The sequence below is a fragment of the Leifsonia sp. GW821-FHT13C09 genome (assembly GCF_058806435.1).
Genome location: NZ_JBXAPS010000002.1, coordinates 1 through 55,449 on the forward strand (window position 1 = coordinate 1; position 55,449 = coordinate 55,449).

Here is a 55,449-nt window from a genome sequence, read left to right on the forward strand (position 1 = left end):
GGACTCGAGGGAACCTAGACAGCTCCAACTCGACTACGGAGGTCTCTCCTACGTCAACAACGATCCGGGTCAGTACAGCTAGCCGGGTTAGAGGTCGACAGTCGCGGGGCCGTCGCCTTTGAAGTCTTCGTAGGACTGCAACACCGAATCGACGAGCGAGAAGGTATTGGTGTGCCCGTGAGAAGGCGGAAGCGCCGTCGCCCGCAACCTTGCGTGGTCGTATCGACCTTGGAGCGCAGACTCGTCGCCTGCAAGCGCTCCTTGATAGCCGGGGAGGAACTTGACGAGCTGAACGTCAGGACTAGTTCCCGGAGCCAAGTCCGCGAAATGGAGCAGCAGCCATAATTCGAAGTTGGGGGTGTTATCTACAAGCCGGACACCAGAAAGCTCGGAACTATCCGCCACGAGTTCAGCAACCCCGTCAGGTAGTCGATCGAACACGCACCAGACCTCGTCGTACGCCGCGCCCTGCTCGCGCGCGATTGTGGCGCGTTCACGGGCAAACCGGATGTTCTTGAGCGGATCGTCCGTGGGCATCGGTTCCAGGGCGATCGGATGGTGGTGCGTCTGTTGCTTGACCCACTGCACATACTCCTCATGAACAGGACGCTCATGCAGCACAAGAATGAACGACCTCGGTTCGCGACTAGGGGCCTTGCGAGCGAGGTCCTGGGCGGGGGGAATCACGGTTCGAGCTCACCCGTTTCATCCCAGAGATCCAAGAACGCGTGCTGATCGATACGAGGTATCGCTGCGTACTTCCCATTGAGATAGTTGCGGCTGAACACCTCGTTCCGGCGTGGACTGAACTCCGAGAGAGCACGTAGCTCGCTCGCGCCAGCAAAGTCTTTCTCTACAGGAGAATGGAATTGCAACCTCGCTTACCAAGGGCGTTAAGGTCCTCGAGCGCGTGCGTGCACTGTACCCGTCGGAGACGCTCACAAACTCCGACGAAACCAGCCCCCGGAACAAGAGCTCGGTAATCACGCTCCTCCAGGTCGACGGGAAGCGGCTGATGTTCACCGGAGACGCCGGCATCCCTTCGCTCGAGGCGGCAGCGGACGAGTATGAGGCACACGTCGGAGCATTCAGCGCATACCCGCTCGACTTGTTCCAGGCACCTCACCACGGAAGCCATCGCAACGTCGGCCCGGACATCCTCGACCGGATTCTCGGACCGATCGACCACGGGTTCCGGAAGACCGACGCCTACATCAGCAGCGCGAAGAACTCCGAGAAGCACCCTCACCGAAGGTCACCAACGCGCTGGGACGACGTGGCGCGGGAGTGTATGTCACCGAGGGGAAGACCATCGCCTACTGGTCGCCCGGAACGAAGCGGGACGGCTGGGGTCCGATCACCGGGATTGGCCCCCTGGAGGAAGACGATTAGCGGCTTCGACAGCTACACCCTGCAGGCGAGGACTGCGCCAGCAGTGGTGCTGATGTTGCCGCTGCTGCTATTCGTCCTCTACCTCGTCAACACGCCGTGGGTCGGGATTAGCATCCCGGCCCTCGGTGTCGTCGGCATCATCTCCGTCGCGAACGAACTCGTCCGAGGCAGAGGGCGACTTCTGCAGGAGCGCCTCGTCTCCGAGTGGGATGGGCTGCCGACGACGCGGGCGCTGCGTCACCGCGACAGCGGGGACACCGAATCGCGTCGACGGCTGCGCGAAGCGATCTGCCAGCTGACCGGTGAGGATCTCCCCACCGCTGCGGAGGAGACTTCCAACCCAGAGCAGGCAGACACCCGGTACCGCGGGGCAATCGATCTGGCGATCAGTGTGATCCGCCGGGATGGGATAGACGCGTCCCTCGTCCGACACGAGAACGCTCGGTACGGCTTCCGAAGAAACACCCGTGCCGTGAAGGGTGTTGCGGTCGGAGTCATACTCGCTGGATTGGCGGTCAACGCCGTCGTGCTGTTCTTCACCTCCGTCCCACTCGTAGGTCTCGTCGTCGTTCTCGGCCACATTGCGTTGCTGTTGTTCTGGGCGTTCGCAGTCAATGACAACTGGGTCAAGGTCCAAGCAGAGACGTTCAGCAACCAGTTCGCTCGAACTGCGATCACGACAGCTCGAGCTGCACGTCCCGCTCGCTAGTTCCCTGCGTCGATTGCGATGGCCGCCTCGAGAGGCGGCCATCATCGTTTCGCCACCACGACCGACCCGACGGCTAGAGGTTCAGCAGATTATCAAATCCGGCTGACGAGGATGTCGGAACTCTGTGACCGCCATTGTTCGGCGCGGCCGTGTCTCGTCCCGGAACACCGGCCCGCCCGACGCCATCGTCACCACGTTCCATGCACCAGTCTTCGTGCCCATTCGTCGAACCCTCCCGTCACGACAATGACGTCCGCGTAACCGGCAGCTCCGAGAATCGATTGCGCTGTGCGGGCTCGCGGCCCTGCTTTGCAGTAGAGGACGATGCGTCGTTCGAACGGTGTGCCGTCGATGGCAGCGTTTCGCCTGAGGCGGCTGAGCGGCACCAGCCGCGACTCGGGGATGTGTCCGGCGACCCACTCGTCCTGTTCTCGCACGTCGACGAGCTCGAACTCCGACCTCCCACCAGAGCGTTCCCGAAGCAGGTGCTCGAGTTCCGGGACGGTGATCGAGTCCACGTCATGGTCGGCTACGACTTCGGGGTTGCACGAGTCGGGGTCGTCGGCCAGACGCGCGGGGACGTGTCGTGCGGGGTCTCTGACAACGTGGAGTTCCCGCCAGGAGGCGTCCTTGAGGTCGAAGGTGGCGAGCCGTCCCAGTAGGGATCGCCCGGTACCCGTGATGAGCTTGACGGCCTCGGCGGCCATCATCGACCCCGCGACGCCGCAGAGCATGCCGAAGACGCCTGCTTCCCCGCACGACGGTGCTGACTCGGGTGGCGGCGAGTCGGGGAAGAGGTCGCGGTAGGTGGGGCCGTGCGCGCTCCAGAAGACGCTGACCTGCGCTTCGAATCGGAGGATGGAGCCCCACACGCAGGGCTTCCCGGTGATCTCCGCAGCGTCGGACACGAGGTATCGGGTCGCGAAGTTGTCGGCTCCGTCGATGACGAGGTCGTACTGCTCGAACAGCGCTCGCGCGTTCGCGGCCGTCAGACGGAATGGGTAGGTCTCGACCCGGACGAGCGGGTTGAGCGCTGCGATCGTGTCGCGTGCGGAGTCGACTTTGAGGCGGTGGACGTCGTCGGCGCTGTGGATGACCTGGCGCTGGAGGTTGCTCGTCTCGACGCGGTCGTCGTCGATGATGCCGAGTGTTCCCACGCCGGCGGCAGCCAAGTAGAGGAGGACGGAGGAGCCGAGTCCTCCGGCGCCGATGACGAACACGCGAGCGTTCTTCAGTCTGCGCTGGCCGAGGACTGCGATCTCGGGCAGCAGGATGTGCCTCGAATACCGGTCGTATTCGTCGGCCTCCAGTTCGGATGCGGGTTCGACGAGGGGCGTCATGCTGTCGCGGTCGGTCGTTGCGGTCACAGGTCGGGTCGGCCTTCCATCGACGAGGAGGCGAGCGCTCTGGTGCGGCGGGGGATACGCCCGGAGAGGGCGGCGAGCCGGCCTGCGATCACGGCGTGGCGGAAGGCGGTGGCCATGCCGACGGGGTCCTGGGCGCGGGTGACGGCGGTGGCCAGCAGGACGGCGTCGCAGCCGAGCTCCATCGCCAGGGCTGCGTCGGAGGCGGTGCCGATGCCGGCGTCGAGGACGATCGGGACGTTCGCGCGCTCGACGATCAGTGCGATGTTGTGCGGATTGAGGATGCCGAGGCCGGTGCCGATGGGCGCGCCGAGGGGCATGACCGCTGCGGCGCCGAGGTCCTCGAGCCGGCGTGCCAGAGCGGGGTCGTCGTTGGTGTAGGCGAACACGGTGAAGCCGCGCTGGACGAGTTCCTCGGTGGCGGAGGCCAGCTCGGCGCCGTCGGGCAGGAGGGTGTCCTCGTCCGCGATCACCTCCAGTTTGATCCAATCGGTCGCGAGCGCTTCCCTGGCGAGTTCAGCGGTGAGGACGGCCTCCCGGGCGGTCAGGCAGCCGGCGGTGTTCGGCAGAAGTCGGATGCCTTTGTCGGCGATCAGGCGGAACAGGGAGCCCTCGGCGGAGGGGTCATGCCGGCGCATCGCCACGGTGGTCAGCTGCGTGCCGGAGGCGGTCAGTGCCGCGCCGAGACCGGCATGGCTCGGGGCGCCGCCGGTGCCCATGATCAGGCGGGACGTGAACTCCACGCCATCGATTCGGAGAATGTCGGCGGGGAGGTTCTCGGTCTCCGGGGCCGCGTCCGGGCCGATCGTTTCCGTGAGCATGGTCATCCTCCCTGGGTCGCGCTGACGATCTCGATGATGTCTCCGTCGGCGAGCTCTTCGCCCGCCCAGCCGCTGCGCGGAATGACGGCGGAGTTGACCGCGACGGCGATGCCGAGTGGCGCTGCGCCGGAGGTCGCTCCCCCAGCGCCGACCCGGATGCCGGTGCGTTCCTCGACGAGGTCCGCGACCGACAGTGTCACCTCTCTCTCCTGCGGCTGGCCGTTGACGGTGATCGTGATCATGCGCGGATCCTTCCTGCGATGGTCCTGGGGCTGTTTCGAGTCGCGAATCGGTCGGGACGGATGTCGTCCCAACGCGGGTCGTGCTCCCCGTTGATGAGGTGGAGGCAGATGTCGGCGGCGATCGGGGCGAGCAGGACGCCGTGGCGGAAGAATCCAGTGGCGACGATCAGTCCCGGCACATCGGCGCCGTCTGGTCCGGTCATCCGGCCGAGCAGGGGGGCGTTGTCCGGTGTCGCCGGGCGGGCTCGCGCGGTCGCTTCGACCAGTTCCAGGTCGGCCACGGCAGGCAGGAGCTCCTGCGCATCGCGCAGGAGGCGATGGACGGCGCCGGCGGAGACTCCGGGCATCCCGTCCTCGCGCTGCGTCGCTCCGATGACGAGCGTTCCGTCGGAGCGTGGGACGAGGTAGACGCTCTCGCCGTGGACGAGGCCGCGCACGGTGGCCGAGAGCAGCGGCTGGAGGGCGACCGGAACACGTAACCGCAGGATGTCACCGAACACCGGTCGCAGCGGGAGGTGCAATCCGCCCGGAAGGGCTTCGAGCTCGTTTGCGCCGAGGCCGTTGGCGAGGACGACCTCCTCCGCCGAGACCTCCTCGTTCTCGGTCCGCACGCCGGTCACGCGCGAGTCCGGGTCTGCCGAATCCGCGTGGAGCAGCCCGACCACCCTCTCTCGCACGATGACGCCGCGGCCGGTTCGGATCAGATCGTCGACCAGGCGGGCTGCGAGGGTGCGCGGGTCGACCTGATGGTCGCCGCCGACAATGTAGGCGGACGTCACGCGTGGGCCGAGCAGGGGCTCCTGCGCTCGGGCGGCGCCTGTCGTCAGCCTCTGGACGTCGAGGTTCCAGCGACGGTGGGCGGAATGGAGGCCGGCCAACGCCTGCCGGTCGCCGGCATCGACCCCCACCAGCAGGGTCTCCGTCGGCAGATACCCGGTCGGTTCGCCGTTCGGGGAGAGCTCGCGGATGAACTCCGGGTACCGGGCGGCCGAGGCGAGCATGAGCGGGAGGAGGGCGTCCTCCTGGTAGTGGTACTCGCTCACCGGGGCGAGCATCCCGGCCGCGGCGAAGGTGGCGCCGCGGGCCGGCGCCGGGTCGAATAACCGGACGTTGCGGCCGGACCGGGCGATCCGCCAGGCGATGGCCAGGCCGATGATCCCGCCGCCGACGACCGCTACGTCGACGACGGTCCGGTCGGAGCGGCTCGCGGCCCCGGCTACGCTGACCTCATGTCCCTCGCCGCCGCACAGCTCTACCTCTGCACCGATGCCCGCACCCGTCAGGGCGACTTCGCCGACTTCGTGGGCGCCGCGTTCTCCGGAGGGGTCGACATCATCCAGTTGCGGGACAAGACCCTCGAGGGCGGCGAGGAGCTCGACGTCCTCACCGTCCTCGCCGAGGTCGCCGCCCGGCACGGGAAGCTCTGGTCGGTCAACGACCGCGCCGACATCGCCCTGGTCGCCCAGGCCCCGGTACTGCACCTCGGCCAGAAGGACCTGCCCGTCCCGGTCGCCCGGACCGTTGTCGGCGCGCAGACGGCGATCGGGCTCTCCACCCACAGCGTCGAGCAGATCGATGCCGCGATCGCCGCTGATGACCTGGACTATTTCTGCGTCGGCCCGGTCTGGGCGACGCCGACGAAGCCCGGCCGCGCCGGGGTCGGCCTCGACCTGGTCCGCTACGCGGCCGATTCTGCCTCGGCCCGGCCGTGGTTCGCGATCGGCGGCATCGACGAGACCACCATCGAGGAGGTCGTCGCCGCCGGGGCTGAGCGTGTGGTCGTGGTGCGGGCGATCACCGAGTCGGCTGCCCCCGCGGGCAGCGCCGGGCGTTTGCGCGCGGCGCTCCCGGTCCTCGCGCACCACGGCTAGGGCCGGGTGGAGGTGGGTGCGGGGAGGTAGACCTTCCCACCGGCCTCCGCGAACTCCGCGGACTTCGCCGCCATCCCGGCGACCCGCTGCTGCTCGGTGACGCCGCCGAACTGGTCGCGGATGTCCTGGGAGATCCGCATCGAGCAGAACTTCGGCCCGCACATCGAGCAGAAGTGCGCCGTCTTCGCCGGCTCGGCCGGCAGGGTCTCGTCGTGGAACGCCTCTGCCGTGACCGGGTCCAGCGACAGTGCGAACTGGTCGCGCCAGCGGAACTCGAACCGTGCTTTCGACAGCGCGTCGTCCCGCGCCTGCGCGCCCGGGTGGCCCTTGGCGAGGTCGGCGGCGTGGGCGGCGATCTTGTAAGTGATCACGCCGGTCTTCACGTCGTCCCGGTCCGGCAGGCCCAGGTGCTCCTTCGGGGTGACATAGCAGAGCATCGCGGTGCCATAACGGGCGATCTCGGTCGCCCCGATCGCGGAGGTGATGTGGTCGTAGCCGGGGGCGACGTCGGTCACCAACGGGCCGAGCGTGTAAAACGGGGCGCCGTCACAGAGCTCCTGCTGGCGTTCCACGTTCTCCCGCACCAGGTGGAACGGCACGTGCCCGGGGCCTTCCACCATGACCTGCACGTCGTACTGCCAGGCCCGCTTGGTCAGCTCGGCGAGGGTGTCCAGCTCGGCGAACTGGGCGGCGTCGTTCGCGTCCGCGATCGAGCCCGGCCGCAGCCCGTCGCCGAGGGAGAACGCGACGTCGTACCGGACGAAGATCTCGCACAGCTCGTCGAAGTGCGTGTAGAGGAAGTTCTCCTGGTGGTGGGCCAGGCACCAACCGGCCATGATCGACCCGCCACGTGAGACGATCCCCGTCACCCGCTCCGCCGTCAACGGCACATAGCGCAGCAGCACGCCGGCGTGGACGGTCATGTAGTCCACACCCTGCTCGCACTGCTCGATGACCGTGTCCCGGTACACCTCCCAGGTCAGCGCCGACGCATCCCCGTTCACCTTCTCCAGCGCCTGGTAGATCGGCACCGTGCCGATCGGGACCGGGGAGTTGCGGATGATCCACTCCCGGGTCGTGTGGATGTCATCGCCGGTGGAGAGGTCCATCACCGTGTCCGCACCCCACATGGTGGCCCACTGCAGCTTGGAGACCTCCTCGGCGATCGAGCTCGTCACCGCCGAGTTGCCGATGTTCGCGTTGATCTTCACCAGGAACGCCTTGCCGATGATCATCGGCTCCGACTCCGGGTGATTCACGTTGTTCGGGATGATCGCCCGGCCCGCCGCGACCTCCGACCGCACCAGCTCGACATCGCAGTTCTCCCGCAGCGCGACGAACCGCATCTCCGGGGTGATCACCCCATCGCGGGCGTAGCGCATCTGCGTGATCGTGCGCCCCGGCAGCCCCCGCCGCACCGGCGGCTTCGCACCACGCCACTCCGCTGACGCCTCACCCCGGCGCATCGCCGACCGGCCGTCGTCCTGGAGGTTGCGCTCGCGACCCTCGTAGACCTCCGTGTCGTCGCGGCCGACGATCCAGCCCTCGCGCAGCGGCGGCAACCCGACCACCGGGTCGCTGCCCGGCCCCTCGGTCCGATACACCGTCACCGGCGCGTTGGCCGTCCCGTCCGGCGACGGGTCCAACCCGATCCGGGAGACCGGCACATGAAGGTCGTGCTCCGTGTCGTGCAGGTAGGCCAGAGTGCGTGCAGATACGACAGAATCCATCGAGGAGACTCCTACTTCCTTCGCCGGCATTACCCGGACAGGTTCGAACGGTCGCAGGCCGCGTCAGCCCGATCTCAGCCCTTGCGAGGGCCCCCGTGTGGATGCACCGACCATAGCGCACGATCCCGGAACCCGTCGAACCGGACCTGCTAACGTCGCGCCATGACCCCCGGCGAGCACCCCATCCCCCGCGTGCTCAGCATCGCCGGCACCGACCCCACCGGCGGCGCCGGCATCCACGCCGACCTCAAAAGCATCGCCGCCAACGGCGGCTACGGCATGGCCGTCATCACCGCCCTCGTCGCCCAGAACACCACCGAAGTCCGCAGCATCCACACCCCACCCGCGGCGTTCCTCGCCGAGCAACTCGACGTGGTCAGCGACGACGTCACCATCGACGCCGTCAAGATCGGGATGCTCGGGACCGCCGAGAACGCACTGGTGGTCGTGACCTGGTTGGCGAAGACAGCGCCGCCGATCGTGGTGCTCGACCCCGTCCTCAAAGCCAGCACCGGCGGCACGCTGGGTCGCGACGACATCCCTCACGCCCTCCGCGACCTCCTCCCGCTGTGCAGCGTCGTCACACCCAATCTCGACGAACTTGCCGTCCTCACTGGCGAACCACGCGCGTCGACATTGGAGGCCGCGATCGCGCAGGCCCAGCGGCTTTCCGAACACTTCGCGGTCGCCGTCCTCGTCACCGGCGGCCACCTCGGCGGGCCCACCTCCCCCGACGCACTCGTCGACGCCCACGACACGCTCGGCACCGGCCGACCCGTCACCCGGACCACCACCCCGCGCGTCGCCACGGCGAACACACACGGCACCGGTTGCTCACTGTCGGCGGCGCTCGCCACGAACCGCGCACGCCTCGACGATTGGGGAACCGCGCTGAACGTCTCCAAGGAATGGCTGACAGCCAGCCTCCAGTCCGCAGACGACCTGGACGTTGGCCACGGCCCGGGCCCGCTCAACCACTTCAGCCACGCCTGGAAGCAGCTCCGCACGGCACCGGAACCCGTCAAGAATTGACGGGATTGTGTCCTCCATACTGAGGACACGACCCGTCAACCCTTAGTCTGGTGATCACCCAGGGATGCCCGGCCGCCGTGGAAACGCATTCGGCTCGGATACGTCTCAACCCGACACGGGCCGGCCGGCATCCCCAGGGCGCATCCCCGGTGCAAACCCGCTCGTCGGAGCGTATTTTGATGGCATGACCGAGGATCCGAGACGACTCACCAGGGATCGATCTTCCGCTCCTCCAGTGGTGCGATCTCACGTCGGGTAGAACTCGTCGACGGCCGGTTACCGCAGTCCGTCGACCTCCCCGCGGTCGGGAGATCTCGCGTACGAGATCACTACATCCTCGCGCTGAACGATCCGATACGACCCGTCTATCGCTGGCACGGGCAGCTCACGGTGAACTCCACGGCGTGAAACGACCGTGGTGGCGACTTCGCATTCGGTCTAAAGTTTGGATTGAAATCCCAATTCGGGGTTTCGCGTATTCACCACAACGGGAAAGCGGCCGCCATGTTTTTGCAGCGCAGCTACTCGGGGGAGCTCACACTGACGTTCAAGCACGACGATTTCATAGCGCTCTTGACCCGCTCCGCGGATCGAGGAATGACACCGGAGGCGTATGTGGAATCACTCGCGAGAGAGGCCTTTCGACATCCGCTAACTACGCGCGACGCCGAAGATCCGGAGCGAGATACAACGTCCTGATGCACACGCCGTCAAGCCCGGGGCTTGTGGAATCCGCGACACCGCATTCATATCCGGCTGACGAGGATGTCTGAGATCCGCGATCGCCACTGTTCGGCCCGGCTCACATCCGAGGAGCCCATCAACGCCGCGTTGAGGTCATGTAGCTCGCGATCCGTGAGCGTATCGAGGTCAGCGAATGCGACGCTGTTGAATGCGTCGTCGGGGAGAGCAAACGGCATAGCTCTAGCCTGGCCGAACAACAACTGGACCGCACTCCCTTATTCATGGGACTACGCATGATCCATGCACTGTTTCATACTTTAGAACGCCGAGCCCGCCGCAGCCGCGTGACTACATTTTGACTACAACTGAGTGAGATCACATGGGGTCTAATGAGATCACGGGAGATAACAAACCCGCGGAAAATCAACGGTTTTTGCTCCTACGGGGTCATATTAGGTCCTAGGATTTCGACTGAAAATCGAAAGGTCACCGGATCGATGCCGGTCGGAGCCACCAAGAAAAACCCCCGGTCATAAGCGGAATCCGGGGGTTTTTGGACATGCGGCTCCCCGCGGGGAACATCGCGGGCGCGATGGCGCATGTCGGGCTGCTGGGACTGGTCTTCGGCGCCTTCGCCCTGGCTCTGGTGCGACGACCGGCCGCGTCGGCCTCAAGTGCACCGGCCACGATCCGCTCCGGAACGGCATCGATGTGCCGAGCGCGCTCGTCACCCTGGGGACCTGCGTGGTCCTCGTCGTGCTCGCCCCGCTCGGCTTCCGACGGCGTGACACCGCCGCGTGACACGTGCCCACTCGAATTCTTTCAACGTCCGAGCCGAGAGCGTCCCCGTCCCCGAATGCCGACGCGAGCCGGGACCGCCCGGATCGCTATCACGAGGAGGATGCCCGCGACTGCGGACATGGCGACGGCGAGGGAGACCGGCGGCGACAGGTCGACGAGGAGGAGGAATCGGCGGGCGAGCGGGATCGTGAACACAAGGATCAGCCCGGATACCATCGCCGCGATGACGGCCAGCTTCGGAAGGGTGAGCGGGAGCGAGAGCACGGAAAGGACGACCAGCCCGACGACGCCGAGCAACAGCGTCGCGCCGGTGCGGAGCTCGTCCTCTCCCACACCGGCGGCCGTCGCGGTGAGGGTGAAGGCGAAGAGGATGCTGCCCACGGCGCACCCGGCGGGCACCGCGAACCGCAGCGAGCGCGCCAGGAAGCCACGCTCGTAACGCCGCAGGTTCGGGAGCAACGCGAGGAAGAACGCGGGCAGCCCGATAGTCAGGCCGTCCACGGCCGCGAGCTGCCGCGGCAGGAACGGGAACGCCAGCAGGAACACCCCCACGAGGAACGCCAGCCCCGTGGCATAGACCGTCTTCGTGAGAAACAGCATCGAGATCCGCTCGATATTCGCCATCACCTGGCGACCCTCCGCCACCACGGCCGGAAGGCCGGCGAACCGATCGTCGAGGAGCACCATCCTGGCCACGGCCTTGGTCGCATCGGTGGCCGTCGACATCGCGATGCCGAGGTCGGCCCGTTTGAGGGCGGGGATGTCGTTGACCCCGTCCCCGGTCATCGCGACCGTGCGGCCGGCAGCCTGCAGCGCGGCGGCGATGTCCCGCTTCTGGTCGGGCGTCACGCGGCCGAAGACGACGTGCTGCTCGACGAGCTCCACAATCCTCCGCGGCTCCTGCGGCAGCGCGCGGGCATCGAACCCGTCCTGCACCGGTAGCCCCGCCTCGCGCGCGATCGCGGCCACCGTGTCCGGGTCGTCACCGGACAGCACCCGGATGGCCACCCCTTCGCGGGCGAAGTAGGCCAGCGTGCCGGCAGCGTCGGACCGGACGCGCTCACGGAATGTCAGCAGCGCCACGGGCCGCAGGCTGGAGGGGAGGCGGCCACCCCCAGGCAGCGGCGCAACGGTGTGCGCGAGGGCGAGCGTCCGGCGGCCGGCCTCGGTCAGAGGGCGGGTGCGCTTTTCGAGACGCCCGTCCGGGAAGAGCACGTCCGCGCCACCGAGCACCCAGCTCCCGGGCGCCGCAACGTCGAAGGCGACGGCACTCCACTTCCGCGCCGAGGAGAACGCCACGCGCGCAACCGGGGCGACCGCAACCGGCGAACCGTATCGGTCGGCGAGGCCTCGCGCGGTCGCATTGGCATCGGCGGATGCGCCGAACCAGGCGAGCACCTCCCGCCACCCCGGCGGCAGGTCGGCTTCCGGCAGGAGGGGCAGTTCCTCATCGAGGCGCACGTCACCTTCGGTGAGGGTGCCCGTCTTGTCGAAGCACACGACATCGACGCGGGCGAGCACCTCGACGGCCGCGAGCTCCTGGACGAGTACATGCTCACGCGCCAGCCGAACCGCACCGACTGCGAACGCGATGCTCGTCATCAGCACCAGCCCCAGCGGGATCATGGCGACCACCGCCGCGATCGTGTACACCGCCGCGTCGCGCCAGCCCTCGCCGTGCAGCACGGCACGCCATCCGCCGGAGGCCGCAACCTGGGCGACGAACACGAGGACGCTCAGCGGACCGATCGTCCAAGCCACCCAGCGCAGGACGCGTTGGATCCCGGCGTGCAGTTCGCTCGACACCAGTGAGAAGCGGCGCGCCTGCTCGGCGAGCCCGTTGGCGAAGGTCTCCGCGCCCACCCGGTCGACACGGGCACGGCCCTCACCACCCACCACCACCGATCCGCCGAGAAGCCGGTCGCCGTCCCCCTTGGGCACCGCGTAGGACTCACCGGTCAGCAGGGACTCGTCGGTCTGAAGGCCGTCCGCGAAGACAACCCGCGCATCCGCCGCCACCCGGTCCCCGACCCGCAGCACCAGAAGGTCGTCCGCAACGACGTCCTCTGCAGCGAGGCGGACCTCGTGCCCGTCGCGCATTGCCCGGGCGGTCGACGCGACGGGCAGCGCGAGCCGGTCAAGCGCCGCTTTGGCCCGCAGTTCCTGCCATGACCCGATGACGATGTTCCCGGCCGCGGCCAGGCCGAACAAGGCATCCTGCCACCTCCCGATGACGAGAAGCACGACGAAACAGCCCGCGATGATCGCATTGAACAGGGTCAGGACGTTGGCGCGCACGATGCTCGCCACGCTCCGGCTGGTCCGCGGGCGGTAGCGGTTGGTGCGCCCCCCGGCTACGCGCTGGGCGACCTCCTGCGCGGTCAGCCCTGTCAGGGGGCGCCTCCCGAGCGCTCAGGCGCATCCCCCTGTTTCATCAGCCCCACCATGTTTCCTGCGGGGTCGCGGATCATGGCGAAGGTGCCGACACCCGGGACTGTCGTCGGCTCGACGAGACGGGACGCACCGAGCATCACCGCATCGGCGACCGCTTCCTCGAGGTCGTCGACTGCCACATAGATGGTGAAGTACGGGGGCATCCCGCCGCTGGTCTGCAGCACACCGCCCGCCAGCCCCTCCCCGGGAGCGAGCAGCCAGTACTCGGGACCGGAGGGCTGGACCTCCCAGCCGAGCAACCGCTCGTAGAACTCTGCGAGCGCAGCCCCGTCCGGAGCGCCGAACTCGAAGTGGATCACAGGATGCGTCACGATGCCCTGCCCTTCCGACTCTTCTGTCCGCTTAAGGCCACAGTGGCGGCCGGGAGTCCGCCAGGCCTAGGGCCGAAGGTCACGCGGAAAGGCCTTCAACCCTCCCGCGCCGCGGGGCGTAGGCTGCAGACCATTCCCGGGAAGCAGGTGGTCCGATGACGGAACCGAACTCTGTACCGGCCGGCGCCGTGGTGGTCGGCCACGACGGGTCGCATCATGCCGACCTGGCGCTCGCCGGTGCGATCCGATTCGCGGAGCTGTTCGCGGCGCCCCTCGTGATCGTGCGTGCGTGGCGCCTCGACGCGGATGTGCCCGCGTACACGCGGATCCTTGCGGCCGACCCGAACCTGCCCGACCTCGCCGTCGACATTCAGGCCTCCCTGGTCGACAACTGCACGCGACAGGTGGCCGAGCACCCGGGGTTGGCCGTCGAGTACCGCGCCGAACTCGGAGCCGCCGCCACCGTTCTGAGCGACCTCTCGGAGGGCGCCCGTCTGCTGGTGGTCGGCTCCCGCGGCCTCGGCGGACTCTCCGGGCTCCTGCTCGGATCGGTGACCGCGCGTTGCCTGCACCAGGCCGCGTGCCCGGTGCTCGTGGTGCGCGACGGCGAGAGGGAACACGAGGAGCGGGCTGGCGCGGCGTCTCCCGAAGCGGGGGCCGGGATGCGGCAGCTGACAGACGTGCAGCCGGGATCCGTGGTCGTCGGGCACGACGGTTCGCCGCAGAGCGACCGCGCCCTCGAGACCGCGCTGCAGTTCGCGATGGCGCTGCGTGCGCCGGTCGATGTCATCCGCTGCTGGACCATCGACGACCGGCCGCCAGGACTGCTCTGGCTGGACGGCTACGTCCCCTCCTTCGACGAGGCGTCGGAGACCGTGCGGACCCAGCTGGACGCTGACGTCTCGGGGATCGTCTCGCGGCATCCCGAGGTGTCGGTCCGGCGCATCGGGACGCTCGGCGACGCGGGCGAGACCCTGGCGCGGGTCGCCGCGGACGCCGCTCTGCTCGTCGTCGGCAGCCGAGGACGAGGCGGCTTCCGCAGCCTCCTGCTCGGTTCCGTCAGCGGCTACTGCGCGCACCGGGCCTCGTGCCCGACGGTCGTCGTGCCGCACACCCGCGAACCGCAGTGAGCGAGGCGATGCACGGCGGTAGCGCGACCCCGCCGCCCGGTGCACCCTCAGCTGCCGGCGGGTGGACGGTTGACGCCCTGACGATCACCGGATGCGGCGACGGATCCGGCCTGCCGAGAGCGCGGCACATACGATCGTGATGCCTGCGAGCGCGGCGACGATGAACCAGGTGGTCACCGCCCAGCCTCCCACCTGGAGGTCCAGTCCGTACGTGGCACGCAGCGAGGTACCCGCCCCCGGCACGCGAGTGGTGATCGCGGCCAGAGTCTGGCCCGAGAACTCCCGGCGCAGCAGCATCCCCGCCTGAGCGAACGGCAGGGCAGCTATCACGGAACCCACGTTGGCGGGGAAGGCCCCGATCGGGATGTACGCCGCGGCGATGAAGCCCAGCACCGTGCCCACGATCGTCGCGAGCCCGGAGAACGCGCCATTGCTGCGCACGAAGGAGACGATCAGTGCGGAGAGCGACGTGAAGGCGATGCAGGCGAGTACGACGATCAGCAGGCTCCGCAGGATGGCCGGCAGGCCCAGCCAGGTGCCGCGAAGGATTCCGAGATACAGGATGCTGACGACGAGGACGATCACCGACAGCACGATTGTGATCAGGACAGCCGACAGCAGGTAGCCGAGCACGAGTTCGCCGCGCCGGACGGGCGCGACGAGGAAATCGCGGAAACGCCCCGACTGGCCATCGTCGACGAGCACGGCGAGCGCGCCGAGCCCGGTCGTGACCGTTGTGATGAGGACGATGCCTGCGAACATCCAGCTGTCGACGAAGGCGTGCACATCGGACGTCGACGCTCCGGGAAGGGCGTTCTCAAGGCTGGCGGATTGCAGATTGCCCAGAAAGAGGGTGTATAGGACGAAGAGAATGAGAGGGCCTAGGAGCGAGAAGAACACATTCATGCGATCGCGGAAGAAAAGGCGCAGGTTGCGCCTCACGACCGCCCCGACGACAGTCATGCCGTGTCCTCCACCTCGGCGGATCGTCCGGTGAGCGCGAGGAACACGTCGTCCATCCGGCCGTGGCGGAACTCGAAATCGCGAACGCGGTCGCCATGGGAGGCGAGCACTGCGCGCGCGACGTCGGCCCCGGGGACGCCGATGACGACGACGTCGCCGTCACACTGCGGTTGGGGGTCTGCTCCGGCCGCTGCCGCGATCGCGATGAGCGGTCCCGGATCGCTCGTCGTGATCCGCAGGGTGCTTCGGCTGTATTGCACTCGCAGGCGCTCGGGGGTGTCGTTGGCGATGATGCGACCATCGTCGATGATGCATACGCGAGCGGCTTCCTCCGTCTCCTCCAGATAGTGCGTCGTCAAGAAGATCGTGAGGCCCCCACGGGCGCTCGACTCGTGCAGGGTCCGCCACACGAGCGCTCGGCTTGCGGGATCCAGCCCTGCGGTGGGCTCATCGAGAAACAACACGGCCGGGCCGTGCAAGAGGGCACGAGCGAGGTCGACACGACGCCGCTGACCCCCTGACAAGCGACCGTATCGCTGATCGAGGAACCCCTCGAGCCCGATGAGGTCGGCTAAATCGTCGATCCTCGTATCGATCGCGCTGCGTCCGACTCGCGAGAGCTGCCCGCGCAGACGGAGGTTCTCGCGGGACGTGAGCAATGGGTCGAGAATCGACTCCTGGAACACGACCCCGATCGACTCGCGCACCGCCTCGCCGTCGCGGCTCACATCGTGCCCGCCGACGACGACCGATCCGGCATCGAAGGGCAACACTGTCGTAAGACATCCGATCGTGGTCGACTTGCCTGCACCGTTCGTCCCGACGAAGGCGAACACCCCGCCATCGTCGACCGAGAACGAGATGTCGTCGATTGCGACCTTGTCGCGGTAACGCTTGGTCAGTCCGACGACTTCTATCACCGGGACGCCTCCGCTCACCCACACCGATCCTCTGAGAGGGGAGGGCGCCCGGGATGTCGGAGAATCGCGCGAAAGTGCTGAAGGCATCACGACGCACCCTCGACGAAATCATCGATCCCCACGACGTCGATGGCGCAGGTCCTTCGGCCCTTCCTGCTGCCCGTGGCCCGGACTTGGCTTACCTCATGACGATGTTGAGCGGTGCCGTCCGCCGGCCCACGATCCACAAGGATCCGAGCGGAATGCGCGTGCCCCCGAACCTGGTGGACTACGAGGCCGCCTGCCGTTCCTTCACCTGGGACGATGCGCGCAAGGCTCTGACCGGGTTGCCCGGTGGCGGCCTGAACATCGCGTACGAGGCCGTGGATCGTCACGCTGCATCACCGCACGCCACCAAGGATGCCCTCCGTTTCGTCCACCCCGACGGGACGGTCGACGCGGTGACCTACGCCGAGCTCGCTGAGCGGACCGACCGGTTCGCGAGCGTGCTGCGCGGGCTCGGGGTCGGACGCGGCGAGCGCGTGTTCTCGTTGCTCGGCCGCCGGCCCGAGCTGTACGTGGCCGTGTTCGGGACGTTGAAGAACGCCAGTGTCTTCTGCCCTCTGTTCTCCGCGTTCGGGCCGGAACCGGTGCGGCAGCGGATGCAACTCGGCAGCGCTCGCGTCCTGATCACCACACGCGCGTTCTACGCCAGGAAGGTCGCGCCGATCCGGTCCGAGCTCCCGACGCTGGAACACGTACTGCTGGTCGACGCGGAGGCCGGAGCGCAGCCACCCGAAGGCACCCTCGATCTCGCGGCACTGATGCTGGATGCACCGCCCGCCGCTCCCATCGCCCGGACCGACGACGACGACATGGCCCTATTGCACTTCACGAGCGGCACGACGGGCCTGCCGAAGGGGGCGGTGCACGTGCACGAGGCCGTGGTCGCCCACGCGTCGACCGGACTCTACGCGCTCGACCTGCATCCCGACGACGTGTTCTGGTGCACCGCGGACCCCGGGTGGGTGACGGGCATGTCGTATGGGGTCATCGCGCCGCTCGTGCACGGGGTGACGTCGATCGTCGACGAGGACGAGCTGGAGGCCGACCGCTGGTACGGCATCCTGGAGCAGCAGAAGGTGTCGGTCTGGTACACCGCCCCCACCGCGCTGCGGATGCTCATGAAAGCGGGGACCGATCGCGTGGGAGGGCACGACCTCTCGGCGCTCCGGTTCATCGCGAGCGTCGGCGAGCCTCTGAACCCGGAGGTGGTGGTCTGGGGCGTCGAGGCGTTCGGAATGCCGATCCACGACAACTGGTGGCAGACCGAGACCGGCGGCATCATGATCGCGAACTTCGCCGCGATGGATGTCCGGCCCGGCTCGATGGGGCGACCGCTCCCCGGTGTCACCGCCGCGCTCGTGCGCCGCGACGACCACGGGGCCGCCCTGGTGAAGGATGGCGAGGCTGTGCTGGTGACGGACCCGGACAGCGTGGGCGAACTCGCCCTGCGGCCGGGCTGGCCGTCGATGTTCCGCGGATACCTCGGCGAGCCGGAACGATACGCCCGGTGCTTCGTCGGGGGGTGGTATCTCACCGGCGACCTCGCCATGCGGGATGCCGACGGCTACTTCTGGTTCGTCGGCCGTGGGGACGACGTCATCAAATCCTCCGGCCATCTCATCGGCCCCTTCGAGGTCGAGAGCTCCCTCATGGAGCATCCTGCCGTCGCGGAGGCGGCCGTCATCGGCATCCCCGACCCGGTCGCGGGCGAAGTCGTGAAGGCGTTCGTCGAACTGCGCACCGGTTGGGAGCGCTCCGATGCGCTGAGGCTGGAGCTGATCGGGTTCGCCCGCAAGCGGCTCGGCCCCGCGGTGGCCCCGCGCGAACTCGAATTCGCCGAGGCGCTGCCGCGGACCCGGAGCGGCAAGATCCTGCGCCGCCTGCTCAAAGCCCGCGAACTGGGCCTCCCCGAAGGGGACACATCGACAGTCGAGGTACCACGATGACCACGTCCCGAACGAGCCGCAGCACCCGGACTGCCCGCGTCGCGGCTCCGGCCACGGCGCCGCTGCCGCCGGTCGACGCGAGCGCCGAGCTCGGCCGTCGACTCCTGAAGGACATGCTCCGGGTCAGACGTCTCGAGGAGAAGTGCGTCGAGCTGTACAGCGCGGCCAAGATCCGCGGCTTCATGCACGTCTACATCGGGGAGGAGGCCGTGGCGGCCGGCGTGCTGGCGACACTCGATCCCGAAGACGGCGTGGTGGCGACCTACCGCGAGCACGGTCACGCGCTGCTCAAGGGCGTCACCGCGCGCGCGATCCTCGCCGAGATGTACGGCCACATCGAAGGCTGCTGTCTCGGCCGCGGAGGCTCCATGCACCTGTTCGACGCGAAGACCCGGTTCTTCGGCGGCAACGCGATCGTCGCCGGCGGTCTTCCGCTCGCCGTCGGGCTCGCGCTGGCCGACAAGCTGGCCGGCCGTGGGCACGTCACGGTGTGCTTCTTCGGAGAGGGCGCCGTCGCCGAAGGCGAGTTCCACGAGGCGCTCAACCTCGCGGCGCTCTGGCAGCTGCCGGTGCTGTTCTGCTGCGAGAACAACCTCTACGCGATGGGCACCGCGCTCGACCGTTCCGAGTCGCAGACGGACATCGCGCTCAAAGCAGCCGCATACGAGATCCCCGCCTGGGCCGTCGATGGGATGGACGCCCTCGCGGTCGAGGCGACCGCCCGCCGCGCGCTCGACGCCGTGCGCTCCGGCGGCGGCCCGCACTTCCTCGAACTGCGCACCTACCGCTTCCGCGCGCACTCCATGTACGACCCGGAACTGTATCGCGACAAGTCAGAAGTCGAGGCGTGGATGAAGCACGACCCGATCGACGCCCTCCGATCCCGCCTCGTGGCGACTGGCGCGTTCTCCGACGACGACTGGGCCGGGCTGGAGAGGGAGGTCGCGGCGGAGATCGACGACGCGGTCGCCTTCGCGGAAGCCGGGACGCCCGAGCCTGTGGCCGACCTCACACGATTCGTCTACAGCGAGGCCGCCTCATGAAGACGACCTATCGCGAGGCCATGCGCGCGGCGATCCGCGAATCCCTCCAGCGCGACGACCGGGTGTTCCTCATGGGAGAGGACGTCGGCAAGTACGGCGGCTGCTTCGCGGTGAGCCTGGGGTTGCTGGACGAGTTCGGCCCGGACCGCATCCGGGACACCCCGTTGTCGGAGTCCGGGTTCGTCGGTGCGGGAATCGGCGCGGCCCTCGGCGGGATGCGGCCCATCGTCGAGATCATGACCGTCAACTTCAGCCTCCTGGCCCTGGACCAGATCGTGAACAACGCGGCGAGCATCCTGCACATGTCGGGCGGCCAGTTCAACGTGCCGGTCGTGTTCCGGATGACCACCGGCGCCGGACGCCAATTGGCCGCGCAGCACTCGCACAGTCTCGAAGGCTGGTACGCGCACATCCCGGGCCTGCGCATCCTCACTCCGGCGACGCTGGAGGACGCCCGCGGCATGCTCTGGACAGCGCTCCAGGACCCCGACCCGGTGCTGATCTTCGAGCACGGGTCGCTGTACCCGCGCAGCGGGGAGCTCGCCGACGACGCCGGCGCCGTCGACATCGTCAGTGCCGCCGTCCGCCGGCCCGGCTCCGACGTCACTCTCATCACCTACGGCGGCACGCTGCCGATGGTCCTGGGCGCGGCGGACCGGCTGGCCGCCGACGGGTTCGACCCGGAGGTGATCGATCTCCGCACGCTGAGGCCGCTCGACGAGGAGACGATCCTCGCCAGCGTGACCAAGACCCACCGCGCCGTCGTGATCGACGAAGGCTGGCGCAGCGGCAGCATCTCCGCGGAGCTGAGCGCCCGGATCACCGAGCACGCGTTCTACGAGCTGGACGCGCCCGTCGGTCGCGTCTGCAGCGCCGAGGTCCCCACGCCGTATGCGCATGATCTCGAGCAGGCGGCACTCCCGTCAGCCGACCGCGTTGTCGCCGCTGCGCGCGAGGCGGTCGGCCATGGGTGACTTCCTGATGCCCGCCCTGGGCGCCGACATGGAGCAGGGCACGCTCGTCGAGTGGCTGGTGAAGCCCGGGGACGCCGTCCACCGCGGTCAGCTCGTGGCCGCCGTCGACACCGACAAGTCCGTCATCGACGTTGAGACGTTCGAGGACGGCGTCGTGGCCGAACTCCTCGCCCAGGTCGGCGACGTGCTCCCTGTCGGCGCACCTCTGGCACGGATCACACCGACGCCGGCGTCCGCCGGAGCGACGAAGCCGACGACACCCGCGGCCGCTCCCCCGGCAGCGCCCGCCACCACCCCCGTCAGCCCGCCGGTCAGAAGGCTAGCGCAACGGCTCGGCGTGGACACCCGGTCCATCCGCGGCACTGGTCGCGGCGGCACCGTCACACACAAGGATGTGGAGCGGGCTGCGGGACCGGCACCGGCACGCACCCACCCGGCGACCGCGGCAGAAGTCGCGGCGCCGTCACGCGAGGCACGGCCGGCCAGGCAGCGCCGTTCGTCGCCGCGAGCGCGGAAGCTGGCCGCCGAGCGAGGCGTCGATCTGACCACCCTTTCGGGCACCGGTCCCGGCGGCGCCGTCATCGAGCGCGACCTCGTCGGCGCCGCGGCACCCTCGCCAGCGCCAGCGCCGGCGCCAGTGCCAGCGCCGGCGCCAGTGCCTGGGCCGGCGCATCAGCCGACGCCACGAGCTGCGACATCCACCGCGAAGCGGACCGCCGGGCTCCGTCGTGCGATCGGCGCGCTGATGGCCCGCTCCAAGAAGACCATCCCGCACTACTACCTCAGCACCACGATCGACCTCCGCGCAGCAATGGCCTGGATGACGGACGCCAACGCGGGTCGTCTCGCCTCCTCCCGGCTCGTGCCCGCGATCCTGCTGATGAAGGCGACAGCGGTGGCTGTGCGCGACGTCCCCGAGATGAACGGCTACGTCGTCGACGGCGAGTTCCAGCCCAGCACACCCATCCACCTCGGCGTAGTGGTGGCGCTCCGCGGAGGGGGCATCGTCGCGCCGGCGATCCTCGACGCCGACACGCTCAGCCTCGACGATCTGATGGCCCGGCTCCGCGACCTCGTAGCCCGCGCCAGGGCCGGGCGCCTGCAGCGCTCCGAGATGACCGAGGCCACCATCACCGTCACCAACCTCGGAGACCTCGGCGTCGACAGCGTCCTCGGCGTCATCTACCCGCCGCAGGTCGCCCTCGTCGGCTTCGGGCGCGTGACCGAGCAGCCCTGGGCGCACGACGGGATGGTGGGAACACGACCGGCCGTCGTCGCCACGCTCTCCGCCGACCACCGGGTCAGCGACGGCATGCGCGGAGCACGGTTCCTCGGCCGCATCGACGAATTGCTGCAGAGACCGGAGGAGTTATGAACCCGCAGGATGCCAAGGCCGCTGTGCAGGCGGCGTTCGCCGAGGTCGCACCCGACATCGCGCCGGACGAACTCATCGAGAGCGCCCGCTTGCGACAAGACCTAGAGATCGACTCCCTCGACTTCCTCCGACTGGTCGAACTGGTCGCCGAGTCGACCGGAGTCGACACCCCTGAAGACGATTACCGTCGACTCGAAACCGTCGGAGGCTTCGTCGACTACGTCGCCTCTCACGGACAGTGATGTCGAGCGGCACGTGATGCCGCCGAGTGTCAGGGTGCGTTCTCTTCAAAGCCGGATCCGTTGAGACGCCCCCAACTGCGCTCTCAGTCGAGGGGACCAAAGGCCCGCCGACTCACTGCGGGTCCGCATACTGTCGAGGACACGATGAGAGGTCAGTCAGAGGAGGTGAGTGATATGCAGGCGAAGGCTGGAGACTTCCTGGTCATCGCATCGAACCACCTCGAGGCGCCGCCCAGAGTCGGGTACATCCAGGAGGTCCACGGCGAGGACGGCTCGCCACCATATGTCGTCAAATGGGAGGAGGACGGCCGAACGACGATCGTCTTCCCCGGACCGGACGCACATATCGATCATCGCGGGTCCTCAACGACGCCGGCGTGAACGAACGCCCGGCGGCACTCCTCGGACCCGTCGACACCGCACAGGCAGGAGGACTCATGTTCACTGATCGCCGCCAGGCAGGCCACGCCCTCGCGGAGCGACTGCACGACCTCCGGGGCACCGACGCGGTCGTCCTGGGGCTGCCCCGCGGCGGGGTCCCCGTCGCGGCCGTCGTCGCCGAAGAACTCGATCTTCCACTGGATGTGATCGTGGTGCGCAAGCTCGGCATCCCCGGCCAGCCCGAGGTGGCGATGGGCGCCATCGGAGAGGGCGGCGCGGAGGTCATCAATCCGGCGATCATCTCCCGCGGCTGGATCTCCGAGGAGGAGGTCGAGACGATCGAGCAGGCCGAGCGCCAGGTGCTCGATCGACGGCTGACACTGCTGCGCGAAGGCCGGGAACCGATCGACCTGCGCGGCCGGACGGCGATCATCGCCGACGACGGAATCGCGACAGGCGCGACCGCCAAGGTGTCCTGCGTGGTCGCGCGCCGGCTCGGAGCGAGCGAAGTGGTCCTCGCCGCGCCGGTGATCTCCCACTGCAGCCCTGAACGAGCTCGAGGACGCCGACCGCGTCACCTGCGTCCTGCTGCCCCCGCGCTTCCAGGCGGTCGGTCAGTATTACGACGACTTCGGACAGACCGACGACGCCGAGGTGGTCCAGCTGCTGCACGAGGCGTCCCTGCGTCCGCGGCGGCCGCGCTCGCGGCAGCCCGATCCGTCCGATGCGCAGGCGGCCACGGACCTCCGGGCGATGGCGACGCCGCTCGCCTCGGACGCCGACCTCGATCGGTTGGCCGCGCGCGCCGCCCGATCACGCTTCATCTGCATCGGCGAGGCATCGCATGGCACCCACGAGTTCTACGCCTGGCGCGCCGCCCTGACCAAGCGACTGATCGAGCTCGGCGGCATCCGCTGGATCGGGGTGGAAGGCGACTGGCCCGACTGCTTCCGTATCGACCGCTGGGTGCGGGGACGCACCGAGCAGTGGGAGGACGCCCATCAGCTGCTCTCCGGCTTCGAACGGTGGCCACGATGGATGTGGGCGAACACCGATGTCGCGGAGTTCCTCGACTGGCTGCACCGCTGGAACCTGACCCGTCCGCCCCACGAGCGCGTGGGGTTCTACGGCCTGGACGTGTACTCGCTGTGGGAGTCACTCGAAGCGGTGATCGACTGGCTCGCCGCGAACGCTCCCGACGCGGTCCCGACCGCCCTGCGCGCGTGGCGCTGCTTCGAGCCGTACGGCGAGGACCCTCAGGACTATGCCTGGGCGACCCGCCTGGTCCCGGCGTCCTGCGAACCGGACGTGATCGCGTTGCTAACGTCGGTGCGCGAACGAGCGGGCCAGGCCGTCGCCGGCTTCGATGACGACGAGTCGCGTCTCAACGTGCTCCAGAACGCTCTGACAGCGGCCGACGCCGAGCATTACTACCGGGTCATGCTGCAGGGCGATCGGGAGTCGTGGAACATCCGCGACATCCACATGGCCGACACCGCCGACCGCCTCGCCGAGCACGCCGGCCCCGACACGCGGGGGATCGTGTGGGCGCACAACACCCATGTCGGAGACGCCCGCGGTACGACGATGGGCAACGACGGCATGGTCAACATCGGCGAGCTGCTCCGCGAGCGGCACGGCCTCGACGCGGTCTACCTGATCGGGTTCGCCACCCGCGGCGGCACCGTGCTGGCCAGCCGGTCGTGGGGCTCGACCGAGACCGTCTACCCGCTCCCGACCGCCCAGGCCGGCAGTCACGAGGATCTCCTCGGCCGGACCCTCCCGGAGGCGGCCGTGCTGCAGTTCTCCACGGCCGAGGGGACGGAATGGCTCGCCAGGCAGCGCGGGCATCGCGCTGTCGGAGTGGTGTACGACCCGCGCCGGGAATCCGGGAACTATGTTCCCACCGTCATGGGCCGGCGCTACGACGCGCTGCTCTGGATCCCGCAGACGACCGCGCTCACTCCGCTGTCGCACGAGCCGCGACCGGAGTCTCCGGAGCTGGAGACAGAGCCGTCGGGGTTCTGAGGGCGTCCCTGCGCAGAGCCTTCGTCCTGTTCGAAGAGCACGAGGGACGAATCCCGGGTGCGGGAGATGCCGCGCGTCTCCCACACCCGGTCGCGAACTCAGGCCGCTGCGGTCGCGCTCGTGTCGCTCATCTGCTCGAAAGCGGACTCGAGCGCGTCGTTCTCGGCATCCTTCTCGTCCGTGACACCCGTCTTCACGACCTTCTTCTCGGCCTTCGTCAGCAGCGCGTCGATGTCCAGCCCTTTCGGGTCCACGGCGATGATCAGAAGACCGGCCTGTCCCAGGGACAGCGTCGCTCCCATCTCCTCGATGGTGTCCTTGGGGATGTTCCGATAGAAGTGCCCGATGATCCCGCCCGCGCCGGCGAGCGCACCCGCCGTGGCGACCGCGCTCCCGCCCGCGATACCCGCGGCCAGGGTGGTTATCCCGAGCGGCGGGACGAGGACGACCAGGGAAGCCCCCACGATGGCGCCTCCCCAGGCAAGGTGCTTCGCGGTCGAGTCGTGGCGGTCCACAACAAGCTTGCCGTCCTCGTCTTTGGCGATCACGGCGATGGCGAGATGATCGAGCTCACCCTGATGCTTGGCGCCTCGAATGATCTCGTAATCCTCGACCGCGGCATCCCGCGAGGCATAGGTGGCGACGGCGACGGTCGTCGATTTCGTTGACATGGTTTTCTCCTCCCGTAGGCGTGACGCGGCAACGCTACGGCCCAGCGCGTCCAGACGCCCGGGCCGAAGGTCCCTCCTCTCGGGCGATCCTCACCTCGGCGGCCTCGGCCTGCGGTCCGGATCGGCGCAACCAGCCCGCCGTGGGGGCGTGGGCCGTCGGCATGTCAGCGGTCGACCACTGGCCAGCAGATCTGCGTACGCCATCGGGCGGGGTCGGGCTCCGACCCCGGATCGGAGAGATAGGACTCCCACATCACGTCACCCGGTGTGAGGTTCTGATCGCGGAAGTAGCGCTGTATGTCGGCGTACGCCTCCTGCAAGGTGTCGTACGAACCGACGTGGATCGCTTCGACGACACGTCCCCCGGGGAGGACGCCCGGGACGACGGCGCCGGACGGCTCGATCGGTGCCGATGCGGGAAATCCCGCTTCGACATCGACCACATCGGTCGGCATTCCGTAGTACTTGCCGAACGGGGGACCGGTCGGGTGGCGGCCCTGAGCGCTCAGCGCCGCCATAGTGTCGCGGAACGCCCGAGAGAAGAACGCCTGGAGCTCGTCCAGACGGACCTTCTCGCGGACGACCGCCGACGGCTGCTCGGTGTGTTCGGAAATCGAGATCGTAGTCATGGGACTGTGCACCTCCGCTGAGCCTGGATGAGGACCGTGAGCGCATCGTGTTCTGCAGCGCTACGGCGAGTGAAGCGTCCTCACGCGTGTGCGGGCAGGGCTGAAGGTCCCATCCATGGCTGAGGCAGATCGCGGGGAGGCCCCGACCGGCGGGCGAAGCACTACCCTGACCGTGACCGGTGCACCCGTGCCGGGCCAGGGGGTCACCGATGAACGTAGCCGGATCACAGGAGCAGCGTGTGCCTCTCTGGGCGCCCTACTACGGCGCGCCGTTCGCCGAGGCCTTCGTGCGGTTCTGGAAGAAGTACGCGCGCTTCGACGGGCGTGCCAGTCGGAGCGAGTACTGGTGGTGGGCGTTAGCCGACGCGCTGATCATCCTCGTCGTTTATGGGATCGTGCTGCTCGGCTCGCTGGTCGGATCGTCCGTCGATGCCGAGGGGAGCTTCAGACCGGGCCCCGGGGTCGTCGTCGGCATCGCTCTGCTCGTCGCGTGGTGGCTCGCGACGCTGATCCCCGGTCTCGCGCTCGCGGCGCGCCGGTTGCACGACGTCGACTTGAGCGGCCTGCTGCTGCTTCTGCTCCTCCTCCCGAGCCTGGGCGGATTCGCGATCTTCGTGATGACCCTCCTCCCCCCGAACCCGCGCGGAGCCCGTTTCGATCGCCCGGACGACGAGGTGCCGGGCTACACGGTGATCGTCCCCGGCGCGGGTCTCCAGCCGCGCGATTACGGCTGGCCTCAGGCACCGATTCCCTACGCTGGTCCGGCCGGCGGCCAACCCCTCTATGCGTCCCCGGAGCCACCGCGCGCACCCGAGACCCAGCAGGGTGAGCCTCCGGCTCAGCCTCCGGCACCTCCCCGCGACCCACCCACCGCCGAATAGCCACGCTGGGTCGGGGTCGTGACCTTCTCTTCGTCGTTCTGCGCGGAGCGCCGCATCTCCTGGAAGGCCGCGAACGTCTCAACGATCGTTGGTGGCGATCTCGACAAGCTTGCCGACTGCTTCAGGGAGTGTGGGAGCGGTGATCGTCAGTCCCGGTTTCCACCAGGGGGTCACAACGAACCCGGGGTCCGATCGCACGATTGTGCCTAAGCCCTCTGCCCCGTCGCCATCCTCCTCGAACAGGATGAAGGAACCGCCCTCGTAGAGGGTGAAGCGTCTGCCCCGAACCTCGAATTCATCAAGCCTGCTCAGCATGACTCTTCCCCGCCTTGCTGTTCACGCGCGCGGCTGGGCCGGATGAGGGGGACTCCCGCGGAGGGTTCGGGCTCGATACGACTCGGTCGCGTCTACCTACGTCAAAGATCAGGATACGATCGCGCCTGCCGGATGGAAACACCCGTTCAGACACGTTTTCGTATTTTGGATAGACGGTGCGCTTGTTGGCTCTCATCGCTTGAACTCACCGCCACGAACGGCGATGCACGTCTACCTACGCGGCATCGCCGCTCCCGGCGAGAGGCCACCGAAGCGTTCGACCCGTCCTGGTCCAGCGCGCAACGCGCCGATCAAGCTGAGACGGTTTCGCTGCCGACGATCAGTGAGTTACGTCCTGACAGAGGTCTGGTCTTCGCGTCGAATCCGTGCGCCTTGCGAGATGGGCTTGACCGTCATCACCACGGCAACCGTGGTAAGCCAGATCACGTACAGCGGGTAGGGCAGAAACGCCGATACCCACCCTCCGGGAGCCAACGGGCCGCCGTCGGCGACGATGCCGAACAGGGGCACCGCCTGAAGCACTGCTGCAGCGATGGAGAGCCAGCCGATCCAGGTCGCGAATGCGTGGCGTGTGAACACCAGGACAGCTACGGCGACCAGGGCGACGGCGAGCGGCAGGCCGGCCACGAGAAAGAGTGTGTCATCCAGTGCGGCGAGTGAGATCGATGGCGTTTCGAGCGTCAGCGCGTCCTGGACCGCCAGCGCGACAAGCGTGAGGGTGCTCGAGGCGGCGCCGGCCACGAGGACCAGTGTGGCGAGCGCTCCGTCGTTCCCCTCCCCCGTTGCGAGGCGGGATTTCAGCCCTGCGAGGAACCAGAGCAGGAAGGCGGCGCCGAGAACGAATAGCAGAGTCTGCATGCGCACGGCGGCCGCTTGCTCCTGGAAGTGCCGGATCGTCGCCTGATCGGTGCCGCCCCGCGCGACACCGCGTTCGAACACTTCTGCCACGAGAGCGATCGCCACCGAGACCAAGCCGGCGACCCCGCCCTGACGTTCCACGCTCCACACCATTGTGCGATCATCGACCGCCGTGGAGCGTGGCCGATAGGGCCCAAGGACTCTATCGGCTATGGGTGCGAGTCCGGGGCATGCGCTCGTATTACCGCAGAGCCGAGGCGCGCACTCGCCGTCAGACCGTCGCCCCGAGCGCCTTGGCTTTGAGAGTCTCGAACTCGGCAGGCGTGATGGCCCCGCTGTCGAGGAGCTGCTTGCCCGCCTCGATCTCGCTCGCCGGCGAACTGCTCCCCGCCACAGAGCGGATGTAGTCGTTGGACTGCGCCTGCGCCTGCCTCGCTCCGGCCATGCTGCGCTGCGCCATCCTTCCACCGCGCGCGATCAGATAGATGAAAGCTGCCAGGAATGGCGCGACGACGAGGAACAGCACCCACAAGGCCTTCGCCCAACCGTTGAGCTCCGGGTCGCGGAAGAGGTCGATGAAGACCCGGATGAAGATCGAGATGCAGACGACCACGAGGTAGAACCAGAAGGACCAGACCAGGAAATCCCAGAAAGTCATAGCGATGCCGCTCCTCCCGCGAGGCGGGGATCGCTTCGCGTGGCCGAACCGTACGACCACGAGCGGGCCCGTGGCTAGACCGGAATCGGGTCATACACGGAACGGCGCCGACGGCAAGGCCCTGGAAGACCGCTGACTCCCCCTCTACTGTGTGCGCTCCCGGTACCACGAAGGAGCCCGAAGCAGTGACCGAGAACAGCGCCGTGACCGAGCAGACGAGCACGCCCCCCGCCGGCCGACGACGAAGCTGGAGCGACCTGCATCAGAAGTTCGTCGTCGAGGAACGGTATCTCCCGGCGGAGACGCGCCGGAGGCTCTACGTCACGTCGGGAGTTCTGATCGCTGTCGGGTTGACCGCGTTCCTCGTCCTGCTGGTGAACGTGATGACGCACACCGGGTTCGAGCGCCTGGACGTCCCCGTCGAGCGCTGGTTCGACGCTCAGCGGACGCCCGAGATGACGGGGTTCATGATCGTGCTGGCGATCGTCTTCGGGCCGATCGCGATGCCCATCATCGTGCTCGTCACGGTGGTGATCTGGACCGTGACCGCGCGGCACGCGTGGCGACCGCTGATGCTCGCGGCCGGGATGCTCGTCGGGGTCGGGCTCGCCCAGGTTCTCGCCCCGATCGTGCGGCACCCGCGTCCTCCGCTCGGGCTGATGCTGTTCGGCCCCGACCGCACGTACTCGTTCCCGTCGGGGCACGTGCTCGGCACATCCGACTTCCTGCTGATCCTCGCCTTCCTGGTGGCCAGCCGAATCCAGCGGAAGGCCTTCACGGTGGCGGCGCTCGTCGTCGCGGTCGCCGGCATCGCCATCCAGGTGGCCAGCAGGCTCTACCTCGGCTACCACTGGGTCAGCGACACGACGTCGTCGGTCGCGCTGTCGCTCGCCGTCCTCGGCGCAGTGATCGCCGTCGACACCCGCCGCACCGTGCGTGTCGAAGGCGAGAAGGTGGAGGGCGAGATGTCGCAGAAGCAGGTCCACGGCACCTGATCGCCGGCCGGCTTCGCGTCGGAACCTGAAGAACCCCGGATTCGATCGGATCCGGAGGTCCTGTGCCGCTGCCCGGTTCAGTCCAGGAGGTCGGCCCAGAGGGCGGTGGAGATGTAGCGTTCGCCGGTGTCGCAGACGATGGCGACGATGGTCTTGCCGGCGTTCTCGGGGCGGGCGGCGACCTGGAGGGCGGCCCAGATGATGGCGCCGGAGGAGATCCCGGCGAGGATGCCCTCTTCGGAGGCGAGCTTCTTGGCGATGTCGAGGGAGTCCTCGAAGGACACGTCGATGACCTCGTCGTAGACGCCGGTGTCCAGGATCTCGGGGACAAAGTTCGCGCCGAGGCCCTGGATCTTGTGCGGGCCGGGCGCGCCGCCGTTGAGGATCGGGGAGTCGGCCGGTTCGACGGCGATGACCTGCACGTCGGGCTTGCGCTCCTTCAGCACCTGGCCGACGCCGGTGATGGTGCCGCCGGTGCCGACGCCGGAGACGAAGATGTCGACGCCGCCGTCGGTGTCTGCCCAGATCTCCTCGGCGGTGGTGGCGCGGTGGATGGCGGGGTTGGCGGCGTTGGCGAACTGCTGCGCCCAGATGGCGTTGTCGTTCTCGGCGACGATCTTCTTCGCCGCCTCCACCGCCCCACGCATGCCCTCGGGGCCGGGGGTGAGGACGATCTCGGCGCCGAACGCGCGCAGCAGCACCCGCCGTTCCTTCGACATGGTCTCCGGCATGGTCAGGATGACCTTATAGCCGCGGGCGGCGCCGACCATGGCCAGGGCGATGCCGGTGTTGCCGCTGGTGCCCTCCACGATGATCCCGCCCGGGCGCAGCGCCCCGGCCTTCTCGGCGGCGTCGATGATGGAGACGCCGATGCGGTCCTTCACACTGGCGGCGGGGTTGAAGAACTCCAGCTTCGCCAGCACGGTCGCGCCGGTGCCGGCGGCGAGCCTGTTCAGCTTGACGAGCGGAGTGCGTCCGACGGTTTCGGTGATGTTCTCATAGACCTGTGCTGGCATGGTTCTCTTTCTGATGCGTTCGGATTCGTGGGTGGCGGTGGTCAGGCCCGCTCGACCGGGCGGTCGAGAGCACGCAGACGTGCGGTCTGGAGGTCGTCGACGATCGCGGCGGCGGCGCGCGCACCGTTGCCCGCCGCGATGATCATCTGCTGCGGGCCGGGCACGACGACGTCGCCGGCCGCGTACACGCCGGGGATCGAGGTTCGGCCGCCATCGTCCGCGATCAGGAAGCCGTCCGCCGACTCGGCCGGGTGGATGTCGTCGATGAAACCGGTCGCGACCTTCCATTCGGGGCGCACGAACCCGCCGGCGATCGCGACGGAGCGGCCGTCCTCGAGCAGGACCGAGCGGACGGCGCCGCGCTCCCCCTCCAGATCGGCGATGCGCGTGCGCTCCACGCGGATGCCCAGCGCCTCCAGCGACGTCTCCTCCTCGGCGGTGACGGCCGGGGCCGCGTTGGTGAAGACGGTGAGTTCGGTCGTCCAGCGGGCGAGGTGAACCGCGCGGCGGGCGACGTCCGGCGTCTCGCCGATGAGCGCCAGCGGCCGGCCGCGGAGGTCCCAGGCGTCGCACGCGACGCAGCTGAAGACGCTCATCCCGTAGTAGGAGCGGATGCTCGGCAGCGCGGGCAGCGTCTCGGTCAGGCCGGTCGTCAGGAGGATGGCGCCGGCGGAGACCGCGCACTGCTCCCCCGGCGCGCGGCCGGCGATCTCCACAATGAAGCCGTCGCCCTGCCTCCGGACGGCGGTCACCGACCGCCGCTCCAGGTGCTCGACGTTCTCGTACGCGGCCAGCTCCGCCTTGGCCAGCGCGCGCAACTCGGTCGGGCGGATCCCGTCCCGGGTCAGGAAGCCGTGCGAGCGGAGCGTCGCCGAGTTCCGCGGACGGCTCGCGTCCACGAGGACGACGTCCACCAGGGCACGGGCGAGGTTGAGGGTGGCGGAGAGCCCGGCGGGGCCGCCGCCGATGACGACCACGTCAGGCATGCGCGCCTTCCCACGACAGCTCGCCCTGCGGCGGCAACGCGGCGATCAGCGGGTGGTCGTACGGTTGCGGACCGACCTTGGCGGCCCCGCCCGGGTTGCCGAGTTCGGTGAAGAACTCGACGTTCGCTGCGTGGTAGTCGGCCCACTCCTCCGGCAGGTCGTCCTCGTAGTAGATCGCCTCTACCGGGCAGACCGGCTCGCAGGCTCCGCAGTCGACGCACTCCTCGACGTTGATGTAGAGGGAGCGCTCGCCTTCGTAGATGCAGTCGACCGGGCACTCGTCGATGCAGGCGCGGTCCTTCACGTCCACGCACGGCAGCGCGATCACGTACGTCATCGGACGATCACTTCGCGGTTGGAGATCGCGACCTGCTCGTCGCGCGGGACGACCTTCACGCGCTCGCGCACGATGTCGCCCGCGAAGCCCTCGCCGAGGGCGCGCTCGTGCGCGTCCAGCGCGAGCCAGCCCTCCCAGGTGGTGTAGCGGACGCCGCGGGACTCCAGGAAGTCGAGCACGGCCTCCTCACCGGGCCGCGCGTCAGTGGCAAGAGCGGCGTGATCCTCCAGCAGCTTCTCGATGGTCTCGCCGGCATCGCCTTTGGTGTGGCCGATGAGGCCGACCGGGCCGCGTTTGATCCAGCCGGTCGTGTACAGCCCGGCCACGGGCTCGTCGCCGTCGAGGACGCGGCCACCGTCGTTCGGGATGACCCCCGCAGCGGCGTCGAACGGCACGTCGCGAACCGGAGTGCCGCGGTAGCCGATCGCCCGGTACACGGCCTGCACGCCGTACTCGACGAACTCGCCGGTGCCGCGGATACCGCCCTCGCCGTCGGGTTCGGTGCGTTCGAAGCGGATGCCGGTGACGGACTGCTCGCCGAGCACCTCGACCGGCCGGTGCCAGAAGTGCAGGTGCAGGCGACGGGGCGCGCCCGTGGGCTCGCGGTCGCGCCAGGACTGCAGGATGCGCGCCATCACCTTGGCCTGGTTGCCGGCCGCGCGCCGCTCCCCGGTCGTCACGTCGTCGCCTGCACGGTCGAAGTCCTCGTCGTACAGCACGATGTCGACCCCGGGCACCTCGCCCAACTCGCGCAGCTCGATCGGGGTGAACTTGATGTCCTCCGGGCCGCGGCGGCCGAAGACGTGCACGTCCTCGACGGGCGAGGCGAGCAGACCGGCGTGCACGTTGTCCGGGATGTCGGTGGTCAGCAGGTCGGCCGGGTGCTTGGCGAGCACGCGGGCGACGTCCAGCGCGACGTTGCCGTTGCCGAGCACGGCGAGCTGCCTCGCGTCGAGCGGCCAGTGCCGGGGCACGTCGGGGTGGCCGTCGTACCAGGAGACGAAGTCCGCCGCTCCGAAGCTTCCGGGGAGGTCGAGGCCCGGCAACTCGACGACCGCGTCGCGCTGGGCTCCGGTGGCGAAGATCACCGCATGGTAGAGCGACTGGAGCTCGTCCACGGTGATGTCGGCGCCGACCTCCACGTTGCCGATCAGTCGCACCGAGCCGTCCGCGAGCATGTCGTGCAGCGAGGTCACGATCCCTTTGATGCGCGGGTGGTCGGGCGCGACGCCGTAGCGGATGAGCCCGTAGGGCGCGGGCAGCGACTCGAACAGGTCGACGCGGACGTCGATGCCGGCCTCGGCGGCGCGGGTGCGCAGGATGTTGCCGGCGTAGATTCCGGCGGGTCCGGCGCCGACGACGGCGACGCGGAACGGTCGGGACATGGGCAATGCCTCTCTATACGGTGCGGTGCTGTGCTGCAGGAATGGGAAGGAGGTCGGGGTCGGCCAGCCGGACGACGTCGCCGACGACGATCACGGCAGGCGAGCGGACGCCGCGCGCGGCGGCGTCCGCGGCGATGCTGCCGAGCGTGCCGATGGTGACGCGCTGGCCGTCGCCGTAGCCGTCCTCCACGATGGCGACCGGGCAGTCCGCGCCGCGGCGTCCGGCAGCAAGGGTCGCCGCGGTGGCCGCGAGGCCCGAGACGCCCATCAGCAGCACGACCGTGTGCTCGGGGCCGCCGGGGACCTCGTCGATGTCGGTGTGCGCGGAGAGGACGGTGAAGCCGGCGGCGACGCCACGGTGGGTGACCGGGATGCCGGCGATCGACGGGACGGCGATCGCGCTGGTCACGCCGGGCACGACCTCCACCGGGATGCCGGCCGCGCGGCAGAATTCGGCCTCCTCGCCGCCGCGGCCGAAGACGAACGGGTCGCCGCCTTTCAGTCGCACGACGCGCTTGCCCGCGCGGGCGTGCTCGACCAGGAGCTCGTTGATGCGCGACTGCGGAACGGGGTGATGGTGCGGCTGCTTGCCGACGTCGATCACCTCGGTGTCGGGGCCGAGGTCGTCGAGCAGCGCGCGGGGGCCGAGGCGGTCGGCGATGACGACGTCCGCTGCGGTCAGCAGCTGCCGGCCGCGGACGGTGATCAGGTCGGGGTGGCCGGGGCCGCCGCCGACCAGAGCGACGGAGCCGTGGGCTTGCGTGTTCATCGGATTCCTCCGGTCAGGCCGCGGCGGCGGAGCAGCGTCCGCTCGATCGGGGCGAAGAGGGCGAGCTCGATCACGATGCCCACGACCAGGATGGTCAGGATCGTGGCGAGCACGGTCGGCAGGTCCGCGAGCTCCCGGCTCTGCTCCAGCATGGAGCCCAGCCCGAAGCCGAGCGAGCCCGCGATGATCTCCGCCGCCATGAGCGAGCGCCAGGCGAACGCCCAGCCCTGCCGCAGCCCGGCGACATAGCCGGGAAGCGCTGCGGGGAAGAGGATCCGGGTCTGCAACTGTCGGCGGTTCGCTCCGAGGACGACGCCGACGCGACGCAGCTGCGGTGGCACCTGGTCGATCCCGGCGAGGAGGCCGTTGACGATCGAGGGGACGGCGCCGAGCAGCACCACGAAGTACACGGCCGCATCGGTCAGCCCGAACCAGAGGATCGCGGCGGGCACCCACGCGACCGACGGCAGCACCTGGAGGCCGGAGAGGATCGGGCCGACCGCGCGGCGCAGCCAGCGCACCTCCGCCAGCAGCAGTCCGAGCGGGGTGGCGATCAGGATCGCGAGCAGGAACCCGAAGCCGCCGCGCCCGAGGCTGGTGCCGATGGCCGTGGCCAGATGGCCGGAGGCCGCCGCGCTGCCGATCGCGTCGAGGACGTCGGCGGGCCCGGGGTAGAGGTCGGGGCGCGGGTGGGCGATGACGGTGTAGAGCTGCCAGACGATCAGCGCCGCGAGCACGAACACCGTGGTCGGGACGATGGCACGGGCGATCCGGCGGGCTCGGCGGGGCGCCGCGTCGCGGGTGGTCTGGAGGGAGTCGAGCCCGGCCTCCAGGGCGTGCAGCTCGACGGTTCCGGAGTGCGGGCGCTCGATGGTGGGGACGGCAGTCGTCTCAAGCGGCATTGCGGATCAGCTCCTCTCGCAGCCGGCCGGTGATCTCGTCGTCCAGGCGGGCGGCCTCGACGGGGTCGGCGCCGGCGCGGACGGGCGCCGGGACCTCCCACTCAGCGGCGACGCGGCCGGGCCGCGAGCTGAGCAGCACGATGCGCTGCCCGAGGCGGAGGGCCTCCCGGACGTTGTGGGTGACGAAGACGATGGTGCGGCCGGTCTGCCGCCAGATCCGCTCCAGCTCGACGTGGAGCAGGTCGCGGGTGATCGCGTCGACCGCGGCGAACGGCTCGTCCATCAGCAGCACGTGCCGGTCCTGCGCGAGCGCGCGGGCGAGGGCGACGCGCTGCCGCATCCCGCCGGAGAGCTCGTGCGGGCGGCGGTCGGCGGCGTGCGACAGCGAGACCAGGGCCAGCAGCTCGTCGACGCGGGCGCGGCGACGCTCGCGCGGCACGCCGGCGAGGTCGAGGGCGAGCTCGACGTTGCGGCGGGCGGTCAGCCAGGGCAGGAGCGCCGCATCCTGGAACATCATGGCGACGGGCCCGCTCGGCACGGCGATCTCCCCCGCGGTCGACTCCTCCAGCCCGGCGATGAGGTTCAGGATGGTCGACTTGCCGCAGCCGGACGCCCCGAGCAGGCAGACGAACTCGCCGTCGCCGACGCGCAGGTCCACCCCATCGAGCACGACGGGCGCGTGCGCGCCGAAGCGCTTGCTCACCCCCGCGAGCGTGACGGCGGTGCGGTCGAGGTCGGTCATATCGTCACCCCAGGCCGCCGGCCGAGGCCGCCGACTGGCCGGCCGCGCCGCGGACGGCGTTCAGCCCGGTCAGGTCGAACAGTCCCTTCAGCGAGCCCTTCGTCCCGAGTCCGACCGCGGTCGCGTGCTGGACGAGGGTGGGGAAGGCGGCGGCGTCGGGGTCGGTGGCGAAGGAGACGTGGTCGAGCGCCCGCACCAGCACGCCGTCGGCGAGGGTCTTGCCGGTGTCGGCCTTGAGCTGCGCGTTGATGTCGGCGGCCGCCGTCGCGGGGTCCTTCAGCGCGGCGACCGCGTCGGAGTTGCCCTGCACGAGCGCCTTCACCGTCTGCGGGTGCGCCTTCAGGAAGCTCGCGGAGACGGCGAGCACGGTGGTCGGGAACTTCCCGCCGGGCCACAGCGACGCCTCGTCCACCAGGACCTTCGCGCCGCCGTCGATCACGAACCGGGACACCCACGGTTCCGGCACCCAGGCGCCGTCGATCTTGCCGCCCTGGAACGCGGTCAGCGCCTGGGCGTTGTCGGTCGGGGCGATGGTGAGGTCGCCGCCGCCGGTGGTCGAGGTGTGCAGGCCATTCTTGGTGAGCCAGTAGCGCAGCGCGACATCCTGGGTGTTGCCGAGCTGCGGCGTCGCGATGGTCTTGCCTTTGAGCTCGCCGGCCGACGCGATGTCGCCCTTCACCACCAGGGCGGCGCCGCCGACGGCGACCCCGGAGACGATCTTCAGCGACTGGCCGGCGCTCTTCAGGTAGGAGTTGATCGCCGGGCTCGGGCCGATGTAGGCGGCGTCTATCGCGCCGGCGCTCAGCGCTTCGACCTCGGCCGGGCCCGCGTTGAACTGCGTGGTCTTCAGCGTCGTCTTCCCGAGCGCCTTCTGCAACAGGCCGCGGTGGATGCCGACCAGCGCCGGAGCATGGGTGACGTTGTCGAAGTAGCCGACCCGGATGGTCGACGCGGGAGTGCCGGTGGCCGCCGGAGTGCTGGCGGCAGTGCTCGCGGCGCAGCCGGTGAGGGCGGCGGTCGCGGCGGCGAGGATCAGGACGGCTGCGGTGCGGAGTCGGGTGCGCAAGGAAAAGCCTTTCAGGAGGAGACGATGCCGGCGGCGAGGGTCGCGCCGGATTGGGGGTCGATGAGCAGGAAGGCGCCGGTCTCCCGGTTGGCCGCGTACGGCTCCACCGGTAGCGCCTCGGCGAGCTGGAGGGAGACGTGGCCGATGTCGTTGACCTCCAGGGTCTCGGCGGGGACGACCTGCAGCGTGGTCAGGTCGCGGCGGCCCTCGATCGCGCTGAGTCGCGCCTGGACGGTCGCGGTCCCCCACTTCAGCAGCAGCCGCGCGCCGGCGGCGCCGCGGGAGGTGTCCAGCCAGAACACCTCGGCGGTGATCGCCGACCGCGGCTCGGGGAGCGTGCCCGCCGCGCCGAGCAGGGCGCCGCGGGCGAGGTCCAGGTCGTCGGCCAGGCTGACGGCGACCGACTGCGGAGCGACGGCGGACCGGACGCTGCGACCGGCGACGTCGATCCGGGTCACGACCGAGGTCGCGCCTCCGGGGTGGACGCTCACCCGGTCGCCGACGCGCACGGCGCCGGAGGCGATGCGGCCCGCGGCCGAACGGTAGTCGCGGTAGTCGGCGGCGTCCAGCCCGGGGGCGAGGGCGCCCTGCGGCCGGAGGACGAGCTGCACCGGCAGCCGGAGCGGGTCGGTCGCGGCCTCCAGCCGGTCGGCGCCGGGCAGCGCCTCCAACAGCTCGAGCAGCGCCGGGCCGTCGTACCAGGGAGTGCGGCCCGAGCGCTCGGCGACGTTGTCGCCGTCGACCGCGCAGACGGGGATGACGTGGAGGCCGGTGATGCCGAGCTCCGTCGTCACGGCGACGAGCTCCTCCGTCACCTCCCGCACCCGCTCGGCGTCGAAGCCGATCAGGTCGATCTTGTTGATCGCCACGATGACGTGCGGCACGCGCAGCAGGCCTATGACCGCGAGGTGGCGGCGGGTCTGCTCCAGCACGCCGTTGCGGGCGTCCACGAGCAGCACGACCGCGTCGGCTGTGGTGGCGCCGGTGACCATGTTGCGTGTGTACTGCACGTGGCCCGGGCAGTCGGCGAGGATGAACGAGCGGGCGTCGGTGGCGAAGTAGCGGTACGCGACGTCGATGGTGATGCCCTGCTCGCGCTCGGCGCGCAGGCCGTCGGTCAGCAGCGCGAGGTCGAGTCCGCCGGCCTCCCCGCCGAAGCCGCGCTCCCGGGAGGTGCGCTCGACCGCGGCGAGGTGGTCGGCCAGGATCGCCTTCGAGTCGTGCAGCAGCCGGCCGACCAGGGTCGACTTGCCGTCGTCCACCGAGCCGGCCGTGGCGAAGCGGAACAGCGTGCCGCGCGTTCCTGCCGCCGGCGCCGGAGCGCCCATGCGGGTGTCGTCGTCGAGGAGAGTCATCAGAAGTATCCCTGCCGTTTCCGGTCTTCCATCGCGGCCTCGGAGATGCGGTCGTCGGCCCGGGTGGCGCCGCGCTCGCTGAGGGTGGAGGCCGCGACCTCCCGCACCACGGCGGCGACGTCGCGCGCGTCGGACTCGACGGCGCCCGTGCAGCTCATGTCGCCGACGGTCCGATAGCGCACCAGGCGGCGCTCGACGGTCTCGCCGCGGTCGGCCGGCGAGACCGGTCCGATCGCCCGCCACATGCCGTCGCGGGCGAACACGTCGCGCTCGTGCGCGTAGTACAGCGGCGGCAGCTCGATGCCCTCGCGTTCGATGTAGCGCCAGACGTCCAGCTCGGTCCAGTTGCTGATCGGGAACGCGCGGACGTGCTGGCCGGGGGTGTGCCGGCCGTTGTAGAGGCTCCACAGCTCGGGCCGCTGGTTGCGCGGGTCCCACTGGCCGAAGCCGTCGCGCAGCGAGAGGATGCGCTCCTTCGCCCGCGCCTTGTCCTCGTCGCGGCGGGCGCCGCCGAACACGGCGTCGTGGCGCCCGGCCTCGATCGCGTCGAGCAGCGGGCCGGTCTGCAGCGGGTTGCGGGTGCCGTCGGCGCGCTCGGTGAGCCGGCCGTCGTCGATGTAGTCCTGCACGCGGGCGACGGCGAGCGGGATGCCGAACCGCTCGGCGGTCGCATCGCGGAAGTCGAGGACCTCCGGGAAGTTGTGCCCGGTGTCGACGTGCAGCAGCGAGAAGGGGATCCGCGCCGGCCAGAACGCCTTCGCGGCCAGGTGCAGCACCACCACGGAGTCCTTGCCGCCGGAGAACAGCAGCACCGGCCGCTCGAACTCGGCGACGACCTCGCGGATGATGTGGATGGACTCGGCCTCGAGCTGGTCGATCAGGGCGAGGGAGGCCGTCGGCCCCGCGTTCACGACGGCGCTCACAGGTGCAGCCCGCATTCGGTCTTGGCGAGTCCCGCCCAGCGGCCCGAGCGCGGGTCCTCCCCCTCGGCCACCGGCTTGGTGCACGGTTCGCACCCGATCGAGGGGTACCCGTTGGAGAGCAGCAGGTTGAGCGGCACCGCGTGGGCGGTGGCGTAGTCGAGGAGTTCGTCGAAGGTCCACGCGGCGAGCGGGTTGACCTTCACCAGGCCGTTCTTCTCGTCCCACGAGACGAACGGGGTGGCGGTGCGCGTGGGCGCCTCCTCGCGACGGACGCCGGTGAACCAGAGCTCGTAGCCGGTGAGCGCGCGCTGCAGCGGCTCCACCTTGCGGCGGGCGCAGCACAGATTCGGGTCGCGGGCGAACAACTCGGCGCCGAACTCGGCGTCCTGCTCGGCGACGGTCTGCTTCGGCTTCACATCGACCACACGGACGTCGAGCGCATGGGCGACCTCGTCACGGGTGACGTACGTCTCCACGAAGTGGTAGCCGGTGTCGAGGAACAGCACGTCCACGCCCGGGAGCGCGGTCGCGACGACGTGCGGGAGGACCGCGTCGGCCATCGAGCAGGCGACGGCGGTGCGCTCGACGGCGAAGTTGTCGGCGACCCAGCGGACGATCTGCTCGGCGGTCGCGTCCGCCAGCTCGCGGGCGCCGCGCTCAGCGAGAGCGCGAAGCTCGTCCACGGGACGAAGCTCTGCGGGCCGCGTCGGAGCGCTGCCCAGATTGGTCGCGGTCACTGCAGCGCCTCCTCGTCTGCCCTGTGCGCCCACTCGGCGAACGTCTCGGTCTCGCCGCGGTCGGCGAGGAAGCGCCGCACGACACGCTCCACGTAGTCGGCGATCCCGTCGGCGGTCACCTTCAGGCCGCGGACCGTGCGGCCGAGGCCTGCCTCGTCGCGGTCGCGGGAAGCCAGGCCGCCGCCGAGGTGCACCTGGAAACCGGGCACCTGGCCGCCGTTCCCGTCCGGGAGCAGCTGGCCCTTCAGTCCGATGTCGGCGGTCTGGATGCGCGCGCACGAGTTCGGGCAGCCGTTGACGTGCAGGCTGAGCGGCGTCGGCAGGTCGAGACCCGCGAGCCGGTCCTCCAGCTGCTGCACGGCCGCTGTCGCGGTGGCCTTGGTCTCCACGATCGCGAGCTTGCAGAACTCGATGCCCGTGCAGGCGATCGTGCCGCGGCGGAACACGCTCGGCTTCGCGCTGAGTCCCAGCTCGTCCAGTTCGGCGACGACGGCCTCGACGCGGTCCTCCGGGATGTCCAGGGCCAGGATCTTCTGGTGCGGCGTCGTGCGCAGCCGGGTCGAGCCGTGCCGCTCCAGGAGGTCGGCGAGCTGCCCGAGGGTCGTGCCCGAAACGCGGCCGACGAACGGCGTCACGCCGATGTAGTAGCGGCCGTCCTTCTGTCTGTGGACGCCGACGTGGTCGCCCGCGGTGGTCGGCGCGGCCGGTGCCGGTCCGTCCGCAAGCGGAGACTCCAGGTATTCGGTCTCCAGCACGTCGCGGAACTTCTCCACGCCCCAGTCGGCGAGCAGGAACTTCAGGCGAGCCTTGTTGCGGAGGCGGCGGTAGCCGTAGTCGCGGAAGATCTGGACCACCGCGTGCCAGACCTCCGGCACCCGCTCGGCCGGGACGAACGCGCCCAGCCGTTCGGCCAGTCGGGGCGTGGTCGAGAGGCCGCCGCCGACCCACAGGTCGAAGCCGACGCCGAGCTCGGGGTGCTCGACCACGACGAACGAGACGTCGTTGATCTCGTGGACGACGTCCTGGCTGGGGTGGCCGCTGATCGCGGTCTTGAACTTGCGCGGCAGGTTGGCGAGGTCGGGGTCGCCGAGGAACCGGTCGGCGATCTCCTGGATGAGCGGCGTCGGGTCGATCAGCTCGTCGGCGGCGATGCCCGCGACCGGCGAGCCGAGGAAGACGCGGGGGACGTCGCCGCACGCCTCCGTCGTGCTGAGGCCCACGGCCTCCAGCCGCCGCCAGATCTCCGGGACGTCCTCCACCCGGATCCAGTGCAGCTGGATGTTCTGCCGGTCGGTCAGGTCGGCGGAGTCACGGGCGAACTCGGTGGAGATGCCCGCGATGGTCCGCAGCTGGGCGGTGGTGAGCTGGCCGCCGTCGATCCGGACGCGCAGCATGAAGTACTCGTCCTCGAGCTCGTGCGGCTCCAGGGTCGCGGTCTTGCCGCCGTCGATGCCGGGCTTGCGCTGCGTGTAGAGACCCCACCAGCGGAACCGGCCGTGCAGGTCGGTGGGGTCGATGGACGCGAAGCCGCCGTCGGCATAGACGCGCTCGATGCGCTCGCGGACGGCCAGTCCGCCGTCCTCCTGCTTCCACGCCTCGTTGGCGTTCAACGGCTCCCTGCCGTCGACCGCCCACTGACCGTTCGGCCGGGCGTCCGTCCGGCGCGGCCGAGCGGCCGTCCGTGCGGTGTGCTGTTCCGAGATCGTCACGGGAATTCCCTCCTCCGCCGACGGGCGGATCGAGAAGGGAACCTAGGCCGGATGCGAAGTGCGACGGAAGGGCGACGGTAATAAATGGACGCAATCCAGAAAGACTGAACGAGTATTCAGGCATCCTGGGGCGGCCACGAGCATGTCCCGAACCGACCGAACCGCGACCCCTCCCGAGAGCACATGATCGCCATCCTCACCGTCTCGCACGGCACCTCCGACCCGCTGGGCCAGCGGGCCATCGAGCGTTTCGCCCTCGCCGTCCACGACGCGGTGGATGCCGACCTGGCCGCCCACGCGTTCGTCGACGTGCAGCAGCCGGACGTCGCGTCCGCGCTCAGCGTGCTGCCGGAGGACGCGACCGTCGTGATCGTCCCGCTGCTGCTGTCCCGTGGCTACCACCTGGGCCACGACCTCCCGGAGGCCGCGGCGCCCTACGGCGAGCGCGTCATCATCGCCCCCGCGCTCGGTCCCGACCGGCGGCTCGCCGAGATCCTGCGGCGCCGGCTGCACGAAGCCGGGCTCGCGCGGGACGACCGCGTGGTGCTCGCCGCTGCGGGCTCGAGCGACCGCGCGGGCGTCGATGACGGGCTGGAGGCGGGTCTCCTCCTCGGCGTCGCGTGCCACCGCCCGGTGACGGTCGGCTTCCTCAGCGCGGCACAACCATCCCTCGATATCGCGGTCGCCCGGACTGCGACCGACGGCGCTGGACGGGTGCTCGTCGCCAGCTACCTGCTCGCCCCGGGCTACTTCCACCGACTCGCGCAGCGGACGGCGGCCGGTGTCGTCACCGAGCCTCTGCTCCACCACGACCGGATGACCGACTGGGAGCTCGTCGCCGTCGCGCGCGACCGCTACTTCTCCGCGCTGTCCGGCGCCGGGGTCGCGCTGTCACCCGTCGCGACGCCGCGACGACGCGCGAGCAGCACGATCGACGCGATGAGACCGTAGACTGCGCCGCCCAGCAGCACCAGTGCGGACACCGTCACACCCGGGGCCGTGGCCGCAGGCGAGAGCGTGAGACTCGCGACGGCGATCAGGATGAGACACGCGCTCAGCCCCGCGAAGAACACCAGGGCTCGCCTGTGCTCGGTCTCTCGATCGGACACGGTGCCTCATCTCCTCGCGTTCGGTGGGATCGCGAGGCAGGATATGCGGGCTCGGCCCGGGGCGATAGCTCTCGTTACGCCGCGTGAAGCGAGCTCGGCGAGGCGGTGCTCACAGTCCGTCGAACGTGTCGTCGTCGATCGCCGACTGCGACACCTCCGTGCCGTCCGCCTCCGGTTCGCCTCCGACATCGATCTGGCTCCACACCACCGGCATGCCGGGCGAGAACAGGATGTCGATCCCGGGGCCCGAGTGCAGCGGCGGGATGTTCACGTAGTCGCCGCCCGCCTGGATCGCCGCCTTGATCTTCTCGCGCAGCTCCGTCACCGATCCCGGCAGGAAATAGTCCTTGCCGTCCACGGTCAGCCTGTTGACGATCACTGTTCATCCGTTCTGTCGGTCTTGTCGTGGGCGTGCGCCTCGACGCCTGCGGGAGGTTCGTCGACGACGCGGAGGCCGGACACGCTGTTCGCCGTGCGGACGAGCGCCTCCACCCACGCGCGGTTGATGGGCTCGCGCGCGTGCGTGGGGTACGTGAAGCGGATGCCGACGGTCGGGGAGAGCCAGATCGAGTTGGAGCCGCTTCCGCCGGCGACGGGGATGTCCCAGGAGAACACGAAGCTCTCATTCCGCCGCAGCTTCGTGACGATCGCCAGCTGCAGGTGGGCCAGCAGCCGGTCGTCGAATTCGACGGACGACATGGCGTCGCCGTAGTAGAGGGTCCCCATCAGCGCTCCGCAGGCTCGGGGACCGCGCGCAGGCCGCCGACGCTGTTCGCGGCGTCCATCAGGGCCTCCGTCCACGCCCGGTTGAGGGCGGGTCTGCGGCTGCCCACGTACTGGAAGTGCACCGGGACGGACGGGTTGATCCAGATGGCGGTCCGGCCGCGCGAGTAGGCCTCGTCGTGCTCCCACTCGAACAGGAACTGCTCGTTCCGCCGCAGCTTCGACGTGATGACCAGCTGCAGGTGGGCCAGCAGGCGGTCGTCGATGTCGATCTTCGCGCCGGAACCGTAGATCAGAGTGCCCAACCGGAGCTCTCCTTCCGAACTCGGGCGCCGGGGCGGGTCCCACCGGCGACTCGATCATATGCTGCCCCGGCCGCCGGCCGGGCGACGCACGCGCTCATGCGGGCTCGTGTTCCCGGTCGGCGCGCAGGGCTCCCCGCGCCGCGGTCGCGACATCCGCCGCGGACGGCCTCAGCGACGCAGTGGACTGGGTCATCTCCTGGATGAGGGTGCGCCACCGCTCCGGGATGCTGTCGGGCGTCTCCGGATCGCGGTCCAGCCGCGCGAGCGCGGACTCGACGGGCGTCCCCGGGAACGCGACGGTCCTGGTGAAGCACTCCAGCAGGACGAGGCCGAGCGAATAGATGTCCGACGCCGGCGTCAGTTTCTCGCTGCGCACCTGCTCGGGGCTCAGGTAGGGGGCCGTCCCGAAGGTCGCCTCCGCGAGGTCTTGGGGGCGGGTGGCGTGGATGGCGATGCCGAAGTCCGTCAGCCGCGCCCTCGGACGCGAGAACCGGGTGCCGTAGTCGACGATCATGATGTTCGACGGTGTCACGTCGCGGTGGATGACGCCGCGCGCGTGGACGTACTCGAGCGTCTCGGCGACCTCGAACGCGACCTCGCCGATCTGCCGTGTGGCCATCGGGCCCGCGTTCAGCACCGCGCGGAGCGTGTCGCCCTCGACCAGCTCGATGACCAGGAACGGGCGCGGGTCCTTGGGCGACGAGTCGTCGACGCCCGCGTCGAGGATCGACACGACACCGTGGTGGCGGAGCGCGGCGAGCACGCCCACCTCTGCCCGGAACCGCGCCACGTCGTTCTGGCTGCCAGAGGAGAACAGCTTGACGGCGACGTCGCGGCCCAGGTTCTCGTCGCGCGCGCGGAAGACCATCGAGGTGCCGCCGCGCGCGAGCAGCCGGGTAGGCCGGTACCGTCCGAGCAGGAGCGGGACCGGGATGTCGGGTTTGGCCACCCTCCCATTCTCCGGGATTGCACACGTTTCCGCCCCCCATAGACGGCGGCGCGAGACCGCGGTATGGGGTGCCGCTACCGGTAGGCCCCGTGAACGACCGCCTGGTCGCCGCCGCCCCGCTTCGCTGCGTACATCGCCTGGTCCGCCAGGCGGATGAGGTGGTCGATCGAGTGGGTGCCGACCTCCCCGTCCGCGATGGCGATCCCGACACTCGCGGTGATGTTCAGCTCCCGCGGGATGCCGGGGAAGTCCTGGGCGATGGCCGCTCTCGCCCGGTCGGCCAGTTCGAGCGCGTCCGACGTGCCGGCGACCTGCAGGGCGGCGATGAACTCGTCTCCGCCGTAACGGGCGATCATGTCCTCCTGACGGAAGACCCGGTTCAGGCGCTCGGCGACCTCCTTGAGCACCGTGTCACCGGCGGCGTGCCCGAGCGTGTCGTTGATGGCTTTGAACCCGTCGAGGTCGACGAACAGCACGGCCATCTGGTCCGCGTGCGCGCGCTCGGTCTGGTGCAGGTTCTCGTCGAACAGGCGCCGATTGGGCAGGCCGGTGACCTCGTCGAGCATCGCAGCACGGCGCAGCCGCGCCTCCAGGCGGATCCGGACGAGCACCTGCCCGGCGAGCTGGGCGAGCGCCTCGGCCAGCGGAATGGCCTGATCGTCGAACTTTCGGGGCTGATCGAAGTAGCAGGCGAACGCGCCGTACAGGACGTCGTCCTCGATGATCGGCACGGCGATGAGACCGTAGACGCCCGACCGTTCGAAGACGCCGCTCAGCCCGAGCCCGGGCGCCACGATGTCGACCTCGGCGGGTTCCTGGATCGTCACCACGCTCCCGAGCTGCATCGACTCGCTGTGCGCGTCCTCCGGCCACTCCTTCGCCAGCGGGTTCTCTCCCGCCACGAGGGTGTAGTTGCCCGGTTCGCCGGTGTGCACGCTGCACGCGGTCGCGTTGAACGCCCGGCGCGCGGTCTCCGACAGCAGCTCGCCGAGCTCCTCCTCCGTCCGCGTCTTCGCGAACGCGACGGAGGCGGAGAGCAGCAGCTGCAGCCGGTCGCTCTCGCGTCGGCCGAGCGCGGCGGTGCGCTCGCCGACCGCGGCGAGCTCCGGGTCGAAGGCGACGATCGTGTGTCCGCCCGAGATGCGGACGGCACGGATGACAAGCGAGCTCCGCGTCCCCTGGTAGGCGTGCGCAGTGGACGCGAGGCGGATTCCGCCCGTGTTGCCCGTCGCCAGTGCGGCGGCCAGTTCGTCGGGGTCGACGCCGAGCACCGCGGCGAGCGGCTCGCCGACGAGCTGCTCAGAGGTGCGGCCGGCCCAGACCTCGAATGCAAGGTTGGCGTCGACGACAGTGTGGGATCGGTCGATGAGGGCTCGCGGGAAGGGCTGCATGCGCGCGACTTCGTCGAGCACGTCGCGCCTCAAGCGCGTGACCGGTCTAAATGCATGTGTTGAGCGTGACGGTTTCTGAGACGATCGTCAAGTTAGCGCGCCCTACCGGCGGCGCGGTTTCCGCCGACGCCGACCAGCAGGCTGTCCACGTCGGCCTTGGTCGTCGGGCGCGACAGCAGATAGCCCTGGCCGCGGTCGCACTGGAGAGCGCGGACGCGGGCGAGCTGCGCCTCCGTCTCGATGCCTTCGGCGACCAGGCGCATGCCGTGCTCTTTGCCGAACGCGACCGCTTGCGCCAGATCCTCGGCGTGCGCGCCCTGGGTCTCCTGCACGAGGGTCTGGTCGACCTTCAGCTCGGTCGCCTGCAGGGCGATGACCTGCTCCCGCGACGCATAGGCGGCCCCGAAATCGTCGACCGAGATGTTGACGCCGAGCCCGCTCAGCCGGTGGACGGTGTCGATCGCCTCGGGAACCTGGGTCACCGGCGTGGTCTCGGTCACCTCGAGCGTCAGCAGGCGCGGCGCGAGCGAGAACTCATCGAGCAGCCCGGCGACCGTGTCGACGATCGCCGCTGTCCGCAGCTGCAGGATCGACACGTTGACCGCGACCTCGATCGGGTGCCCGTGGTTCTGCCAATCGCGCGCGGCGTGGCAGCCGAGCCGCAGCATCACATCGCCGATCCCGCCGACCAGCCCGAGACGCTCGGCCATCGGGATGAACTCGCCGGGAGAGATCAGTCCGAACCGCGGGTGGACCCATCTGCTCAGCGCCTCCGCCCCGACGACCGCTCCGTTCGCGAGCGAGAACTGCGGCTGGAACAACGCGATGATCTCACCGCGACCCGCCGCCGCAGGGAGGTCATGCTCCAGCAGCGCGAGGCGATCCTCAGTGCGCACGGTAGACCTCCCGACTCGTTCGAACCGTCCTAGTTTCCCGCATCGGCGAGGAAGGGCGGGGGCGTTGGCAAACGGGGCGCAATGTTGTAAGATTTGCGGCCACCTCCCCGTGGGCGACGTCAGTCCACCCAGATCCCGTTCACGAACAGCGCCGTGTCGAGCGCGAGGAGGACCAGGCCCGCCGCGAACACCGTGCGGAAGATCCAGCGCCGCCGGGCATCGGTCGCGGTCGTCGCGACCAGGAGCGTCAGGGGGAACAGCACGACCGTCGAGCGGGCGATCGAAAGGTACGTGGTGCTCGTCATCATGGCGACTGCGGTCAAGCCGACGTAGGTGGCGAACGCCCACTGGCGGCGGCGGAGCATGACGATCAGGCCCGTGACGATGAGAGCGGCGAAGACCAGGTCGAGGGCATTCTGGAGGGTGTGCGGCCACGGCGGGACGAAGATCGACGCGACGGTGTCGCCCAGCGCGGTCCACGGCCAGGTGAACGCGCGGTGCCAGCCTGTGTGCTGCGCGGTGAACCACGCGGCCGGATCGGCCGTCCAGGCCCAGAGCGCCGCCCAGTAGCCGAGAATGCCTGCGGAGCCGATCGCTGCGGTGCCGACGGCCTTTGCGAGGAAGGGCTCGCCGCGGCCGCGGAGGCGGACGGCGACCGCGACCGCGAGACCGGCGATCAGGAAGACACCGTTGATCCGGGTGGCGGACGCGCACGCGGCGAGCGCGCCGGCCTGCCACCCGCGGCCACGCTCGGCGCACAGCCACGCGCCGACGGCGAAGACGGCGAACAGGGCCTCCGAATACGGGGCCACCAGGAACAGCGCGTAGGGGCCGAGCACGAACAGCAGGGTCGCGGCGACCGCGACCCGGTCGCCGTGGCGGCGGTACGCGAGCCGCCACACCAGGAGCGATGCCGCCAGCGACGCGATCCCGGCGACCACCTCCAGGGCGATCACCACCTGCGCGTGGTCGGGGTGCGGCAGCCCGACGGCGGCGAGGGCGACGCGGGCCGCCGCGGGATAGCCGGGGAAGAACGCCGACCAGGTGGGGCCGGTACCTGGTCCGACGTAGCCGTGGAGGGCGATCGATCCGAAGTAGACGCTGTCCCAGTGGAAGAACAGGGCGGCGGGCGACACGGCTGCGGCGTGGCCGCTCAGCACCAGTACGACGGCGCGCACCACCAGCGCCCAGCCGACGATCGCCGCGTGCGCGGCCGTCCACAGCGTGACGGGCACGACGACGCCCCTCGACCGCAGCCGGCCGGCCAGCCGGGCGCCGATCGCGAGCGGACGTTCGGACGTTCGCGCGCTCGTCAAATCGGCGTCTTCTGCAGGATGATCACCACTGTTCCATCCAACCGGAGCGACCTCCCGAAGGGGCAGGAGTCGCCGTTTGTTCACCATCGAAAGCGCTCAGAGAACGCCTCCACGTGCCCGGTCGGGGTGAGACCGCCCCTCAGTTCCCCTTCGTGCAGGTCTGCTGCGCCGCGGTCTGGCCGGTGACGGACGAGGGCAGCGCCACTGCGGTGGAGGTCGGAGCGGGTGTCGGGACGGCCGCCGTGCCGGTCGCGACCGCCGCAGGCGGGCTCGACGCGGTGGGCGCCGAGGTCGGCGCAGGAGGCGAAGTCGCCCCGGGAGTCGGCGTCGGGGTGGCGCCTGGCGCAGTGACCGTGCCGGACCCGAGCGTCCCGGTGAGCGTCACCGGCGCGTCGTTCTCCAGCGCGGTCTTGAGCACCCTCGCGGCGTAGGTCGCGGGGACCACCCGGTTCGGGTCGGCCGGGTCGGCGACCGCGGGATACTGCAGGAAGACGATGTTCGAGAGGCTGACGCTCTTGAGGGTCAGCGCCAGGGACACCAGGGTCGTCGGCTGGGTCAGCGTGTCCGAGAGCTGCACGTTGCTCACCGCGGCGTGGGCGAGCTGGAAGAGCGTGATCGGGTTGCCGAGGACGCCCGCGCTCGTCATCTTCCGCAGCAGCGCGGACAGGAAGAGCTGCTGGTTGCTGATCCGGCCCAGGTCGCTGCCATCCCCGATGCCGTGGCGGCTGCGGACGAAGGCGAGCGCCTGCGGGCCGACGAGGGTCTGCGAGCCGGCCGGCAGTTTCAGGCCGACGTAGGGGTCGTCCAGCGGAGTCGCCAGACAGACGGTCACGCCCCCGATCGCGTTCGACATCGCGATCACGCCGTCGAAGCTGATCAGTGCGGCGTCGCTGATCGTCAGTCCGGTCAGCTTCTCCGCGGTGAGGACGGTGCACGAGAGGCCGCCGCGCGACAGCGTCGTGTTGAACATCGCCTCATCGGTGGCCGGGACCGTTCCGCCGTTCGGGTCCGGGCACTCCGGGATCGGCACCATCAGATCGCGCGGGATCGAGATCACCTCGGCGTGCTGGTGATCGGCCGAGACGTGCAGCACCATCGTCACGTCGTTGCTGCCCGCCCCTGAACTGCCCGCGAGCTCGTCCTTCGTGGCGAACTGGCCGCCCTGCCCGGTGCGGGTGTCGGTGCCGGCGAGGAGGACGTTCACCGCACCGCTCTCGGCGCCGACGCTCGCGACGTTCTGAACGGTCAGCGACTTGCCCTTCGCGGTCACCAGGTGGATGCCGGGCTTGATCGAGCGCACGGTGTCGAGCACGGCGTAGGCGGCCACGCTCGCCGTGCTCACCAGACCGACCGTCACCAGCACGACCAGGAACCGCAGGACGACGGTCCGCGGCCGCCGCCGGGGCAGGCGGCCGTGGCGAACCGCGACGCCGTGCGAGCGGCGAGGCCGCCGCAGCGGCGCCTCCTCCGGAAGCGCGCGCGAGCGCTGTGGGTGATTCACATCTGGAAAGTAACAAACGGAGCCTGTGCCAGGCACCGCCTGAACACTGTGAAACATCAAACGATCCACGGATCGTCCACCCCAGAACGAGGGAGGGCCGGCTACCCGGCCGCGCGGTTCTTCCGCCGCCGCACCGACGAGGCCGTCCCGCGCAGGAACATCCACGCCGCGTAGACGATCAGCAGCACGCCGGCCGCCGGGAGCACCCACGAGCGCTGGCTCTGGTCGAGCGCGCTGTTGACGTAGCCGATCAGCGGGACGCTGTACCAGACCACGCCGCGCACCTGCGCGGGCACGACGGGAGGGTCCGCCTCGGCGTTGTTGTCACCCTTGGTCGTGAAGGTCATGCCGTTCGTGGTGGAGGTCGTGATCGCGATCACGCGGTGCGAGACGACCTCGGGGTCGCCCGACCGGAGCTGGTAAGTCATCACGTCGCCGACGCGGATGTCGTGGACGGCCTCAGGCTTCACCACGACCAGCGTCCCCGGTGGAAGGGTCGGCTCCATCGACGCGGTCAGGACGGTCACCGGGGTCGCGCCCGCGGCCCGCGGGATGACGATGACCACCGCCGCGACGAACAGCACCAGGCCGAGGAGGCCGACACTGAGGCCCGTGACGACGTACTGCAGCAGCGACCGGGTCGGGCGCGGTTCGGCCCCTCTCACGATGAGACCTGGGCTCACGGTGTCACCTGCCTGAGGAAGAAGGACTGGATGGAAGCGCCGGCGGTGCATGTGGTGGTGGTGAGCTGACCTCCCCCGCCCGCCGCGGCGGTGGCGCAGAGGGTGGCTTTGTTCCCGTTGCCGTTGCCGTTCCCGTTGCCGCTGTTGCCGCTGATGGTGGCGCTGACCTGGAACGAGCCGTCCGACTGCACGACGAATGTCCACTGGGACGATCCGTTCGCGCTGTTCGGAGCGGAGGTGACGCTCACCGGCGCTGTGCGGGAGCCGGCCCACACGTACTGACCGCTCGCCGGTACGGGGAGGGCGGAGGTCACGGTCGCCGTGGTCCCGGAGGACGTGGTCAGGAGCCACGCCTGACCGTCGATGACGGGGCCGACGCACGCCGACTGGGTCAGCACGCTCCCGTCCGCGATCGGCGCCGGAACGGTGACGCACTGGCCGCTGGCGGCGTTCACGAGCTGGTACCAGGAGCCCGAGGTGTAGGAACCCGCGGCCGAGACCGGCGCGGAGGGGGCGGAGACGTTTCCGGCGGCGTCCGACGCGGTCACGGTGTAGCGGTGCAGGCCCACCGTGAGACCGGTGTCGGTGTACGTCGTGGTGGCGCCGGCCACGGTGGCGATCGCCGCGCCGTCACGGTAGACGGTGTACGCGCTGACACCCACGTTGTCGGTGGCGGAGAACGACAGCGTGGCACTGGAGCCGGTCGTGCCGGTCAGGGTCACGGTCGGCGCGCCCGGCGCGGTCCGGTCGGCCAGCACGCTCGCGGCCGGGGAGGTGAGCCCGACGGCGTCGCGCGCGACGACGCTGTAGATATAAGAGGTGTTCGCCGCGGGGCCCGTGTCGGTGAAGGACGTGGCCGTGGTCGAGCCGATCGGGGCGGGGGTGCCGGAGCGGTACACGTCGTACGCGGCCACGCCCACATTGTCGGTCGCGGCCGTCCAGGAGAGCGCTACGGCGCCCGCCGCCCCGGTTCCCGCGGTCAGCCCGGCCGGAGCGGTCGGCGCGATGTCGTCGACGAACGTCTGCGCGATGCCGGCCGAGGCCGAGCCGGACCACACCGTCCCGGCCGCCACCGTCGCGGTGAAGACGGGGTGCACGGCGGAGCCGCTGGCGATGCCAGGCGCCGAGGCTACATTCATGGACTCCCGGACGCAGAAGGCGTACGAGCCGCCGGCGGCGAGCGTGCCCGTCGTCGGCGCGGCGATCGCGAGCGCCGCGAGCGTCCCCGTGACGGCGCCGGCGGGTACGGTGGCGGACGCCGTGCACGCAGATGCCGCCGCGACCGGCCAGACGCTCACCGCGACGGCGGCCGCCAGCGCGGTCGATGTCCCGGCCGCCAGCCCGACGGACGAGCGGAAGGATGTGTCCACGTTGCCGGTGTTGGTCACGACCACCCCGCCCGTCGTGGACGCGTGTCCTGTCTTGAACACTGTGTCGAACGGCTGCGCGATGCTCACGCCCACGGAGACGGTGGCGGCGGTGATCGCACCGGCCTTCGTGGCGGCGACGCCGTTCCAGAGCGCATACGTGCCCGCTCCCGGCATCAGGAGGAACGTGACCAGCGCCGCACCGCCGGCGGCCAGGGGAAGGGCGAAGCGCTTCATGTCTCTTCGCACCTCCCCCGGCTCCGCTCGTCCTTGGGTCCGCCCGCGTTACTGCTGGGCCAGCTTGAACCCGAGCGCGCTCAGGTCGACGGTGCCCCCCTGCGCGACCGTGCCGCTCGTCGTGGAGTCGAACGGCAGCGTCACGGAGACGGTCAGCACCTTCGCGCCGGTGGTCCCGCTGACGGTGTAGGTGTTGGCCGCGGCGCCCGCGGTGACGCCGGTCGGCAGCGGCGTGCCCACGGTGACGGTCATCCCGCTGGTGAGCGCGGTGACCAGCGCGGCGCTGGCCGGCGTGCTGTCCCCCGCCTTGATCGACGCGGGGTCGACGCTGAGGATGGCGGAGAGGTTCTCGCCGGTGGCGGTGATGTCCACCTTCTGCGTGAAGGTCAGGACGTCGCCCGGGACGGCGCGGAAGGCGGCGATGCTCGGGATCGCGGTGGCCGCGCCGGAGCCGTGGGCGACGCTCCACGTGCCGGCGGCGGCGTCGGCAGCGATGGTCATCGTTCCGGACTGGACGGAGCCGGCCGCGGCGCTGGCCGAGCCGTTCCACAGCGCGAAGGTGCCCGCGCCGCTGAGGAGAAGGAGGATACCGGCTGCGCCGGCGATCGCGCCCTTGGCGAACCTGTTCATGGGGCCGTGCTCACAATCTGTTCGGGACGTCGTCCGGAACAGCGCAGGGGTGAGCACACGTGCGACGACGCACGTGTGTTGCGGCCCTGACGTCGCTAGGTCGACGTTCGAGCGGAAGCCCTCCGGTCACCCGGAGGGTGGTGCACGAGGGGAGGGTCGGGTTCCACTCGGTAGGCCACCCGCGACCGGATTTTCGGGTGGGTCACGTCGGCCTGACTCGGAGAATAGCGGTCCTCATATTGGAGGACAAGAATGTCCGCGCACCCAGATCAGGGGTCACGCCGCGGTGGCATGCGGCGCGGGACGATTCAGTGGGTGTTCAGGCGGCAGCCTTCATCAGACCCAGCCGGCTGAGGATCCCGTCGACGATCGCCTCGGGCTCCGCGGCGATGTCGACCGTCACGGCCGCCTCGTCCGCCTGCGGCGGCTCGAGGGTGCGGAGTTGGGAGTCCAGCATCCCGGGCTTCATGAAGTGGCCGCTGCGCGCGGCGATGCGGCTCTCCAGCAGTTCGCGCGTCCCGGCCAGGTACGCGAAGACCACGCCCCTCCCACGGAGGACGTCGCGGTAGCGCCGGGCGAGCGCCGAGCAGGCGACCACCAGCGGCCGGCCGGCCGCGGCGCCGTCGCGGACGCGCTCCGCGATCGCCGCGAGCCAGGGAGCACGGTCGTCGTCGTCGAGGGGGACGCCGGCGCTCATGCGCTCGACGTTGCGGGCGGGGTGGAGGCTGTCGCCCTCCAGCAGCTCCCAGCCCAGTCTGTCGGCGAGGAGGGCTGCGACGGTGGACTTGCCGCAGCCCGCGACACCCATGACGACGATCGTGCTCACCTGGCTCGCGGTCATGTCAGCCCCCGATCACCAGGGCGATCACCAGGGTCCCGGCGAGGCCCACGACGGAGGCGATGCACTCGAGGACGGTCCAGCTGCGCAGCGTCTGCGGGATGCTGAGGCCCAGGTACTCCTTGACCAGCCAGAACCCGGCGTCGTTGACGTGCGAGAGGAACAGCGAGCCGGAGCCGATCGCGAGCACCAGCAGCGACACCATCGGGGTCGAGAGGTGGGCGGTGAGCGGCACCATGATGCCCGCCGCCGTGACGGTCGCGACCGTGGCCGAGCCGGTGGCGACGCGGATCAGGGCCGCGATGAACCAGGCGAGGAGCAGGATGCCGATGCCGCTGCTGCCGTGCGCGAAGGACGCGATGACCTGACCGATGCCGGTGTCGACGAGCACCTGCTTGAAGCCGCCGCCGGCGCCGACGATGAGCAGGATGCCCGCGATGGGAGGCAGCGACGAGGCGAGGCTCGCCTGCAGCGACTTGCGGTTCATGCCGCCGGGGAGGCCGAGCAGGAAGAAGCCGGCGAGCACCGCGATGGTGAGCGCGATGGCCGGGGTGCCGAGGAAGTCGAGGATCGTCTTCCACTCGGCGGTGCTCTTCGGTGCGGTGATGTCCACGAGGGCCTTGCCGAGCATCAGCACGACGGGCAGCAGGATGCTGATCAGCGCGAGCGCGAAGGACGGGCGCTTGCGGTCGGCCGCGGCCTGCGTCGCGTCGGCGGCCTCGCCCTCGGTGCCGAGGAAGAGGCCGGGGACGTCCACCTGCACCCACTTGGCGGCGAAGCGGCTGAACACCGGGCCGGCGAGGATGATGACCGGGATGGCGACGAGCACGCCGAAGGCGAGCGTGACGCCGAGGTTCGCGCCCAGCGCGCCGATGGCCACCAGCGGGCCCGGGTGCGGGGGCACCAGGCCATGCATGGCCGAGAGGCCGGCGATGGCGGGGAGGGCGACGCGCATCAGCGGCAGCCCGGAGCGGCGGGTCACCAGGATGATGACCGGGATGAGCAGCACGAGGCCGATCTCGAAGAACATCGGCAGGCCGATGATCGCGCCGACGAGACCCATCACCCAGGGCAGGGCGCGGACGCTCGTGCGGGAGACCAGCGTGTCGACGATGCGGTCGGCTCCGCCGGAGTCGGCCAGCAGCTTGCCGTACATCGCGCCGAGGGCGATGAGGATGCCGACGCTTCCTTCGGTCGCGCCGAAGCCGGTGATGAAGCTCGTCGTGGCGACGTCGGCGGCCATGCCGGCGACCAGGCCGGTGACCAGCGAGCCGAGCAGGAGGGAGAGGAAGGGATGGATCCGCAGCCAGGTGATGAGCACCACGATGACGGCGACGCCGACGACGGCGGCGAGGATCAGCTGGGGCTCCGAGGAGGCGGGGTGGGGCGCGGGCGGGGCGGCGGCTGCGGAGACGGCAGCTGCGACGCGGAGCGCGCTTGCGGGAAGGGTGATCATGAGCATCCTTGGTCGTGACGGTACGTGTGCTGGGCCACCTTACATATAAATCAGGTTAATTAGAAAATCTGTGCACTTTCGTATGCATTAATGAGTGTAACCCCGCGTTTGTTCGCACGTAAGGAATCCTCGATAATGAGGCCATGTCTCCCACGGACTCCCTGCACGAGCTCGCCATCGAGTCCGTCGGCCGCCGCATCGTCACCGGCGAGATCGCGCCCGGCTCGGTACTGACGCCGGAGGGCCTCGGCATCTCGCGCACGGTGCTCCGCGAGTGCATCCGCGTCCTGGAGGCCCTCGGCCTGGTCCAGGCACGCCGGCGCCGGGGCACCGTCGTCCAGCCGGACACCGCGTGGCGTGTCCTCGACCCGCGCGTCATCGCCTGGCGCCTCGACGGCCCGGACCGGCTCGCCGCTCTCGGCAACCTCAGCGAGCTGCGCCTGGCGATCGAGCCCGTCGCGGCCCGCCTGGCCAGCACGCGTGCGACCCCCGAGCAGTGCGGGGCGCTGACGGAGGCGATCGTCGGCATGGCCTCCACGCAGCGCGCCGCCGACCACGGCGAGTACCTGGCCTACGACCAGGCCTTCCACCGCATCCTCCTTGAGGCCTCCGGCAACCCGAACTTCCGCGCCCTG

Annotated in this window: 56 protein-coding genes, 1 pseudogene and 1 riboswitch (1 of these 58 only partly in view); of the genes and pseudogenes, 16 read left to right on the forward strand and 41 right to left on the reverse strand. The window is 69.8% G+C overall.

Features of this window, described 5'->3' with window-relative positions; translation table 11 throughout:
• Positions 1 to 87: 87 nt before the first annotated feature.
• Positions 88 to 588 carry an RloB family protein gene (locus AC1ROW_RS08140; protein ID WP_493018380.1) on the reverse strand — a complete coding sequence of 167 codons (501 nt, stop codon included), beginning with the start codon at positions 586 to 588 and terminating at the stop codon, positions 88 to 90.
• Positions 589 to 910: 322 nt separating this feature from the next.
• Between AC1ROW_RS08140 and AC1ROW_RS08145 the strand changes: the two genes are divergently transcribed.
• Positions 911 to 2,101, forward strand: coding sequence for a ComEC/Rec2 family competence protein (locus AC1ROW_RS08145; RefSeq protein ID WP_431348513.1), 1,191 nt, complete (start codon positions 911 to 913; stop codon positions 2,099 to 2,101).
• A gap of 188 nt (positions 2,102 to 2,289) precedes the next feature.
• Here the strand turns inward: AC1ROW_RS08145 and moeB are convergent, their stop codons facing one another.
• From moeB to thiO, 4 genes are read right to left on the reverse strand one after another with little or no spacing between them, the layout of a single operon-like run.
• Complete coding sequence (gene moeB, locus AC1ROW_RS08150) at positions 2,290 to 3,441, reverse strand: molybdopterin-synthase adenylyltransferase MoeB (RefSeq protein ID WP_431349458.1); 1,152 nt, start codon at positions 3,439 to 3,441, stop codon at positions 2,290 to 2,292.
• Between the two features lie 23 nt (positions 3,442 to 3,464).
• Complete coding sequence (locus tag AC1ROW_RS08155) at positions 3,465 to 4,286, reverse strand: thiazole synthase (protein WP_493018381.1); 822 nt, start codon at positions 4,284 to 4,286, stop codon at positions 3,465 to 3,467.
• Between the two features lie 2 nt (positions 4,287 to 4,288).
• Complete coding sequence (gene thiS, locus AC1ROW_RS08160) at positions 4,289 to 4,528, reverse strand: sulfur carrier protein ThiS (protein WP_431348512.1); 240 nt, start codon at positions 4,526 to 4,528, stop codon at positions 4,289 to 4,291.
• Positions 4,525 to 5,778: a glycine oxidase ThiO gene (gene thiO / locus AC1ROW_RS08165; RefSeq protein ID WP_493018998.1), complete on the reverse strand. Its 1,254-nt coding sequence runs from the start codon at positions 5,776 to 5,778 to the stop codon at positions 4,525 to 4,527. The genes thiS and thiO overlap by 4 nt, the downstream gene beginning before the upstream one ends.
• Here thiO and thiE point away from each other — a divergent pair.
• Positions 5,758 to 6,399 carry a thiamine phosphate synthase gene (gene thiE / locus AC1ROW_RS08170; protein WP_493018382.1) on the forward strand — a complete coding sequence of 214 codons (642 nt, stop codon included), beginning with the start codon at positions 5,758 to 5,760 and terminating at the stop codon, positions 6,397 to 6,399. The genes thiO and thiE overlap by 21 nt on opposite strands.
• Here thiE and thiC read toward each other — a convergent pair.
• Positions 6,396 to 8,129 carry a phosphomethylpyrimidine synthase ThiC gene (gene thiC, locus AC1ROW_RS08175; RefSeq protein ID WP_493018383.1) on the reverse strand — a complete coding sequence of 578 codons (1,734 nt, stop codon included), beginning with the start codon at positions 8,127 to 8,129 and terminating at the stop codon, positions 6,396 to 6,398. The two genes, thiE and thiC, sit on opposite strands and share 4 nt — an antisense overlap.
• Positions 8,128 to 8,236: riboswitch (TPP riboswitch) on the reverse strand. It overlaps the preceding gene by 2 nt.
• A 55-nt stretch (positions 8,237 to 8,291) precedes the next feature.
• Here thiC and thiD point away from each other — a divergent pair.
• Positions 8,292 to 9,161: a bifunctional hydroxymethylpyrimidine kinase/phosphomethylpyrimidine kinase gene (gene thiD, locus AC1ROW_RS08180; protein WP_493018384.1), complete on the forward strand. Its 870-nt coding sequence runs from the start codon at positions 8,292 to 8,294 to the stop codon at positions 9,159 to 9,161.
• A gap of 746 nt (positions 9,162 to 9,907) precedes the next feature.
• Here thiD and AC1ROW_RS08185 read toward each other — a convergent pair.
• From AC1ROW_RS08185 to AC1ROW_RS08195, 3 genes are all read right to left on the reverse strand, one after another.
• Positions 9,908 to 10,081: a hypothetical protein gene (locus AC1ROW_RS08185; RefSeq protein WP_493018385.1), complete on the reverse strand. Its 174-nt coding sequence runs from the start codon at positions 10,079 to 10,081 to the stop codon at positions 9,908 to 9,910.
• Between the two features lie 586 nt (positions 10,082 to 10,667).
• Positions 10,668 to 12,956, reverse strand: coding sequence for an HAD-IC family P-type ATPase (locus tag AC1ROW_RS08190; protein ID WP_493018386.1), 2,289 nt, complete (start codon positions 12,954 to 12,956; stop codon positions 10,668 to 10,670).
• A gap of 80 nt (positions 12,957 to 13,036) precedes the next feature.
• Positions 13,037 to 13,411, reverse strand: a complete 375-nt coding sequence (locus tag AC1ROW_RS08195; RefSeq protein WP_493018387.1) for a VOC family protein — start codon at positions 13,409 to 13,411, stop codon at positions 13,037 to 13,039.
• 155 nt (positions 13,412 to 13,566) lie between these two features.
• Here AC1ROW_RS08195 and AC1ROW_RS08200 point away from each other — a divergent pair, with 155 nt between their 5' ends.
• Positions 13,567 to 14,541, forward strand: a complete 975-nt coding sequence (locus AC1ROW_RS08200; RefSeq protein ID WP_493018388.1) for a universal stress protein — start codon at positions 13,567 to 13,569, stop codon at positions 14,539 to 14,541.
• Positions 14,542 to 14,625: 84 nt separating this feature from the next.
• Here the strand turns inward: AC1ROW_RS08200 and AC1ROW_RS08205 are convergent, their stop codons facing one another.
• Together AC1ROW_RS08205 and AC1ROW_RS08210 are read right to left on the reverse strand one after the other, a co-directional pair.
• Positions 14,626 to 15,504 (reverse strand): ABC transporter permease, encoded by an 879-nt coding sequence (locus AC1ROW_RS08205; RefSeq protein ID WP_493018389.1) that lies wholly within the window; start codon positions 15,502 to 15,504, stop codon positions 14,626 to 14,628.
• Entirely contained in the window at positions 15,501 to 16,442 is a 942-nt protein-coding gene (locus AC1ROW_RS08210) for an ABC transporter ATP-binding protein (RefSeq protein WP_493018390.1), read from the reverse strand. Before AC1ROW_RS08210 ends, AC1ROW_RS08205 begins: the two co-directional genes overlap by 4 nt.
• Before the next feature lie 167 nt (positions 16,443 to 16,609).
• On the opposite strand from AC1ROW_RS08210, the gene acsA reads away from it, so the two are divergent.
• The 8 genes and pseudogenes from acsA (at position 16,610) to AC1ROW_RS08250 (ending at position 24,458) form a co-directional block, all read left to right on the forward strand.
• On the forward strand, positions 16,610 to 18,415 hold the full coding sequence (gene acsA, locus AC1ROW_RS08215; RefSeq protein WP_493018391.1) for an acetate--CoA ligase: 1,806 nt from the start codon (positions 16,610 to 16,612) through the stop codon (positions 18,413 to 18,415).
• On the forward strand, positions 18,412 to 19,458 hold the full coding sequence (gene pdhA, locus AC1ROW_RS08220) for a pyruvate dehydrogenase (acetyl-transferring) E1 component subunit alpha (protein ID WP_493018392.1): 1,047 nt from the start codon (positions 18,412 to 18,414) through the stop codon (positions 19,456 to 19,458). Before acsA ends, pdhA begins: the two co-directional genes overlap by 4 nt.
• Positions 19,455 to 20,432, forward strand: coding sequence for an alpha-ketoacid dehydrogenase subunit beta (locus AC1ROW_RS08225; RefSeq protein WP_493018393.1), 978 nt, complete (start codon positions 19,455 to 19,457; stop codon positions 20,430 to 20,432). Before pdhA ends, AC1ROW_RS08225 begins: the two co-directional genes overlap by 4 nt.
• Complete coding sequence (locus tag AC1ROW_RS08230; RefSeq protein ID WP_493018394.1) at positions 20,425 to 21,807, forward strand: dihydrolipoamide acetyltransferase family protein; 1,383 nt, start codon at positions 20,425 to 20,427, stop codon at positions 21,805 to 21,807. The genes AC1ROW_RS08225 and AC1ROW_RS08230 overlap by 8 nt, the downstream gene beginning before the upstream one ends.
• Positions 21,804 to 22,049: an acyl carrier protein gene (locus AC1ROW_RS08235; protein WP_493018395.1), complete on the forward strand. Its 246-nt coding sequence runs from the start codon at positions 21,804 to 21,806 to the stop codon at positions 22,047 to 22,049. The genes AC1ROW_RS08230 and AC1ROW_RS08235 overlap by 4 nt, the downstream gene beginning before the upstream one ends.
• A 174-nt stretch (positions 22,050 to 22,223) precedes the next feature.
• Positions 22,224 to 22,430 carry a DUF1918 domain-containing protein gene (locus tag AC1ROW_RS08240; protein WP_493018396.1) on the forward strand — a complete coding sequence of 69 codons (207 nt, stop codon included), beginning with the start codon at positions 22,224 to 22,226 and terminating at the stop codon, positions 22,428 to 22,430.
• A gap of 56 nt (positions 22,431 to 22,486) precedes the next feature.
• A pseudogene (locus AC1ROW_RS08245) lies at positions 22,487 to 22,903 on the forward strand (phosphoribosyltransferase); the annotation flags it as partial.
• Between the two features lie 181 nt (positions 22,904 to 23,084).
• The gene (locus tag AC1ROW_RS08250) at positions 23,085 to 24,458 is read left to right on the forward strand and encodes an erythromycin esterase family protein (RefSeq protein WP_493018397.1); all 1,374 of its coding nucleotides are present in this window, start codon (positions 23,085 to 23,087) and stop codon (positions 24,456 to 24,458) included.
• A 98-nt stretch (positions 24,459 to 24,556) separates the two neighbouring features.
• Here AC1ROW_RS08250 and AC1ROW_RS08255 read toward each other — a convergent pair whose 3' ends face one another.
• Together AC1ROW_RS08255 and AC1ROW_RS08260 are read right to left on the reverse strand one after the other, a co-directional pair.
• Positions 24,557 to 25,129, reverse strand: coding sequence for a hypothetical protein (locus tag AC1ROW_RS08255; protein WP_493018398.1), 573 nt, complete (start codon positions 25,127 to 25,129; stop codon positions 24,557 to 24,559).
• A gap of 164 nt (positions 25,130 to 25,293) precedes the next feature.
• Positions 25,294 to 25,758, reverse strand: a complete 465-nt coding sequence (locus tag AC1ROW_RS08260; protein WP_493018399.1) for a GyrI-like domain-containing protein — start codon at positions 25,756 to 25,758, stop codon at positions 25,294 to 25,296.
• A gap of 239 nt (positions 25,759 to 25,997) precedes the next feature.
• Between AC1ROW_RS08260 and AC1ROW_RS08265 the strand changes: the two genes are divergently transcribed.
• Positions 25,998 to 26,639 carry a DUF805 domain-containing protein gene (locus AC1ROW_RS08265; RefSeq protein WP_493018400.1) on the forward strand — a complete coding sequence of 214 codons (642 nt, stop codon included), beginning with the start codon at positions 25,998 to 26,000 and terminating at the stop codon, positions 26,637 to 26,639.
• Positions 26,640 to 26,717: 78 nt separating this feature from the next.
• Here the strand turns inward: AC1ROW_RS08265 and AC1ROW_RS08270 are convergent, their stop codons facing one another.
• The 3 genes from AC1ROW_RS08270 to AC1ROW_RS08280 all read right to left on the reverse strand — a co-directional run bounded on the left by AC1ROW_RS08270 (position 26,718) and on the right by AC1ROW_RS08280 (position 28,491).
• On the reverse strand, positions 26,718 to 26,954 hold the full coding sequence (locus AC1ROW_RS08270; RefSeq protein WP_493018401.1) for a hypothetical protein: 237 nt from the start codon (positions 26,952 to 26,954) through the stop codon (positions 26,718 to 26,720).
• Between the two features lie 348 nt (positions 26,955 to 27,302).
• The gene (locus AC1ROW_RS08275; protein ID WP_493018402.1) at positions 27,303 to 27,986 is read right to left on the reverse strand and encodes a hypothetical protein; all 684 of its coding nucleotides are present in this window, start codon (positions 27,984 to 27,986) and stop codon (positions 27,303 to 27,305) included.
• Between the two features lie 118 nt (positions 27,987 to 28,104).
• Positions 28,105 to 28,491: an SHOCT domain-containing protein gene (locus tag AC1ROW_RS08280; protein ID WP_493018403.1), complete on the reverse strand. Its 387-nt coding sequence runs from the start codon at positions 28,489 to 28,491 to the stop codon at positions 28,105 to 28,107.
• 185 nt (positions 28,492 to 28,676) lie between these two features.
• On the opposite strand from AC1ROW_RS08280, the gene AC1ROW_RS08285 reads away from it, so the two are divergent.
• Positions 28,677 to 29,486: a phosphatase PAP2 family protein gene (locus tag AC1ROW_RS08285; protein WP_493018404.1), complete on the forward strand. Its 810-nt coding sequence runs from the start codon at positions 28,677 to 28,679 to the stop codon at positions 29,484 to 29,486.
• A 77-nt stretch (positions 29,487 to 29,563) separates the two neighbouring features.
• Here the strand turns inward: AC1ROW_RS08285 and cysK are convergent, their stop codons facing one another.
• The 12 genes from cysK to AC1ROW_RS08345 are packed head-to-tail and all read right to left on the reverse strand — an operon-like array spanning position 29,564 to position 41,407.
• Entirely contained in the window at positions 29,564 to 30,502 is a 939-nt protein-coding gene (gene cysK, locus AC1ROW_RS08290) for a cysteine synthase A (RefSeq protein ID WP_493018405.1), read from the reverse strand.
• Between the two features lie 41 nt (positions 30,503 to 30,543).
• Positions 30,544 to 31,488 (reverse strand): NAD(P)/FAD-dependent oxidoreductase, encoded by a 945-nt coding sequence (locus AC1ROW_RS08295; protein WP_493018406.1) that lies wholly within the window; start codon positions 31,486 to 31,488, stop codon positions 30,544 to 30,546.
• The gene (gene fdxA, locus AC1ROW_RS08300) at positions 31,481 to 31,825 is read right to left on the reverse strand and encodes a ferredoxin (RefSeq protein WP_493018407.1); all 345 of its coding nucleotides are present in this window, start codon (positions 31,823 to 31,825) and stop codon (positions 31,481 to 31,483) included. Before fdxA ends, AC1ROW_RS08295 begins: the two co-directional genes overlap by 8 nt.
• Positions 31,822 to 33,210 carry an FAD-dependent oxidoreductase gene (locus AC1ROW_RS08305; RefSeq protein WP_493018408.1) on the reverse strand — a complete coding sequence of 463 codons (1,389 nt, stop codon included), beginning with the start codon at positions 33,208 to 33,210 and terminating at the stop codon, positions 31,822 to 31,824. Before AC1ROW_RS08305 ends, fdxA begins: the two co-directional genes overlap by 4 nt.
• Positions 33,211 to 33,223: 13 nt before the next feature.
• Complete coding sequence (gene cobA, locus AC1ROW_RS08310) at positions 33,224 to 33,979, reverse strand: uroporphyrinogen-III C-methyltransferase (protein ID WP_493018409.1); 756 nt, start codon at positions 33,977 to 33,979, stop codon at positions 33,224 to 33,226.
• Positions 33,976 to 34,881, reverse strand: a complete 906-nt coding sequence (locus AC1ROW_RS08315) for an ABC transporter permease (protein WP_493018410.1) — start codon at positions 34,879 to 34,881, stop codon at positions 33,976 to 33,978. The genes cobA and AC1ROW_RS08315 overlap by 4 nt, the downstream gene beginning before the upstream one ends.
• Entirely contained in the window at positions 34,871 to 35,623 is a 753-nt protein-coding gene (locus AC1ROW_RS08320) for an ABC transporter ATP-binding protein (protein ID WP_493018411.1), read from the reverse strand. Before AC1ROW_RS08320 ends, AC1ROW_RS08315 begins: the two co-directional genes overlap by 11 nt.
• 4 nt (positions 35,624 to 35,627) lie before the next feature.
• On the reverse strand, positions 35,628 to 36,689 hold the full coding sequence (locus AC1ROW_RS08325; protein WP_493018412.1) for an ABC transporter substrate-binding protein: 1,062 nt from the start codon (positions 36,687 to 36,689) through the stop codon (positions 35,628 to 35,630).
• Between the two features lie 11 nt (positions 36,690 to 36,700).
• Positions 36,701 to 38,017, reverse strand: a complete 1,317-nt coding sequence (locus AC1ROW_RS08330; RefSeq protein WP_493018999.1) for a sulfate adenylyltransferase subunit 1 — start codon at positions 38,015 to 38,017, stop codon at positions 36,701 to 36,703.
• Positions 38,018 to 38,043: 26 nt separating this feature from the next.
• Entirely contained in the window at positions 38,044 to 38,982 is a 939-nt protein-coding gene (cysD, locus tag AC1ROW_RS08335; protein WP_493018413.1) for a sulfate adenylyltransferase subunit CysD, read from the reverse strand.
• Positions 38,964 to 39,704 (reverse strand): phosphoadenylyl-sulfate reductase, encoded by a 741-nt coding sequence (locus AC1ROW_RS08340; RefSeq protein ID WP_493018414.1) that lies wholly within the window; start codon positions 39,702 to 39,704, stop codon positions 38,964 to 38,966. The genes cysD and AC1ROW_RS08340 overlap by 19 nt, the downstream gene beginning before the upstream one ends.
• A complete protein-coding gene (locus AC1ROW_RS08345) occupies positions 39,701 to 41,407 on the reverse strand; it encodes a nitrite/sulfite reductase (RefSeq protein WP_493019000.1) in 1,707 nt (568 codons plus the stop codon). Before AC1ROW_RS08345 ends, AC1ROW_RS08340 begins: the two co-directional genes overlap by 4 nt.
• Positions 41,408 to 41,596: 189 nt before the next feature.
• Between AC1ROW_RS08345 and AC1ROW_RS08350 the strand changes: the two genes are divergently transcribed.
• Positions 41,597 to 42,364 carry a sirohydrochlorin chelatase gene (locus AC1ROW_RS08350; RefSeq protein ID WP_493018415.1) on the forward strand — a complete coding sequence of 256 codons (768 nt, stop codon included), beginning with the start codon at positions 41,597 to 41,599 and terminating at the stop codon, positions 42,362 to 42,364.
• Between the two features lie 267 nt (positions 42,365 to 42,631).
• On the opposite strand, the gene AC1ROW_RS08355 is transcribed toward AC1ROW_RS08350, so the two are convergent.
• The 13 genes from AC1ROW_RS08355 to AC1ROW_RS08415 form a co-directional block, all read right to left on the reverse strand.
• The gene (locus AC1ROW_RS08355; RefSeq protein ID WP_493018416.1) at positions 42,632 to 42,901 is read right to left on the reverse strand and encodes a hypothetical protein; all 270 of its coding nucleotides are present in this window, start codon (positions 42,899 to 42,901) and stop codon (positions 42,632 to 42,634) included.
• On the reverse strand, positions 42,898 to 43,248 hold the full coding sequence (locus tag AC1ROW_RS08360; protein WP_493018417.1) for a DUF7882 family protein: 351 nt from the start codon (positions 43,246 to 43,248) through the stop codon (positions 42,898 to 42,900). The genes AC1ROW_RS08355 and AC1ROW_RS08360 overlap by 4 nt, the downstream gene beginning before the upstream one ends.
• Positions 43,248 to 43,550 (reverse strand): DUF7882 family protein, encoded by a 303-nt coding sequence (locus tag AC1ROW_RS08365; protein WP_493018418.1) that lies wholly within the window; start codon positions 43,548 to 43,550, stop codon positions 43,248 to 43,250. The genes AC1ROW_RS08360 and AC1ROW_RS08365 overlap by 1 nt, the downstream gene beginning before the upstream one ends.
• A gap of 94 nt (positions 43,551 to 43,644) precedes the next feature.
• Positions 43,645 to 44,499 carry a serine/threonine-protein kinase gene (locus AC1ROW_RS08370; RefSeq protein WP_493018419.1) on the reverse strand — a complete coding sequence of 285 codons (855 nt, stop codon included), beginning with the start codon at positions 44,497 to 44,499 and terminating at the stop codon, positions 43,645 to 43,647.
• Positions 44,500 to 44,573: 74 nt separating this feature from the next.
• Positions 44,574 to 45,911 carry a GGDEF domain-containing protein gene (locus tag AC1ROW_RS08375; RefSeq protein ID WP_493018420.1) on the reverse strand — a complete coding sequence of 446 codons (1,338 nt, stop codon included), beginning with the start codon at positions 45,909 to 45,911 and terminating at the stop codon, positions 44,574 to 44,576.
• A 71-nt stretch (positions 45,912 to 45,982) separates the two neighbouring features.
• Positions 45,983 to 46,786 carry an EAL domain-containing protein gene (locus AC1ROW_RS08380; protein WP_493018421.1) on the reverse strand — a complete coding sequence of 268 codons (804 nt, stop codon included), beginning with the start codon at positions 46,784 to 46,786 and terminating at the stop codon, positions 45,983 to 45,985.
• Positions 46,787 to 46,905: 119 nt separating this feature from the next.
• Positions 46,906 to 48,102 (reverse strand): mannosyltransferase family protein, encoded by a 1,197-nt coding sequence (locus AC1ROW_RS08385; RefSeq protein WP_493018422.1) that lies wholly within the window; start codon positions 48,100 to 48,102, stop codon positions 46,906 to 46,908.
• Positions 48,103 to 48,241: 139 nt separating this feature from the next.
• Positions 48,242 to 49,603, reverse strand: coding sequence for an LCP family protein (locus tag AC1ROW_RS08390; RefSeq protein ID WP_493018423.1), 1,362 nt, complete (start codon positions 49,601 to 49,603; stop codon positions 48,242 to 48,244).
• A 101-nt stretch (positions 49,604 to 49,704) separates the two neighbouring features.
• A complete protein-coding gene (locus AC1ROW_RS08395; protein ID WP_493018424.1) occupies positions 49,705 to 50,286 on the reverse strand; it encodes a signal peptidase I in 582 nt (193 codons plus the stop codon).
• Positions 50,283 to 51,890, reverse strand: a complete 1,608-nt coding sequence (locus tag AC1ROW_RS08400) for a hypothetical protein (RefSeq protein WP_493018425.1) — start codon at positions 51,888 to 51,890, stop codon at positions 50,283 to 50,285. Before AC1ROW_RS08400 ends, AC1ROW_RS08395 begins: the two co-directional genes overlap by 4 nt.
• Positions 51,891 to 51,938: 48 nt before the next feature.
• On the reverse strand, positions 51,939 to 52,520 hold the full coding sequence (locus AC1ROW_RS08405; protein WP_493018426.1) for an alternate-type signal peptide domain-containing protein: 582 nt from the start codon (positions 52,518 to 52,520) through the stop codon (positions 51,939 to 51,941).
• 319 nt (positions 52,521 to 52,839) lie between these two features.
• On the reverse strand, positions 52,840 to 53,361 hold the full coding sequence (locus AC1ROW_RS08410; RefSeq protein WP_493018427.1) for a gluconokinase: 522 nt from the start codon (positions 53,359 to 53,361) through the stop codon (positions 52,840 to 52,842).
• A gap of 1 nt (position 53,362) precedes the next feature.
• Complete coding sequence (locus AC1ROW_RS08415; RefSeq protein ID WP_493018428.1) at positions 53,363 to 54,814, reverse strand: GntP family permease; 1,452 nt, start codon at positions 54,812 to 54,814, stop codon at positions 53,363 to 53,365.
• Between the two features lie 143 nt (positions 54,815 to 54,957).
• Between AC1ROW_RS08415 and AC1ROW_RS08420 the strand changes: the two genes are divergently transcribed.
• On the forward strand, positions 54,958 to 55,449 hold the 5' portion of the coding sequence (locus AC1ROW_RS08420; RefSeq protein WP_493018429.1) for a FadR/GntR family transcriptional regulator. The gene runs 204 nt beyond the window's last position; 492 of the gene's 696 nt are visible here — the first part of the coding sequence; it begins with the start codon at positions 54,958 to 54,960; the stop codon falls past the right edge of the window.

What these genes read in the sequence shown, in the direction of transcription:
- moeB (WP_431349458.1), bottom strand. Translation starts at nt 3,441, where the DNA reads ATGACGCCCCTCGTCGAACCCGCATCCGAACTGGAGGCCGACGAATAC.
- AC1ROW_RS08155 (WP_493018381.1), bottom strand. Translation starts at nt 4,286, where the DNA reads ATGCTCACGGAAACGATCGGCCCGGACGCGGCCCCGGAGACCGAGAAC.
- thiS (WP_431348512.1), bottom strand. Translation starts at nt 4,528, where the DNA reads ATGATCACGATCACCGTCAACGGCCAGCCGCAGGAGAGAGAGGTGACA.
- thiE (WP_493018382.1), top strand. Translation starts at nt 5,758, where the DNA reads ATGTCCCTCGCCGCCGCACAGCTCTACCTCTGCACCGATGCCCGCACC.
- thiC (WP_493018383.1), bottom strand. Translation starts at nt 8,129, where the DNA reads ATGGATTCTGTCGTATCTGCACGCACTCTGGCCTACCTGCACGACACG.
- thiD (WP_493018384.1), top strand. Translation starts at nt 8,292, where the DNA reads ATGACCCCCGGCGAGCACCCCATCCCCCGCGTGCTCAGCATCGCCGGC.
- AC1ROW_RS08185 (WP_493018385.1), bottom strand. Translation starts at nt 10,081, where the DNA reads ATGCCGTTTGCTCTCCCCGACGACGCATTCAACAGCGTCGCATTCGCT.
- AC1ROW_RS08200 (WP_493018388.1), top strand. Translation starts at nt 13,567, where the DNA reads ATGACGGAACCGAACTCTGTACCGGCCGGCGCCGTGGTGGTCGGCCAC.
- AC1ROW_RS08205 (WP_493018389.1), bottom strand. Translation starts at nt 15,504, where the DNA reads ATGACTGTCGTCGGGGCGGTCGTGAGGCGCAACCTGCGCCTTTTCTTC.
- acsA (WP_493018391.1), top strand. Translation starts at nt 16,610, where the DNA reads ATGACGATGTTGAGCGGTGCCGTCCGCCGGCCCACGATCCACAAGGAT.
- pdhA (WP_493018392.1), top strand. Translation starts at nt 18,412, where the DNA reads ATGACCACGTCCCGAACGAGCCGCAGCACCCGGACTGCCCGCGTCGCG.
- AC1ROW_RS08225 (WP_493018393.1), top strand. Translation starts at nt 19,455, where the DNA reads ATGAAGACGACCTATCGCGAGGCCATGCGCGCGGCGATCCGCGAATCC.
- AC1ROW_RS08230 (WP_493018394.1), top strand. Translation starts at nt 20,425, where the DNA reads ATGGGTGACTTCCTGATGCCCGCCCTGGGCGCCGACATGGAGCAGGGC.
- AC1ROW_RS08235 (WP_493018395.1), top strand. Translation starts at nt 21,804, where the DNA reads ATGAACCCGCAGGATGCCAAGGCCGCTGTGCAGGCGGCGTTCGCCGAG.
- AC1ROW_RS08240 (WP_493018396.1), top strand. Translation starts at nt 22,224, where the DNA reads ATGCAGGCGAAGGCTGGAGACTTCCTGGTCATCGCATCGAACCACCTC.
- AC1ROW_RS08255 (WP_493018398.1), bottom strand. Translation starts at nt 25,129, where the DNA reads ATGTCAACGAAATCGACGACCGTCGCCGTCGCCACCTATGCCTCGCGG.
- AC1ROW_RS08260 (WP_493018399.1), bottom strand. Translation starts at nt 25,758, where the DNA reads ATGACTACGATCTCGATTTCCGAACACACCGAGCAGCCGTCGGCGGTC.
- AC1ROW_RS08270 (WP_493018401.1), bottom strand. Translation starts at nt 26,954, where the DNA reads ATGCTGAGCAGGCTTGATGAATTCGAGGTTCGGGGCAGACGCTTCACC.
- AC1ROW_RS08275 (WP_493018402.1), bottom strand. Translation starts at nt 27,986, where the DNA reads ATGGTGTGGAGCGTGGAACGTCAGGGCGGGGTCGCCGGCTTGGTCTCG.
- AC1ROW_RS08280 (WP_493018403.1), bottom strand. Translation starts at nt 28,491, where the DNA reads ATGACTTTCTGGGATTTCCTGGTCTGGTCCTTCTGGTTCTACCTCGTG.
- cysK (WP_493018405.1), bottom strand. Translation starts at nt 30,502, where the DNA reads ATGCCAGCACAGGTCTATGAGAACATCACCGAAACCGTCGGACGCACT.
- AC1ROW_RS08295 (WP_493018406.1), bottom strand. Translation starts at nt 31,488, where the DNA reads ATGCCTGACGTGGTCGTCATCGGCGGCGGCCCCGCCGGGCTCTCCGCC.
- fdxA (WP_493018407.1), bottom strand. Translation starts at nt 31,825, where the DNA reads ATGACGTACGTGATCGCGCTGCCGTGCGTGGACGTGAAGGACCGCGCC.
- AC1ROW_RS08305 (WP_493018408.1), bottom strand. Translation starts at nt 33,210, where the DNA reads ATGTCCCGACCGTTCCGCGTCGCCGTCGTCGGCGCCGGACCCGCCGGA.
- cobA (WP_493018409.1), bottom strand. Translation starts at nt 33,979, where the DNA reads ATGAACACGCAAGCCCACGGCTCCGTCGCTCTGGTCGGCGGCGGCCCC.
- AC1ROW_RS08315 (WP_493018410.1), bottom strand. Translation starts at nt 34,881, where the DNA reads ATGCCGCTTGAGACGACTGCCGTCCCCACCATCGAGCGCCCGCACTCC.
- AC1ROW_RS08320 (WP_493018411.1), bottom strand. Translation starts at nt 35,623, where the DNA reads ATGACCGACCTCGACCGCACCGCCGTCACGCTCGCGGGGGTGAGCAAG.
- AC1ROW_RS08330 (WP_493018999.1), bottom strand. Translation starts at nt 38,017, where the DNA reads ATGGGCGCTCCGGCGCCGGCGGCAGGAACGCGCGGCACGCTGTTCCGC.
- cysD (WP_493018413.1), bottom strand. Translation starts at nt 38,982, where the DNA reads ATGCGGGCTGCACCTGTGAGCGCCGTCGTGAACGCGGGGCCGACGGCC.
- AC1ROW_RS08350 (WP_493018415.1), top strand. Translation starts at nt 41,597, where the DNA reads ATGATCGCCATCCTCACCGTCTCGCACGGCACCTCCGACCCGCTGGGC.
- AC1ROW_RS08360 (WP_493018417.1), bottom strand. Translation starts at nt 43,248, where the DNA reads ATGGGGACCCTCTACTACGGCGACGCCATGTCGTCCGTCGAATTCGAC.
- AC1ROW_RS08400 (WP_493018425.1), bottom strand. Translation starts at nt 51,890, where the DNA reads ATGAAGCGCTTCGCCCTTCCCCTGGCCGCCGGCGGTGCGGCGCTGGTC.
- AC1ROW_RS08405 (WP_493018426.1), bottom strand. Translation starts at nt 52,520, where the DNA reads ATGAACAGGTTCGCCAAGGGCGCGATCGCCGGCGCAGCCGGTATCCTC.
- AC1ROW_RS08410 (WP_493018427.1), bottom strand. Translation starts at nt 53,361, where the DNA reads ATGACCGCGAGCCAGGTGAGCACGATCGTCGTCATGGGTGTCGCGGGC.
- AC1ROW_RS08415 (WP_493018428.1), bottom strand. Translation starts at nt 54,814, where the DNA reads ATGATCACCCTTCCCGCAAGCGCGCTCCGCGTCGCAGCTGCCGTCTCC.